The 56,150-nt window shown below is 67.2% G+C and carries 50 protein-coding genes, 2 tRNA genes and 2 riboswitches (1 of these 54 running past the window's edge); of the genes, 21 read left to right on the top strand and 31 right to left on the bottom strand.

Annotated features, from left to right (window positions below):
- Positions 1-453, top strand: partial view of a bacterioferritin gene (gene bfr / locus VFL64_RS06830; RefSeq protein WP_489539625.1) — the 3' portion only. 27 nt of this gene lie to the left of the window's left edge; 453 of the gene's 480 nt are visible here — the last part of the coding sequence; the start codon falls outside the window, past its left edge; it ends in the stop codon at positions 451-453.
- Positions 454-568: 115 nt separating this feature from the next.
- Positions 569-784 carry a (2Fe-2S)-binding protein gene (locus VFL64_RS06825; RefSeq protein WP_489539624.1) on the top strand — a complete coding sequence of 72 codons (216 nt, stop codon included), beginning with the start codon at positions 569-571 and terminating at the stop codon, positions 782-784.
- Between the two features lie 4 nt (positions 785-788).
- Here the strand turns inward: VFL64_RS06825 and VFL64_RS06820 are convergent, their stop codons facing one another.
- Positions 789-1,202: a GlcG/HbpS family heme-binding protein gene (locus VFL64_RS06820; protein ID WP_489539623.1), complete on the bottom strand. Its 414-nt coding sequence runs from the start codon at positions 1,200-1,202 to the stop codon at positions 789-791.
- Positions 1,203-1,348: 146 nt separating this feature from the next.
- Here VFL64_RS06820 and VFL64_RS06815 point away from each other — a divergent pair, with 146 nt between their 5' ends.
- The gene (locus VFL64_RS06815) at positions 1,349-2,050 is read left to right on the top strand and encodes a Bax inhibitor-1/YccA family protein (protein WP_489539622.1); all 702 of its coding nucleotides are present in this window, start codon (positions 1,349-1,351) and stop codon (positions 2,048-2,050) included.
- A 63-nt stretch (positions 2,051-2,113) separates the two neighbouring features.
- Here VFL64_RS06815 and rlmD read toward each other — a convergent pair whose 3' ends face one another.
- From rlmD to surE, 5 genes are read right to left on the bottom strand one after another with little or no spacing between them, the layout of a single operon-like run.
- Positions 2,114-3,457 carry a 23S rRNA (uracil(1939)-C(5))-methyltransferase RlmD gene (rlmD, locus tag VFL64_RS06810; protein ID WP_489539621.1) on the bottom strand — a complete coding sequence of 448 codons (1,344 nt, stop codon included), beginning with the start codon at positions 3,455-3,457 and terminating at the stop codon, positions 2,114-2,116.
- A gap of 27 nt (positions 3,458-3,484) precedes the next feature.
- Complete coding sequence (rpoS, locus tag VFL64_RS06805; protein ID WP_489539620.1) at positions 3,485-4,516, bottom strand: RNA polymerase sigma factor RpoS; 1,032 nt, start codon at positions 4,514-4,516, stop codon at positions 3,485-3,487.
- Between the two features lie 41 nt (positions 4,517-4,557).
- The gene (locus VFL64_RS06800) at positions 4,558-5,514 is read right to left on the bottom strand and encodes a peptidoglycan DD-metalloendopeptidase family protein (RefSeq protein WP_489539640.1); all 957 of its coding nucleotides are present in this window, start codon (positions 5,512-5,514) and stop codon (positions 4,558-4,560) included.
- A gap of 14 nt (positions 5,515-5,528) precedes the next feature.
- Positions 5,529-6,338 carry a protein-L-isoaspartate(D-aspartate) O-methyltransferase gene (locus VFL64_RS06795; RefSeq protein ID WP_489539619.1) on the bottom strand — a complete coding sequence of 270 codons (810 nt, stop codon included), beginning with the start codon at positions 6,336-6,338 and terminating at the stop codon, positions 5,529-5,531.
- Positions 6,335-7,081 carry a 5'/3'-nucleotidase SurE gene (surE, locus tag VFL64_RS06790; RefSeq protein ID WP_489539618.1) on the bottom strand — a complete coding sequence of 249 codons (747 nt, stop codon included), beginning with the start codon at positions 7,079-7,081 and terminating at the stop codon, positions 6,335-6,337. The genes VFL64_RS06795 and surE overlap by 4 nt, the downstream gene beginning before the upstream one ends.
- A 94-nt stretch (positions 7,082-7,175) precedes the next feature.
- Here surE and VFL64_RS06785 point away from each other — a divergent pair, with 94 nt between their 5' ends.
- The 4 genes from VFL64_RS06785 (at position 7,176) to VFL64_RS06770 (ending at position 12,341) form a co-directional block, all read left to right on the top strand.
- The gene (locus VFL64_RS06785; protein WP_489539617.1) at positions 7,176-8,153 is read left to right on the top strand and encodes an NADPH:quinone oxidoreductase family protein; all 978 of its coding nucleotides are present in this window, start codon (positions 7,176-7,178) and stop codon (positions 8,151-8,153) included.
- Positions 8,154-8,214: 61 nt separating this feature from the next.
- On the top strand, positions 8,215-9,204 hold the full coding sequence (gene phnD / locus VFL64_RS06780) for a phosphate/phosphite/phosphonate ABC transporter substrate-binding protein (protein ID WP_489539616.1): 990 nt from the start codon (positions 8,215-8,217) through the stop codon (positions 9,202-9,204).
- Between the two features lie 73 nt (positions 9,205-9,277).
- A complete protein-coding gene (locus VFL64_RS06775; RefSeq protein WP_489539615.1) occupies positions 9,278-10,021 on the top strand; it encodes a LuxR C-terminal-related transcriptional regulator in 744 nt (247 codons plus the stop codon).
- Between the two features lie 25 nt (positions 10,022-10,046).
- A complete protein-coding gene (locus VFL64_RS06770; RefSeq protein WP_489539614.1) occupies positions 10,047-12,341 on the top strand; it encodes a sensor histidine kinase in 2,295 nt (764 codons plus the stop codon).
- Between the two features lie 51 nt (positions 12,342-12,392).
- On the opposite strand, the gene VFL64_RS06765 is transcribed toward VFL64_RS06770, so the two are convergent.
- The 8 genes from VFL64_RS06765 to uvrC form a co-directional block, all read right to left on the bottom strand.
- Positions 12,393-12,468, bottom strand: a tRNA-His gene (locus tag VFL64_RS06765).
- Positions 12,469-12,507: 39 nt separating this feature from the next.
- Complete coding sequence (locus tag VFL64_RS06760) at positions 12,508-14,415, bottom strand: SurA N-terminal domain-containing protein (RefSeq protein ID WP_489539613.1); 1,908 nt, start codon at positions 14,413-14,415, stop codon at positions 12,508-12,510.
- Positions 14,416-14,566: 151 nt separating this feature from the next.
- Positions 14,567-14,642, bottom strand: a tRNA-Val gene (locus VFL64_RS06755).
- 10 nt (positions 14,643-14,652) lie between these two features.
- Positions 14,653-14,925 (bottom strand): HU family DNA-binding protein, encoded by a 273-nt coding sequence (locus VFL64_RS06750; RefSeq protein ID WP_047485758.1) that lies wholly within the window; start codon positions 14,923-14,925, stop codon positions 14,653-14,655.
- Positions 14,926-15,140: 215 nt separating this feature from the next.
- Positions 15,141-16,004, bottom strand: a complete 864-nt coding sequence (locus VFL64_RS06745) for a DMT family transporter (RefSeq protein WP_489539612.1) — start codon at positions 16,002-16,004, stop codon at positions 15,141-15,143.
- A gap of 42 nt (positions 16,005-16,046) precedes the next feature.
- Positions 16,047-16,613, bottom strand: coding sequence for a CDP-diacylglycerol--glycerol-3-phosphate 3-phosphatidyltransferase (gene pgsA / locus VFL64_RS06740; RefSeq protein WP_489539611.1), 567 nt, complete (start codon positions 16,611-16,613; stop codon positions 16,047-16,049).
- Between the two features lie 60 nt (positions 16,614-16,673).
- Complete coding sequence (locus VFL64_RS06735; RefSeq protein ID WP_489539610.1) at positions 16,674-17,123, bottom strand: hypothetical protein; 450 nt, start codon at positions 17,121-17,123, stop codon at positions 16,674-16,676.
- 22 nt (positions 17,124-17,145) lie between these two features.
- Complete coding sequence (gene uvrC, locus VFL64_RS06730; RefSeq protein ID WP_489539609.1) at positions 17,146-19,056, bottom strand: excinuclease ABC subunit UvrC; 1,911 nt, start codon at positions 19,054-19,056, stop codon at positions 17,146-17,148.
- 34 nt (positions 19,057-19,090) lie between these two features.
- Between uvrC and earP the strand changes: the two genes are divergently transcribed.
- The 4 genes from earP (at position 19,091) to mnmC (ending at position 23,716) form a co-directional block, all read left to right on the top strand.
- A complete protein-coding gene (gene earP / locus VFL64_RS06725) occupies positions 19,091-20,101 on the top strand; it encodes an elongation factor P maturation arginine rhamnosyltransferase EarP (protein ID WP_489539608.1) in 1,011 nt (336 codons plus the stop codon).
- 97 nt (positions 20,102-20,198) lie between these two features.
- Entirely contained in the window at positions 20,199-20,753 is a 555-nt protein-coding gene (gene efp / locus VFL64_RS06720) for an elongation factor P (protein WP_489539607.1), read from the top strand.
- Positions 20,754-20,822: 69 nt separating this feature from the next.
- Positions 20,823-21,761: a heme-dependent oxidative N-demethylase subunit alpha family protein gene (locus VFL64_RS06715; protein ID WP_489539606.1), complete on the top strand. Its 939-nt coding sequence runs from the start codon at positions 20,823-20,825 to the stop codon at positions 21,759-21,761.
- Positions 21,758-23,716, top strand: coding sequence for a bifunctional tRNA (5-methylaminomethyl-2-thiouridine)(34)-methyltransferase MnmC2/FAD-dependent 5-carboxymethylaminomethyl-2-thiouridine(34) oxidoreductase MnmC1 (gene mnmC, locus VFL64_RS06710; protein ID WP_489539605.1), 1,959 nt, complete (start codon positions 21,758-21,760; stop codon positions 23,714-23,716). The genes VFL64_RS06715 and mnmC overlap by 4 nt, the downstream gene beginning before the upstream one ends.
- On the opposite strand, the gene VFL64_RS06705 is transcribed toward mnmC, so the two are convergent.
- The 3 genes from VFL64_RS06705 to rpiA form a co-directional block, all read right to left on the bottom strand.
- On the bottom strand, positions 23,652-24,884 hold the full coding sequence (locus VFL64_RS06705; RefSeq protein ID WP_489539604.1) for a PGAP1-like alpha/beta domain-containing protein: 1,233 nt from the start codon (positions 24,882-24,884) through the stop codon (positions 23,652-23,654). The genes mnmC and VFL64_RS06705 overlap by 65 nt on opposite strands.
- A gap of 25 nt (positions 24,885-24,909) precedes the next feature.
- Positions 24,910-25,083: a hypothetical protein gene (locus VFL64_RS06700; RefSeq protein WP_489539603.1), complete on the bottom strand. Its 174-nt coding sequence runs from the start codon at positions 25,081-25,083 to the stop codon at positions 24,910-24,912.
- An 84-nt stretch (positions 25,084-25,167) separates the two neighbouring features.
- On the bottom strand, positions 25,168-25,827 hold the full coding sequence (rpiA, locus tag VFL64_RS06695) for a ribose-5-phosphate isomerase RpiA (RefSeq protein WP_489539602.1): 660 nt from the start codon (positions 25,825-25,827) through the stop codon (positions 25,168-25,170).
- Between the two features lie 64 nt (positions 25,828-25,891).
- Between rpiA and VFL64_RS06690 the strand changes: the two genes are divergently transcribed.
- On the top strand, positions 25,892-26,935 hold the full coding sequence (locus VFL64_RS06690; RefSeq protein WP_489539601.1) for a quinone-dependent dihydroorotate dehydrogenase: 1,044 nt from the start codon (positions 25,892-25,894) through the stop codon (positions 26,933-26,935).
- A 1-nt stretch (position 26,936) separates the two neighbouring features.
- On the opposite strand, the gene VFL64_RS06685 is transcribed toward VFL64_RS06690, so the two are convergent.
- Positions 26,937-27,578 (bottom strand): 3-oxoacid CoA-transferase subunit B, encoded by a 642-nt coding sequence (locus VFL64_RS06685; RefSeq protein ID WP_489539600.1) that lies wholly within the window; start codon positions 27,576-27,578, stop codon positions 26,937-26,939.
- An 11-nt stretch (positions 27,579-27,589) separates the two neighbouring features.
- A complete protein-coding gene (locus tag VFL64_RS06680) occupies positions 27,590-28,291 on the bottom strand; it encodes a CoA transferase subunit A (RefSeq protein ID WP_489539599.1) in 702 nt (233 codons plus the stop codon).
- A 115-nt stretch (positions 28,292-28,406) separates the two neighbouring features.
- Between VFL64_RS06680 and VFL64_RS06675 the strand changes: the two genes are divergently transcribed.
- Entirely contained in the window at positions 28,407-28,970 is a 564-nt protein-coding gene (locus VFL64_RS06675) for a helix-turn-helix transcriptional regulator (RefSeq protein ID WP_489539598.1), read from the top strand.
- Here the strand turns inward: VFL64_RS06675 and VFL64_RS06670 are convergent.
- From VFL64_RS06670 to VFL64_RS06655, 4 genes are read right to left on the bottom strand one after another with little or no spacing between them, the layout of a single operon-like run.
- The gene (locus VFL64_RS06670; RefSeq protein WP_489539597.1) at positions 28,960-31,332 is read right to left on the bottom strand and encodes an ATP-binding protein; all 2,373 of its coding nucleotides are present in this window, start codon (positions 31,330-31,332) and stop codon (positions 28,960-28,962) included. The genes VFL64_RS06675 and VFL64_RS06670 overlap by 11 nt on opposite strands.
- Before the next feature lie 12 nt (positions 31,333-31,344).
- Positions 31,345-31,764, bottom strand: a complete 420-nt coding sequence (locus tag VFL64_RS06665) for an acyl-CoA thioesterase (protein ID WP_489539596.1) — start codon at positions 31,762-31,764, stop codon at positions 31,345-31,347.
- A 12-nt stretch (positions 31,765-31,776) separates the two neighbouring features.
- Positions 31,777-32,439 carry a YceH family protein gene (locus VFL64_RS06660; protein ID WP_489539595.1) on the bottom strand — a complete coding sequence of 221 codons (663 nt, stop codon included), beginning with the start codon at positions 32,437-32,439 and terminating at the stop codon, positions 31,777-31,779.
- Positions 32,439-33,221, bottom strand: coding sequence for an SDR family oxidoreductase (locus VFL64_RS06655; protein WP_489539594.1), 783 nt, complete (start codon positions 33,219-33,221; stop codon positions 32,439-32,441). The genes VFL64_RS06660 and VFL64_RS06655 overlap by 1 nt, the downstream gene beginning before the upstream one ends.
- Positions 33,222-33,400: 179 nt before the next feature.
- Between VFL64_RS06655 and VFL64_RS06650 the strand changes: the two genes are divergently transcribed.
- The 4 genes from VFL64_RS06650 (at position 33,401) to gcvP (ending at position 39,864) form a co-directional block, all read left to right on the top strand.
- Positions 33,401-35,086 (top strand): electron transfer flavoprotein-ubiquinone oxidoreductase, encoded by a 1,686-nt coding sequence (locus VFL64_RS06650; RefSeq protein WP_489539593.1) that lies wholly within the window; start codon positions 33,401-33,403, stop codon positions 35,084-35,086.
- Between the two features lie 19 nt (positions 35,087-35,105).
- Positions 35,106-35,208, top strand: a riboswitch (glycine riboswitch).
- 10 nt (positions 35,209-35,218) lie between these two features.
- A riboswitch (glycine riboswitch) is annotated at positions 35,219-35,330 on the top strand.
- Between the two features lie 60 nt (positions 35,331-35,390).
- A complete protein-coding gene (gene gcvT, locus VFL64_RS06645; RefSeq protein WP_489539592.1) occupies positions 35,391-36,512 on the top strand; it encodes a glycine cleavage system aminomethyltransferase GcvT in 1,122 nt (373 codons plus the stop codon).
- 42 nt (positions 36,513-36,554) lie between these two features.
- Positions 36,555-36,929 (top strand): glycine cleavage system protein GcvH, encoded by a 375-nt coding sequence (gene gcvH / locus VFL64_RS06640; protein WP_489539591.1) that lies wholly within the window; start codon positions 36,555-36,557, stop codon positions 36,927-36,929.
- A 40-nt stretch (positions 36,930-36,969) separates the two neighbouring features.
- Positions 36,970-39,864, top strand: coding sequence for an aminomethyl-transferring glycine dehydrogenase (gcvP, locus tag VFL64_RS06635; protein ID WP_489539590.1), 2,895 nt, complete (start codon positions 36,970-36,972; stop codon positions 39,862-39,864).
- Here gcvP and otsB read toward each other — a convergent pair.
- Entirely contained in the window at positions 39,852-40,628 is a 777-nt protein-coding gene (otsB, locus tag VFL64_RS06630) for a trehalose-phosphatase (protein ID WP_489539589.1), read from the bottom strand. The genes gcvP and otsB overlap by 13 nt on opposite strands.
- Positions 40,629-42,836: an alpha,alpha-trehalose-phosphate synthase (UDP-forming) gene (locus tag VFL64_RS06625; RefSeq protein ID WP_489539588.1), complete on the bottom strand. Its 2,208-nt coding sequence runs from the start codon at positions 42,834-42,836 to the stop codon at positions 40,629-40,631.
- A 111-nt stretch (positions 42,837-42,947) separates the two neighbouring features.
- Between VFL64_RS06625 and VFL64_RS06620 the strand changes: the two genes are divergently transcribed.
- Entirely contained in the window at positions 42,948-44,744 is a 1,797-nt protein-coding gene (locus VFL64_RS06620) for a glycoside hydrolase family 15 protein (protein WP_489539587.1), read from the top strand.
- 4 nt (positions 44,745-44,748) lie between these two features.
- On the opposite strand, the gene VFL64_RS06615 is transcribed toward VFL64_RS06620, so the two are convergent.
- Both VFL64_RS06615 and VFL64_RS06610 read right to left on the bottom strand, forming a co-directional pair.
- Positions 44,749-45,186: an SRPBCC family protein gene (locus tag VFL64_RS06615; protein ID WP_489539586.1), complete on the bottom strand. Its 438-nt coding sequence runs from the start codon at positions 45,184-45,186 to the stop codon at positions 44,749-44,751.
- A 130-nt stretch (positions 45,187-45,316) separates the two neighbouring features.
- Entirely contained in the window at positions 45,317-45,724 is a 408-nt protein-coding gene (locus tag VFL64_RS06610; RefSeq protein ID WP_489539585.1) for a hypothetical protein, read from the bottom strand.
- Between the two features lie 129 nt (positions 45,725-45,853).
- Here VFL64_RS06610 and VFL64_RS06605 point away from each other — a divergent pair, with 129 nt between their 5' ends.
- Positions 45,854-46,681, top strand: coding sequence for a helix-turn-helix domain-containing protein (locus tag VFL64_RS06605; protein WP_489539584.1), 828 nt, complete (start codon positions 45,854-45,856; stop codon positions 46,679-46,681).
- 27 nt (positions 46,682-46,708) lie between these two features.
- Positions 46,709-48,895: a molybdopterin-dependent oxidoreductase gene (locus VFL64_RS06600; protein WP_489539583.1), complete on the top strand. Its 2,187-nt coding sequence runs from the start codon at positions 46,709-46,711 to the stop codon at positions 48,893-48,895.
- A gap of 110 nt (positions 48,896-49,005) precedes the next feature.
- On the opposite strand, the gene VFL64_RS06595 is transcribed toward VFL64_RS06600, so the two are convergent.
- The gene (locus VFL64_RS06595) at positions 49,006-49,824 is read right to left on the bottom strand and encodes a metal-dependent hydrolase (protein WP_489539582.1); all 819 of its coding nucleotides are present in this window, start codon (positions 49,822-49,824) and stop codon (positions 49,006-49,008) included.
- 109 nt (positions 49,825-49,933) lie between these two features.
- Between VFL64_RS06595 and VFL64_RS06590 the strand changes: the two genes are divergently transcribed.
- Positions 49,934-50,524, top strand: coding sequence for a TetR/AcrR family transcriptional regulator (locus tag VFL64_RS06590; RefSeq protein ID WP_489539581.1), 591 nt, complete (start codon positions 49,934-49,936; stop codon positions 50,522-50,524).
- 9 nt (positions 50,525-50,533) lie between these two features.
- Here the strand turns inward: VFL64_RS06590 and VFL64_RS06585 are convergent, their stop codons facing one another.
- From VFL64_RS06585 to purL, 3 genes are read right to left on the bottom strand one after another with little or no spacing between them, the layout of a single operon-like run.
- On the bottom strand, positions 50,534-51,772 hold the full coding sequence (locus VFL64_RS06585; RefSeq protein ID WP_489539580.1) for a flavin-dependent oxidoreductase: 1,239 nt from the start codon (positions 51,770-51,772) through the stop codon (positions 50,534-50,536).
- An 8-nt stretch (positions 51,773-51,780) separates the two neighbouring features.
- Positions 51,781-52,023 (bottom strand): hypothetical protein, encoded by a 243-nt coding sequence (locus VFL64_RS06580; protein ID WP_489539579.1) that lies wholly within the window; start codon positions 52,021-52,023, stop codon positions 51,781-51,783.
- Between the two features lie 28 nt (positions 52,024-52,051).
- Positions 52,052-56,026, bottom strand: a complete 3,975-nt coding sequence (purL, locus tag VFL64_RS06575; protein WP_489539578.1) for a phosphoribosylformylglycinamidine synthase — start codon at positions 56,024-56,026, stop codon at positions 52,052-52,054.
- Positions 56,027-56,150: the final 124 nt, after the last annotated feature.

The following is a 56,150-nucleotide window of genomic DNA, read 5'->3' as shown; positions in this document are numbered from 1 at the left end:
CTGCTCAACGCGCAGCTCAAGAACGAACTCACCGCCATCAACCAGTACTTCCTGCACTACCGGATGCTGAAGCACTGGGGGTTGGACAAGCTGGCCGCCAAGGAGTACGCCGAATCCATTGGCGAAATGAAGCACGCCGACAAGCTGATGGATCGCATCTTCACGCTAGACGGACTGCCCAACCTGCAAGACCTTGGCAAGCTGTTGGTCGGTGAAGACACAGTGGAGATCCTGAACTGCGACCTCAAGTCGGAGACAGGCGCGCAAGCGACCATCAAGGAAGGCATCGCCCACTGCGAATCGGTGCGCGACTACGTGTCGCGCGACCTGCTGCAGGAAATCCTTGACGACACCGAGGAGCACATCGACTTCCTCGAAACCCAGATCGAACTGGTCGCCAAAGTGGGCCTCCAAAACTACCTGCAGTCTCAAATGGGCGAAATCGAGGCCTGAGATGCGCACAAATCCCGCCCCAGTGCATGGGTGTAGGGCGGGATCTTGAATTACGAATCATTCTTATTTAAGATCGCTTCCGTCGGCCTGACGTCTGGGCCGGGAGCGATCCAAGATGATTGTTTGCGTGTGCCAACGGATTTCAGACCGCGACATCGAGCGCCACGCGCGCGATGGTTGCGCGAGCTTCGACGAACTGCAGATGGACAGCGGCGTGGCCTCATGCTGTGGCCGCTGCGCCGATTGCGCCCGTGATGTCTTTGAATCCGCCCGCTCTTCGGGTGCCCGCCCCCACGCAGCAACCTTCGCGCTGATCCCCGTCTCGGCCTGAGTTTTCAGCCGGGCAGACCCAGCGCCGCCACACCCGCCTTGGCAACCCGCGCGTCCTCGCTGGCTTTGACACCGCTGACGCCCACTGCGCCCACGCACTGCCCTTGCACCAGAATGGGCACCCCACCCTCCAGCAGCCCCTGGACTTCAGGCGCACTGAGGAAGGCCGTGCGCCCCTGATTGATCATGTCTTCGTAGGTCTTGCTCTCGCGTTGCCCGAGAGCCGCCGTATGCGCCTTGGCCGGCGCAATGTGGGCCGATATCGGCGCCGCCCCATCGAGCCGCTGCAACCACAGCAAATGCCCACCGTCATCCGCGATGGCGATGGTCACCGCCCAGCCATGGGCTAGCGCCTCGGCTTCGGCCGCGGCAGCGATCCGCTTGACCTCATCCAACCCGAGCACTGGTTTGCTTTTCATGCGCACTTCTCCTGTGGTTCAAGGAACCAGCAGCATGCTCTATGCCAAGGCATGGAGGTTTGCAGGCATGTCTGAGGCCGCAGCAGGGAACTAGAATGCGATGAACCGGCTCTGAACACACGCAGTTTCTTCAAACAGGAGGATTCATGAACGACAACCTGCAGACCGCTTACGGTTTTACCGGAACGGTCACCACCGCCGACCAGCGCAACCGTGTGCTCCGCAACACGTACTGGCTGCTGGCGCTTTCCATGGTTCCCACCGTGCTGGGCTCCTGGGTGGGCCTGCAGATGGGCTTCAACTGGTTCGCAGCCAACCCACTCATCGGTTTCATGGTGTTCATGGGCGTGGCCTTTGGCTTCTTCTTCGCCATCGAAAAGACCAAGAACTCCGGCCTGGGCGTTGTGCTGCTGCTGGCATTCACCTTTTTCATGGGCCTGATGCTGTCGCGCCTGCTCGGCGGCATCCTGGGCAACTTCCGCAACGGCAGCCAGCTGATCACCATGGCGTTTGGTGGCACCGCGCTGGTGTTCTTCGGCATGGCCACCTTGGCCAGCACCATCAAGCGCGATATCTCCGGCATGGGTAAGTGGCTGTTCGTCGGCCTGATCGGCATCATCGTCGCCAGCGTCGCCAACATCTGGCTGCAGATGCCGGCCTTGATGATGACCGTCTCGGTCCTGGCGATCCTGATCTTCTCGGCCTACATGCTGTATGACCTGAAGCGCATCGTCGATGGCGGTGAAACCAACTATGTGACCGCCACACTGGCGATCTACCTGGACGTCTACAACGTCTTCACCAACCTGCTGAGCCTGCTCGGCATCTTTGGTGGCGAACGCGACTGACGCGCCTGACGGTACCAAGTAAAAAAAAGGGGCCCCTCGCAGGGCCCCTTCTCTTTGGTGGGTTCAGTCTTTCTCGAAGACCGCCATGCTTTCAACGTGCGCGGTGTGCGGGAACATGTTGATGGCTCCTGCAGCCACGCAACGGTAGCCGGCCTGGTGCACCAGCAAGCCGGCATCCCGGGCCAGCGTGGCCGGGTTGCAGCTCACGTAGACGATGCGCGACGGCGGCACGTAGCCCTCGGCGCGGGTTGGCTCGGCGTGCAGATCGGCCAAGGCCTTGGCGAGCGCAAACGCCCCTTCGCGCGGCGGGTCGACCAGCCACTTGTCGGCCCGGCCATAGCTGGCCAGTTCTTCCGGAGTGATCTCGAACAGATTGCGCGCCACGAAGCTCGCCTTCGCCTGCAGCGCGTTGAGTGCGGCGTTCTCGCGTGAACGGGCCACCAGCGCGTCACTGCCCTCGATGCCCAGTACTTCGTTCGCCTGCGTGGCGATCGGCAGCGTGAAGTTACCCAGGCCGCAGAACCAGTCGATCACGCGGTCGTTCGAACCCGCATCAAGCAGACGCAAGGCACGGCTCACCAACACGCGGTTGATCTGGTGGTTGACCTGGGTGAAGTCGGTCGGCTTGAAGGGCATCGTGATGCCGAACTCGGGCAGCGTGTAGGCCAGCGGTGGGCCGCCAGCGTCCAGCAGATGGACGGTGTCCGGGCCCTTGGGCTGCAACCACCATTGCACCGCGTGCCGCTGCGCGAACTCGCGCAGGCGCTGGAGGTCACCAGCGCTCATCGGCTCCAGGTGGCGCAACACCAGCGCGGTGACCTGGTCACCCACCGCCACCTCGATCTGCGGCAGGCGGTCGCGCTGATCCATGTCGGCAACCAGATCCCGCAGCGGCACCAGCATGGCACTCAGATGCGGCGGCAGCACCTCGCAACTGTCCATGTCGGCCACGTAGCTCGACTTGCGTTCATGGAAGCCGACCAGCACACGCTCTTTCTTCACCACGTAGCGCACCGACAAACGAGCCCGGTAGCGATAACCCCAGGACGGCCCTTCGATCGGCCGCAACACGCGCTCCGCCTTGACCTTGCCCAGGTGCCACAGCGCGTCTTCGAGTGCGCGCTGCTTGGTTGCCACCTGCGCGCCCACGTGGAAGTGCTGCATCTTGCAGCCGCCACAGACGCCAAAGTGGCGGCAGGCAGGCGTGACCCGCTGCGAACTCTCGCGCCGCAAGGCCACCGGCGTGGCCTGCTCCCAGTTGTTCTTCTTGCGCTGGACACTGACCCGGACTTCTTCACCGGGCAAGGCGCCGTCGATGAAGACCACCTTGCCTTCCGAGTTGTGCGCCACGCCTTGCGCTTCGAGGTCGAGGGATTCGACCTTGAGCCATTCATCTGCTGCTGTCATGTGGCCGATTGTCTCAGCCATTTCCCTCTAGAAAAGCGACTCGCGGTTGATGCCGCTGCGCGCCATGCGGCGCTTGAGCTTGACCAGGGCTTCCTGCTGGATCTGGCGGATGCGCTCGCGCGTGAGGCCGAGCCGTTCGGCCAGCACTTCGAGCGTCTCGGGTTCGCGGTCGCGCAGGCCATAGCGGCCAGCCAGCACTTCGCGCTCGCGGTCGTTGAGTTCGTCCAGCCCGTGCTGGAGCAGCACACCAACTTCGTTGTTGAGCGTGAGGTTGACGGGGTCGCTGGCGCCATCGTCGGCCACGCTGTCGAGCATGGATTCAGACCCGTCGCGGTCAAGCGGTGCATCCAGCGACGCCGGCGCCTCGGAGAACTTCAAGAGCTCACTCACCTCCTGCACCGGACGGCCCACGCGGGCGGCGATGTCTTCCACCCGCACCGGTTGTTCACCATCCACATGCCCCGCCTCGGCTTCCAGCGCACGCCTCGCCTTGAGCACCTGGTTGAGTTCGCGCACCACGTGCACAGGCAACCTCACCAGGCGCGCCTGGTGCATGATCGCGCGCTCGATGCTCTGGCGTATCCACCACGACGAATAGGTCGAGAAACGGAAGCCGCGCTCGGGCTCGAACTTGCCGATGGCATGCATCAACCCGAGGTTGCCCTCTTCGATCAGGTCGGTCATGGGCAGGCCGCGGCCCAGGTAGTTCTTGGCGATGCTCACGACGAGCCGCAGGTTGCGTTCGATCATGGCCTGGCGCGCCGCAAAGTCGCCAGCCCGCGCGCGTGTCGCGGTATCGAACTCTTCCTGGGGTGTCAGCAAGGGTGCGCGGCGAATCTCGCGCAGATAGGTCTGGAGCGTGTTCCCGACTTCACCGTCACCGGCGGCGATCTCGGCGCCGGTCGGGAGATCCTCACCCAGCGGCTCCGCTGCGTCGGCGGCCGGGTCGGCGGCCACTTGCAGCACCGATTGCAAGCTGGGCGGGGAGAACAGCGGCACGGCCGCCTGCACCCCAGAGTCCGCTGCCAGACCGTTCCCCGTGCTGCGCCGCTTGCTCATGGTCGTGCACAGGTCGGGGGCTTGAACCGTCTCGCCGTCGCTCAGCGCGGCGGGAGAATCCGTGCCGGGTCCACCGGCTTGCCTTGCTTGCGGATCTCGAAGTGCAGTTGCACGCGCTCCGCATCGGTGGCGCCCATCTCGGCGATCTTCTGTCCGCGCTTCACGGTCTGCTCTTCCTTCACCAGAAGCGCCTGGTTGTGCGCATACGCGGTGAGGTACGTGTTGTTGTGCTTGAGGATCACGAGGTTGCCGTACCCGCGCAAGCCCGATCCGGCATACACCACCTTGCCGTCGGCAGCCGCCATCACGGGATCACCGGCCTTGCCGGCAATGGCCAGGCCCTTGGTGCGGGTCTCATCGAAGGCCCCGACGACCGGGCCGGTGGCCGGCCACAACCAGTTGATGTCGTCGTCACCTTCACGCGGCGCAGGGGGCGTCGGCAGGGTCGCGGACGGTGGTGCGACGGCAACCGGGGTCGGCACCGGCGCCGTACCCGACGCAGCGGCCGGCTGGGCCTTGGGTGCGTCGAGGGGGCGTGTTTCGAGTTTGGAGGACGTCACACCCCGCGTGGCCACGGCGTTAGGGTCGGCACCCGGTGCCGTCACGCGCAGCACTTGCCCGACCTCGATGACGTTCGGGTTGTCGAGGTTGTTCCACTTGATGATGTCTTTCCAGTTCTGGCCGGTCTCCAGGCCCACGCGGATCAGCGTGTCACCCGGCTTGACGGTGTAGAAGCCGGGCTTGCCGGCGTTCTCGGCACCCGGCAGCACCTTCGTGTCTGTGGGCAGTGCGGCAGCGACCGTGGACGATGCGGCGCCGTTCGGCGCCGTGGCGGTGGAGCCGGCCGGCCGGTTCGTGACCGCGCGGTCCTCGACCGGCGCGCGGTATTTGTTGGGCGATGCGCAGCCCACGAGCGCAACTGCGGCCAGCGCAGCGATTGCGAGCCGCACAAAGCCACTGTTGCGCACGCGGCGCACTTCGCTCGGCAGGGATCCCATCATGGCCAATGTCATCAATCCGTTCCTGATTTTAGAGGGACGAAGTGCACGGCTTCGTGCACCGAGCGCACGAAAGCCTCTTCAGTCCGGTCCACCACCACCAGCACCTGGCGGCGGCCGCTTGCGTCGTGCACAGGCGCCACCAGGCGCCCGCCGACCGCGAGCTGTGCAAGCCACGCTTCGGGCAATGATTCGCCGCCTGCTGCGGCAATGATGCTGTCGTAGGGCGCATTGGGTGCATGCCCTCGCATCCCGTCACCATACACCAGCCGGATGTTCGTGAGCCGCAACGGCCCCAGCAGTTCGCGTGCTTTGTCGTGCAGGGGCTTGAGGCGCTCGATGCTCATCACCTGACGTGACAGCTGGGCCAGCACGGCAGCCTGGTAGCCGCAGCCGGTACCGATCTCCAGTGTGTGTCCGAGCGAGCGACGCGCCTGTGCGCCGGCGCCCGCCATCAGGAACTCGATCATGCGGGCGACGACCGAAGGCTTGGAGATGGTCTGACCGAGCCCGATCGGCAGGCTGGTGTCTTCATAGGCCTGCGTGGCCAGCGCGGTGTCGACGAACAGATGGCGTGGCACCTTGGCCATGGCCGCCATCACCAGCTCATCGCGCAGGCCCGCCGCGTGCAGCCGGTTCACCATGCGCTGGCGAACGTCGGCCGAGTCCAGACCCAGGCCGGAAGGCTTGACCACGCGCGCCGATTCGGCTGCGGCCTGCTGCAGCGGTTGCTGCGGGCGCAACAGCGCCGTCTTCCTGGCCGGATTCTTCAGGCCGTCCAGCTGCAGGGGGAACTTGGGCCGCGGGCGCGCCGGGCTGCTCATTGGGCCACCCACTCGCGCCACCCGGGCAGGCGCGCATGGTCGGTGAGATCGACCTGCAGCGGTGTGATCGAGACCCGGCCATTCGCCGTGGCGTAGAAGTCGGTGCCCTCGCCCGCGTCGCGCGCATCACCGGCAGGGCCGATCCAGTAGATGGGCTCGCCGCGCGGGTTGGTCTGGCGGATCACCGGCTGGCTCGCATGGCGCCGGCCCAGGCGCGTCATCTCGCGCGGCAGCGTCGTCGCATCGGCACGGTTGGGGATGTTCACGTTCAACAGCCAAGGCCCCGACGCCGGCGGTGAGGCCAGCACGTGCTCGACGATGGAGCGCGCCACCTTGGCCGCCTCGTCCACGTGCGCCCAGCCCTTGTCGACCTGCGAGAACGCAATGGCCGGGATGCCGAAGAGAAAGCCTTCCATCGCGGCGGCCACAGTGCCCGAGTACAAGGTGTCGTCGCCCATGTTGGCGCCGTTGTTGATGCCGGAGAGAACCAGGTCGGGGCGGTGCGGCAGCAAGCCGGTGAGGGCCACGTGCACGCAATCGGAAGGCGTGCCGTTGAAGTAGCGGAAGCCGTTGGCCGCAGTGAAGGCAGAGAGCGGCCGGTTCAGCGTGAGGGAGTTCGACGTCCCGCTCGCGTTCTGCTCAGGTGCCACCACGTCGATCTCGCCCAGGCCTTCGCAGGCTTTCACGAGCGCGGCAAGCCCGGGTGCGAGGTATCCGTCGTCGTTGGCAATGAGTATGCGCATGGCCGCGATTGTAAGGACTCGTCACCTGCGTGACGCCTCTGCGCGCCATGCTCTGCTTATCATCAAGAGTTCACAAAACCCGATGGAGGCGACGATGAAGGCATGGCTTTGCGAGAACCCGATTGGCCCGGAAGCGCTGGAGTGGAAAGACCTGCCAACGCCCGAGCCCAAGGCCGGCGAAGTGCGCATCGCCATCCGTGCGGCGAGCCTCAACTTTCCTGACCTGCTCATCGTCCAGAACAAGTACCAGATGAAGCCGCCGCTGCCCTTCGTGCCGGGCTCGGAGTACGCCGGCGTGATCGAGTCGGTTGGCGAAGGCGTCACCGGCTTCAAGGTGGGCGATGCCGTCGCGGCCTTCGGTGGCGGCGGCGGCTTCGGCACGCACGTGGTGGCCAAGCCCTCGCTGCTGATGCCCCTGCCCAAGGGCTTTGCGTTCGATGACGCGGCTGCCTTCCTCTGCACCTATGGCACCACGCACCACGCGCTGATGGATCGCGGCGCCCTCAAGGCCGGCGAGACCGTGCTCGTGCTGGGCGCCGCCGGCGGTGTGGGCACGGCCGCCATCCAGATCGCCAAGGCCGCCGGCGCCAGGGTGATCGCCGCCGCCTCCACCGACGAGAAGTGCGCGCTGTGCAAGGAGCTGGGCGCCGATGCCACCATCAACTACAGCAAGGGCAACCTGCGCGAGGAGCTGAAGACGCTCACCGACGGCAAGGGCCCCGACATCATCTACGACCCGGTCGGCGGCGACATGGCCGAGCCGGCGTTCCGCTCCATCGCCTGGCGAGGCCGCTACCTCGTGATCGGTTTTGCCCAGGGCGGCATCCCCGCGCTGCCGCTCAACCTGGCGCTGCTAAAGGGCGCGTCCATCGTCGGCGTGTTCTGGGGCGAGTTCGCGCGCCGCGAGCCCAAGAACAATGCCGCCGCGCTGGCCGAGCTGGCCAGCTGGTACGCGCAAGGCAAGATCAAGCCGGTGATCGACACGCGCCTGCCGATGCAGTCGCTGAAAGAAGCCTTTACCCGCATGGGCAGCCGCCAGGTTCGCGGCAAGCTGGTGCTCGTCAACGACTGAAGACCACTCGGCGCACCGCCCATAATCCCGCTGCGCGAGCTGATCTCGCAGAGGATCCCCGGTGCGCCGACTGTTTCTCCACCTGCCCCTGCTGGCCCTCTGGCCCCACGCCGCACGCGCACAGTACCGTGCCGAGACGCTGAACTTCGGCGTGATCACCACCACCACGGTCGACGACTCGCGCAAGGCCTGGGAGCCCTTCTTCGCCGACATGCGCGCCGCCACCGGCGTGCCGGTGCAAGGCTGGTACGCCAAGAGCTACCTCGATGCAGCCGAAGCGCTGGTCACCAACAAGGTGCAGCTGGCCTGGGTCTCCAGCAAGGCTGCCCTCGATTGCATCGAACGCGCCAACGTGGAGGTGTTTGCGCAACTGGTCGACTCCAACGGCTCTCTCGGCTACCGCGCCTTGATCGTCACCCGGCGCGACTCGGGCGTCAGCTCCATCGAGCAGTTGCTGGCGCGGCCCAAGGCCTATGGCTTCGCGCTGGGTGAAGACATCTCCACCAGCGGCCACCTGATGCCGTCGTATGCGCTCTTCGTGCCGCGCAACATCCGGCCGCAGGAGCAGTTCAGCCCCCTGCTGCGCGGCACCCACGCCCAGACGGTGGACGCGGTGCTGGCGGGCAAGGCCCACGCGGGCACCTACAACACGGAAGAACTCGAACGCCTGAAGATCCGCCAGCCGACACAGGCGGCCCAGTTGCGCGTGCTGTGGGAATCGGCCCTGATCCCCAAGGATCCGCTGCTGTGGCGCACCGACCTGCCGCTGTCGCTGCGCATGCGGATCTCGAACTTCCTGTTCTCCTATGGCAAGACCCCCGAAGAGAAAGACCGCCTGAAGCAGATGTTCGACCTGGCAGGCTTCAAGGCCTCCAGCAACCAGCAGCTCAAGTTCGTGCTGGAGATCGAAGACTTCAAGCTGCGCTCGGAGGTGCTGCTCGACACCAGGCTCACCGAAGCCCAGAAGAACGAAAAGCTGCTCGACCTGCGCGACCGCTACGGCCGGCTGGCCCGTGCACTGCAGGCCAACGCCGCCAATCCACGCCCCTGACATCTGAGGGATACCGGCCGGCGGAGTGAGTGCGCTACGATGCTCGCTCCCTTTCGAGAGGCATCGCCACGGCATGGCTATCAAGGTTCTGATCGTCGAAGACAACCCGGTTGCCCGCAGCTTCCTGTGCCGCGTGGTGCGCGAGAGTTTCAGCGACGTCATCGTCATCACCGAAGCCGGCGACCTGGAGACAGCACGCCGACAGGTGGGCCTGCTCGACCCTCAGCGCGGTGAGCCGCCCGCCGACCCCTTCAAACTGGTGCTGGTCGACCTCGAACTGCCCGATGGCAACGGCATGGAGCTGCTGGCCGAGCTGGCCCGCTACCCAGCCACCAAGATCGTCACCACGCTGTATTCCGACGACGACCACCTCTTCCCTGCCCTGCAATGCGGCGCCGACGGCTACCTGCTGAAGGAAGATCGTTTCGAGGTGCTGGTCGAAGAGCTGCAGAAGATCGTGCGTGGGCAACCGCCCCTGTCGCCTGCCATCGCGCGCCGCCTGCTGAGCCACTTCCGCCAAGGGCCGGGCGGCATGGGCGGGCTGGCCGAACCCGGCTTGGCCGGCACCTCCGGCTTCCAGAGCAGCCGCCCCATGCCGCTGGGCCGCGGCGCCCCGCTCGACCACGAACGTCTGACTCCTCGTGAGAGCGAAGTGCTGACGTATCTCAGCAAGGGTTTCACCATCAAGGAAATCGCCAACCTGATGGGCATCAAGTGGTTCACGGTCAACGACCACATCAAGTCGATCTACAAGAAGCTGAACGTCTCCAGCCGGGCCGAGGCCGCCGTACTGGCCAGCAAGCAAGGCCTGGTCTGAGCGCGGCGCGGCCGCTAGCACCATCATGGAGATGCGCTCGCGCGGTGAGGCTGCCTCCACCCCCGCTGCAGCCCTCAACGAGCCCAGCGGCTTCAACCAGGCAGGCGCGGAGTCTTCCACACTCGATTCGGCGCTGATCGAAGGCAGCTTCGGCCGCGACGAGCCCTTGTCACGCTGGATGGGCTGGCGCCTGCGCCTGCTGGTGGGTGCGGCCCTCCTCGGCTGCGTGGCTGTGCTGCTGCTGGCGCGCTGGTTGGCGGATTCGCACCACATCGACGCGACCTGGCGAGCTGGCACGCAGGGCCAGCTCGAGCTGGCTTCGTCTCCGGTACCCGCGCTCATGGCGCACGAAGGCCGCGCCCTGATCGGCGTGATCGGCAGCGACAACAGCGTGGCTGTCGTCGACGCGCTCACGCTGCGCCGCTCCTCGCGCTGGCTCGGCAACGACATCGAGCGTGAGCGCCATCGCGCCATGCACGAGCAGCTGTCCGCCGCCTTGTCGCATGACAAGGTGCGGCTCTTCTTCTCCGAAGGTGAGATGGTCGAGCAGACCCTGTCCCCGCGTGGACTGGGGTCATTGGGCGCGATGTTCTGGCTGCTCTCCGGCCTGGCCCTGGTGCTCTACCTGGTGGCCATGGTGGTGCTGCTGGCCCGGCCCACGGCGCGCAATCTGCTCTACACCCTGGCCGCGCTGTGCCAAGCGGGCAACCTCGCCTTCATCGCCATCGAATCGACGATGGAGCTGGCCCTGCCCTGGCCGCTGCCGGCGTGGAACATGCCGGTCCGCATGAGCCTCGACCTGCTCACCGCCGCTGCCGTGGTGCACGTCTCGACCCTGCACCCGCGCCGGGTTCCGGGCGCGACCGGCATCGGTTGGGCCACCTGGCTGGGCGTGGGCGCACTCATCGTGCTGCTGGCCAGCGGCGAACTGGCAGGCACCTGGTGGTGGGTGCAAGGCGGCGTGGCGCTGTTGTGCCTGGCAACGATCGCCTTGCAGACGTGGTCGCACCACATCGAACCGCATCCCTTCGCGATCGTGATGCGCCGACTGGGCATTCTGGCCCTGCTCACCTGGACGCTCCTCACGCTGTCGCTCACCGCGGCCGAGAGCATGCCGCTCGTCCAGCAGCAGATTGCCTCGGTCGGCCCCACGATCTGGTACGTGTTCCTGGCTTCGCTGCTGCTGCTGCTGCCCTTCTTGTCGAAGTCGCAGCAGATCATGCGCGAGTTCTCGTTGCTCGCGGCGATCAGCACCATCGCCACCTCGCTCGATCTGCTGTTCGTCGCGGCCTTCTCGCTCGGCCAGTTCGCCTCGCTGACGCTGGCGCTGTTCTTGTCGCTTGGTCTGTACTCCGGTGCCCGCCAATGGCTGCTCAACCAGTTGCGCAACCAGAACGTGATCACCACCGAGCGCATGTTCGAAAAGCTCTACCGGATCGCGCGTGAAGTCGAAGCACACCCCGAGCGCACACCAGCCTTGCTCACGCAGTTGTTGCGCGAACTGTTCGAACCCATGGAAGCCACCGTCATCGACAAGCGCAGCTCGACCACACGTGTGACGGGAGGCGGCTCGACCTTGTTGATCCCGGTGCCCGGGTTGATCAACGGCGAGGCCGAGGCGAGTTCCATCGTCATCCGCTACGCGCACCACGGGCGGCGCCTCTTCACGACTGAAGACGCCCGGTTGGCAGAACGCGTGGTGGAGCAACTGCGGCGCGCAGTCGCGTTTGACAAGGCCGTCGAGCAGGGCCGCAGCGAAGAGCGCCTGCGCCTCGCGCAAGACCTGCACGACGACATCGGCGCCCGGCTGCTGACGCTGATGTACAAGGCCCAGTCGCCCGAGATGGAGAACTACGTTCGCCACACACTGCAAGACCTGAAGACGCTGACGCGCGGCCTGGCCGCGCCCAATCACCCGCTCTCACACGCCGCAGCCGAGTGGAAGGCCGACCTCACCCAACGCCTCACCGCCGCCCACATCTCTCTGGGCTGGGACTTCAGCGCGGATCGCGACATCTCGCTCACCGTGGTGCAGTGGTCTGGCCTGACACGCGTGATGCGCGAGCTCGTCAACAACGTCATCTCGCACTCGCAGGCCCGCCGCGTGGAGATCGCCTTTCAACTCGAAGGCGACCGCCTCGACCTGAGCGTCAGCGACAACGGCGTCGGCCGCAACCCGCAAGCCTGGGCGCACGGCCTGGGCCTGGGCGGTGTGCGCAAGCGCGTCAAGCAGCTGGGTGGTGAGGTCGACTGGCGGGAAGTCCCAGGCGGCGGCATCTGCTGCCGCGTGTGCATCCGCCAACTCTCGGAACGGACCTGAGTCCCCACAAAGTAAAAGGCCCCCGGAAAACCGGAGGCCTTTCTTGAATCTTGGGGTGGCTGATGGGACTCGAACCCACGACGACAGGAATCACAATCCTGGACTCTACCAACTGAGCTACAGCCACCGCAGAGCCGCGCATTATAGCGGAGGAACCCGCCTTGCTTTATTTCTCTGAGCTACCGTCCCCAGATGAAGGCATATGCACCTCCACCTTGAAGCGCGACTTCAGTGCTGCGTAGTAAGCCTGCGCCTCAGCGCTTGCCCAGCTTTGCGTGTACTGGGCCGAGGCCCGCACCGGATCGGCCGCCGCGGGATCGCGCCCCAGCACCTTCAGGACGCGAACCACCGCATAGCCCTGGTCACCCAACTCGACACCAGCCACGCCAGGCAGCGATGTGGCAGGTGCCTTCAGTGCGGCATCGACCACCGGGCGCGGCAGGTCCTTGGCCTGCGCGCGCGATATCGTCTGCGCCGGTGTCCCGAGGTCCGTGGCAGGTGCCTGGCGTAGCGCCGCCAAGCGCGCCTCGCCTTCCTTGCGGGCCAGCGCGGCCGCTTGCGCAGCGATCACCCTCTCGCGCACACGGGCGCGCACCTCAGCCAGCGGCGGCGTTGCCGCCGGGCTGTACTCGGCGATGCGCGCCGACACCAAGGTGTTGGGCGCCGTCTCGATGGCCTCGGTGTTGCGCTTGTTGCGCAGTGCATCCGCACCGAAGAGAGCCTCCAGCAGCTTGGGCGATGCCAGCGGGCCACGGGCATCGGCAGCCGGGGCGCGGGTCACGCCCTTGGCGGTCTGTAACTCGAGCTTGAGCTTGTCGACCGCGGGCTTGAGGCTGTCCGCCTGTTCGTAGACCAGGTTGCTGAACTCGGAAGCCGCCTTGGCATATTCAACCTGGGCCATCTGCTTCTTGCGCAAGGCTTCGATCTCGGCACGAGCGCTTTCATAGCTACGCTTCTCGCCGCCGCGCACGCCTTTGAGCTGAAGAATGTAGAAACCTTCCTTGGTTTCCGTGACAGCGCTCAGGTCACCCGGCTTCTTCAACGCGAACAGGGCATCTTCGTACGCCTTGTCGGTGTCGCCTCGTCCGATGAAGATATCAACCTCGCCGCCTTTGTCGGCCGAGCCGGCATCCTGCGAGTTCTTGCGCGCCACGTCGGCAAACGCATTGGGGTTCTTGGTGAGCTCAGCCAGCAGGGTGTCTGCTTTGGCACGTGCGCCTTGCCCTGCCTTGATCAGGATGTGGCTGGCGCGGCGCTCTTCGGCCACCGTGAAGTTCTTCTCGTTCTCGGTGTAGTACTTCTTGAGTTCGTCCTCGGGCACCTTGATGCCCTTCATGATGGATTCAAGGTCGAGCACCACGTACTCGATGTCGGCCTTTTCCTGCGTCAGGAATTCAGCCGCGTGCGCCGGATCCTTGTAGTAAGCCTCGATGTCGGCATCGCTCGGGTTCACCTTGCCGAGGTAGTCCTTGGCATCGAAGCGCTGCACCTGCACTTCGCGCTGCTGGAACACCGCGTCCAGCGCAGCGGATGCCGATGCGGCCGGAGCGAGCGCGGTACCTACGATCCCAGCTTGGACCTGGCGCATCACCAGCTCTTCACGCTTGAGCTTGTCGAAGCCTTGCTTGCTCAGCCCCTGTTGGGCCAGCGCTTGTTCGAGTGCCGTGATGTCCAGGCTGCCATCAGGCCGGCGGAAGCTGTCGAACTGGCGGTCGGTCTGGTACTCGCGCAGCAGGCGGTCGTCGGTCGTCACATAGCCGGCCTTCTCGCCGGCGGTGAGCAGCACCTGCTCGCGCACCAAACCATCGAGCGTGTTGCGCTTCGCCTGCGGCGTGTCAAAGAGCTTCACGTCGACACCGGGCATCTGCGCACGCAGCATGTCGACCTGGCGGCGATGTGCCGCATCGAGTTCCGCCTGAGTGATCTTGCGCTGCCCCACCGTGGCGACCGTCGCGTTGGCGCCATCGGAGAACCGGCTGTAGCCCTGGATCCCGAAGAACACAAACGACGGGAAGATCAGGAGCACGAGAACGAACTGCAGGATGCGCGTGTGCTTGCGGACAAAATCAAACATCGATGACCTCGATCGTTGGGTCGCGGAACGTGGAACAACAGAGCACCCCAGATGCAACAAAGGCGAACCGAGGTTCGCCTTTGCGGGGTGGACACTAACAATTTTAGCCGATGGCTCCGAGCCTCTTTTCTAAGCGCGCCCGGTGTCTGGCTGGTGGGTGCTGAGGGGCTCGAACCCCCGACCTACGCCTTGTAAGGGCGCCGCTCTACCAACTGAGCTAAGCACCCGAGAACCTAATCAGTTGACCGCGTCCTTGAGGGCCTTGCCGGGGCGGAACTTGGGCACCTTGGCTGCCTTGATCTTGATCGTGGCACCGGTGCGCGGGTTGCGGCCGGCACGTGCTGCACGCTTGCTCACGCTGAAGGTGCCGAAGCCCACCAGCGAAACGCTGTTGTTCTTCTTGAGCGTTGATTTCACACCGCCAATCAGGGCTTCCAGCGCGCGGGTGGCAGCTGCCTTGGAAATGTCAGCCTGTTTGGCAATGTGTTCAATCAATTCGGATTTGTTCACGAAGGTACCCCCTCAAAAAAGGTGTCTCGAAAAATTCAGTGTGGATGATCTGGGCCGCGTCTCAGGTGGTTGCAGCGGCTCAATTGATTACAGCCGCACGCCCACCCAGTGTCAAGCGCGGAAGCGGATTCTATGCGTAATCAACTGCATCACCAGGGCGCTACGCCGCGTGCTTCCTCGCTTGACAAGCCTTGGTGTCGCGCCTAACTCGAGCTTCATGCCGCCGCAGCTGCGGGCTTTCCCTCGGTGCGCACGACCATCGAGACACCGACGGCCGTGAGCGCCATGCCGATCAGCATCAACGGAGTCAAGGGCTCTCGAAACAGCAGCCATGCCATCAGCGCCGTGGTCGGCGGCACGAGATAGAGAAGGCTGGTGACCTGCGTTGCTGCACCGCGCTGAATCAACAGATAGAGCAACGAGCTTCCGCCCAGGGTGAGCCCGATCACCGACCACGCCATGGCACCAAGGAAGTGCGAATGCAGCACGATGTGCTCGGGTTCCAGCAGCGCCAGCGGCAAACTGACTGCGAAAGCGGCTATCAACTGCACGGTGTTCGCTGTGCGCACATCGCAGGGCGCGACGAAGCGCTTCTGGTAAAGCGTACCCGCCGTGATGCAGAGCAGGGCGAACAACGCCAGAGAGAGGTTCCAGGCAGACAACTCACCGCCCCCCAGTTTGCGCCACACCACCAACAGCAAGCCGCCCAGGCCAAGCAGCAGGCCCACCCATTGCTGCCGAGACACGCGCGCGCCGGCCACGCCGCTCAGCCACACCGCCGTGAGCACAGGCTGCAGGCCGACGAGCAACGCGATCGTGCCTGCGCCCATGCCGTCCTTCACAGCGGCCCAGACCCCACCGAGATAGCCCGCGTGCATCAGAACTCCGCTCACGCACAAGTGAACCCACTGCACACGTGACCGCGGCCATTCGGCGCGGCTGAGCGCGATCCAGACCCCGAAGCACAGCACCGACAGCGCATAACGAATGCTCAGAAAGGTAATCGGCGGCGCGTAGGGCATGCCGTAGCGCGCCACGATGAACCCCGTGCTCCAGATCAGCACGAACACCGCAGGCATGGCGCGCAGCAGTGCGCCCCGTTGAGACGAGGTCACGCGTGGCTACCGAGCCTTGGCTCGGATCTCGGGCAGTGCCTTCTGCAGGTAGTAAACCATCGACCAGATGGTCAGCACGGCAGCGATGTAGATGAGCACGGTGCCGAACAAGTGGGTGTCGATCAACCCGAAGAGCTTGCCGTTGTAGAGGAGGAAGGGAATGGCGATCATCTGAACCGTTGTCTTGAGCTTGCCCAGCATGTGCACGGCCACGCTGCGCGAAGCACCGATCTGCGCCATCCACTCGCGCAGGGCCGAGATGGCGATCTCGCGCCCGATGATGACGAGCGCCACCAGAGCGCCCACCCGGTCGAGCTGCACCAGGATGAGCAGCGAAGCACAGACCAGGAACTTGTCGGCCACAGGGTCGAGAAACGCGCCGAATGAGGATGTCTGGTTGAGCTTGCGCGCAAGGTAGCCATCGGCCCAGTCGGTCAGTGCGACCACGACGAAGAGGATGGTCGCCACCAGGTTCTTGGTGGGCTCATGCCCGTCGAGGTAAAAGATGCCGACGATCAGTGGAATCGCGACGATGCGCGCCCAGGTCAGCAGGGTGGGCAGATTGAAAAACATGCGGGCATTGTGCCGAAGTTGCCCGCTGGAGCCGGGCGTGCGTTCAATCACCCCGGCCGATCACAGTGCATCGAGCGTGCGCGGCTTGAAGCGCTTGTCGTCGTTGAAGAGAAAGACTTCGGTGAACTTCCAGGGCTTGGGCAGCTTCGACACATCGCCGAACGGCGCAGCACGTTTGACCGCATCGATGGCCATCTGCAAGGTCTCGGGTGCCTGGCCGGGGCGGCGCATCACCTCGATGCGCTTGATGCTGCCGTCGGCATTGAGCTCGACCTCGAGCACCGGGATGGCCAGCAACACCTGCTGCGGCGCACCGGTATAAACACCGTTGGGGTTGGCCTCGACGATTCGTCGCGCAGCCTGGATCTTGAAGTCGGTCCAGTTCTTGGTCGCCGCCGGAGCAGCCAGCTTGGTCGAAGGCCCGGCAGCCGTGGGCGCAGTCGGCGCCGAAGGCGAACTGCCACAACCGGCCAGCGCCAGGGGTAACGCCCCCCAGGCAAACCAACGCATGCCACGCTTCAGCGACCGGGTGTCAGTGCAATGCACGGTAGATCTCCTCCGCGAGTTCTCTGGAAATTCCATCCACGCTGGCGAGGTCTTCCACGCTCGCATGGCCCACGCCGCGAGCCCCTCCGAAGCGCTGCAAAAGTTTCGCACGTTTCTTCGGGCCGATGCCCGGGATGTCTTCGAGCAAGCTGCCTCCCGTGCGCACGCTCGCGCGCCGCGCACGCATGCCGGTGATGGCGAAGCGGTGGGCCTCGTCGCGGATCTGGGCCACCAGCATCAGGGCCGCCGAATCGTGTCCGAGGTAGACCTTGTCGCGCCCGTCGGCGAACACCAGTTCTTCCAGGCCGACCTTGCGGCCCTCGCCTTTTTCCACGCCCACGATCAGGCTCAAGTCGAGGCCGAGTTCTTCGAACACCTCGCGCGCCATGCTGACCTGGCCCTTGCCACCGTCGACCAGCACCAGGTCCGGCAGCCGCCCGTCGCCCGCCTGTGCCGCGGCGGCGAGCTTGCTGTAGCGGCGCGTGAGCACCTGGCGCATGGCGGCGTAGTCGTCACCCCCGGTGACGCCTTCGATGTTGTAGCGGCGGTACTGCGAGCTCTGCATCTTGTGGCCTTCGAACACGACGCAGGATGCCTGTGTCGACTCGCCTGCGGTATGGCTGATGTCGAAACACTCGATGCGAAAGGTGTCGAGGCTCTCCACGCCCAGATCGAGCGCGTCCACCAGGGCGCGCGTGCGGGCCTGCTGCGAACCCTCTTCCGACAGCAGCCGCGTGAGCTTGATGTCGGCGCCCTGGATGCACATGTCGAGCCAGGCACGGCGCGCATCGCGCGGCTGATGTTGTGCCGACACCTTGATGCCGCTGTGCAACGAGAGCGCTTCGACCAGCGCCTTGTCGACCGCATGGCTCAACACCAGCAGGGGCGGCACGGCACTTTCCAGATAGTGCTGCGCGATGAACGCCTCCAGCACCTGCACTTCGGGTGACGAGCGTTCTTCCTCTTCTTCCAGGTCGACCGTGGTGCCGTCGTCCACGTGGCTTGGGAAATACGGCCGATCGCCCAAGTGGCGGCCACCGCGCACCATGGCGAGGTTCACGCAGGCACGGCCGCCCTGCACCTTCACCGCCAGGATGTCGGCGTCCTTGGTGGTGACGCCGGTGTTGTCCTCGACCGATTGCTGGTGCAGCACCTTGTTGAGTGCACCCAACTGGTTGCGGATCTCGGCGGCCTGCTCGAACTCCAGCGCGTCGGCATGGGCCATCATCTGCGTCTGCAGGGTGTCCATCACCTCCTGCTGCTCGCCCAGCAGGAAGCGCTCGGCGTTGGCCACATCGCGCGCATAGTCGTCGGCGCCGATGTACTGCACACACGGCCCCGAGCAGCGCTTGATCTGGTACAGCAGGCAGGGCCGCGTGCGGTTGTTGAAGACCGTGTCTTCGCAGGTGCGCAGCTTGAACACCTTCTGCAGCAGCTGGATCGACTCCTTCACCGCCCAGGCGCTCGGGTAGGGCCCGAAGTAGCGGTGCTTGCGGTCGACAGACCCGCGGTAGTACGCCATGCGCGGGAACGCATGCGACGCGATCTTGAGATAGGGGTAGCTCTTGTCGTCGCGGAACAGGATGTTGTAGCGCGGGTTGAGCGTCTTGATGAGGTTGTTCTCGAGGAGCAGCGCCTCGGCCTCGGAGCGCACCACCGTCGTCTCCATGCGCACGATCTTGCTGACCATGTGGCCGATGCGCGTGCCGCCGTGGTTCTTGTGGAAGTAGCTCGACACGCGCTTCTTCAGATCGCGCGCCTTGCCCACGTACAGCACGGCGTCCTGCGCGTCGAAGTAGCGGTAGACGCCGGGCAGTCCGGGCAACGCCGCCACTTCGGCCAGCAGCCGCTCGCGCTGAGGGTCTGGCAGCTCGTCGGTGGAGAGAGGTTCGCTCATCGGAGCCGGATTGTGCCGCCTCGATAATCCACGCATGCAGTGGGATGTGTTCTGTCGCGTGGTCGACAACTTTGGCGACATCGGCGTGTGCTGGCGGCTTGCTGCCGACCTGGCGTCGCGCGGCGAACTGGTGCGACTGTGGGTCGACGATCCTTCGGCCCTTGCGTGGATGGCACCGACCGGGGCGCCCAATCTCGCAGTCCGGCCCTGGGATGAAGCTTCACTCGACGTCACCCCTGGCGACGTGGTGATCGAGGCTTTTGGCTGCGAGCTGCCTGCCCGCTTCGTCGAACGCATGGCGCACGTCCGGCCCGTGTGGATCAACCTCGAGTACCTGAGTGCCGAAAGCTACGTGGAGCGCAGCCACCGGCTGCCCTCACCCCAGTTCAGCGAGCCGGGCCGCGGGCTCACCAAACACTTCTTCTACCCTGGCTTCACCCCCGCCACGGGCGGACTGATCCGCGAGCCCGGCTTGATGCAGGCCCGGCAGTTGTTCAACCGAGAAGTCTGGCTGCACGAACACGGCATCGACCTGCGTGAAGGCGAGCGCCTGGTCAGCCTGTTCAGCTACGACAACCCTGCGCAGGCCAACATGCTTCGCGCCCTGGGCAGCACCCCCACCCTGCTGCTGCTGACACCCGGCGTGGCCGCGCCGCGCGCGTTGCCCGCCAACATGCGCAGCCAGCGCCTGCCCTACTTGACCCAGGTCAACTACGACCGCTTGCTGTGGAGCTGCGACCTCAACTTCGTGCGCGGCGAAGACTCCTTCGTGCGCGCCCAGTGGGCCGGCCAGCCATTCGTCTGGCAGATCTATCCCCAGGCCGACCAGGCCCACGCCGCCAAGCTGGCTGCCTTCCTCGACAAACTGCCCGCGCTGCCCGGCCTGCGCGAACTGTGGCGTGGCTGGAATGGCCTCGGCGCCATGCCGGAGCAGTTGCCCCCGCTGCCGGCCTGGCAATCGCTGTGCGAAGCCTGGCGTGACAAGTTGGTCGGGCAAGTGGACTTGACGACCCAACTCATGGGCTTCGTTACCGAATCACGCTAAAATAACGGGCTTTGCGCGTTCTGGTGCACGACTGTCCGGTGCGCGCTACCCACAGTTCTCGCTGCTCTTGCAGGAGAGCACGCACACGGAAATCGCTATGAAGATTGCTCAAGAAATTCGCGCCGGCAACGTGATCATGCACGGCAAGGATCCGATGGTCGTCCTGAAGACCGAATACAGCCGCGGTGGCCGCAATGCCGCCACCGTGCGCATGAAGCTCAAGAGCCTGCTCAACAACTCGGGCACCGAAGTCGTCTTCAAGGCCGACGACAAGATGGACCAGATCATTCTGGACAAGAAGGAGTGCACCTACTCCTACTTCGCCGACCCGATGTACGCATTCATGGACGCCGAGTACAACCAGTTCGAGGTCGAGGCCGAGAACATGGGCGACGCCATCCAGTACCTGGAAGACCAGATGCCCGTCGAAGTGGTGTTCTACGACGGCAAGGCCATCTCGGTCGAACTGCCGACCAGCCTGGTGCGCGAAGTCACCTATACCGAGCCGGCCGTCAAGGGCGACACCTCGGGCAAGGTCATGAAGCCGGCCAAGCTGGCCACGGGCTTCGAGATCGCTGTGCCGCTGTTCGTCGAGACCGGCGACAAGATCGAAATCGACACCCGCACACACGAGTACCGCAAGCGCGTCTAAGGCCTCCCGGCCGCACGCAAGCTGGGCCCGCTTTGCGGGCCCTTCTCTTTTGTGGGCATGATCCGCGGCATGGCTTTCGACTTCGCCAGCATCTCCGTCCCGTTTCGCATGCAGCCCGGCCTGCGCCGGCTGGCACCCGGCGCCCCGCAGCTCACACCCAATGCCCCCGGCGACCGCGCCTTGCGCGAGAAGCTCGCTGTGCTCGGCGCCTATGCACCGCAGGCCTTGTTGAGCACACCGGGCTTCGACGCCGCGCCGGCCCTGCTGGCGCTCAGCCGGAAAGCGGCCGACGAGCACCCTTCGGCCTGGTCGCACGATGCGAGCAGCCAAGTGCACGCGCACTGGCTCGGCTGGTCGCTGCAAGGCCCCGAGGTGCGCCAGCACAACGACACGCTGCCCGAGGTCGGCACCTGCCTGCGCGCGCTGCCGCCCGAATGGCGCCTGCCCGCCTTGCTGTGCCTGGCCTTCGCCGAAGACTTTGCCGTCATCGACGGCCAGACCGCCCACATTCCGTGGCTGGCGGTATGCCTGCCTTCCGGCTGGGCACCCGAGGAGAAGATCGGCCGCCACTTCGCGCACGTGCACGCACCGGTGGCCGACAACCAGTTGCTCGTGACGGCCGGCGAGCACCTGGCCCGTCTCGTCACCGGCGACGACCGCTGGGAACGCTTCGTGTGGACCATCACGCGACACCCTCGGTTGCATGCCCACCCCAACCGCAAGGACAGCGGCCCCTGGCCGGCCGACGCCACGCCCGACGAGGTGGCACACGGCGCGTTCTTTCGCACCGAGCGCCAGACCTTCATCCCGCTGCCATCGCTGCGGCAAGCGGTGTTCACCATCCACGTCGAGTTGCAGCCGCTGGCCCAGGCGCTGGCGAACCCAGCGCAGGCCAAGTCGGTACACGACGCGCTCGCCAGCATGAGCCCTGCAGTGCTGGCCTACCGCGGGCTGGCCGACGCCCGTGACAGGCTGCTGGCCTGGCTGGCCAGCCGCAGCGGCGCATGAACACGCGGCCCATCGTTCCGGCAACCCTGAGCTTTGACAGCGACGGCCTGCCCTACTCGCCGGACTACCAGGACGTCTACCACCCGCTGGCCGGCGCGTTTGCGCAGGCACAGCATGTGTTCCTCGCGGGCAATGGGCTGCCGCAGCGTTGGCAGGCGCGCGAGCGCTTCGTCGTGCTGGAAACGGGCTTCGGCCTGGGCAACAACTTCCTCGCCACCTGGCAAGCCTGGCGGGAGGATCCCGACCGCAGCCAGCGGCTGGTGTTCATCTCCATCGAGCAAAGCCCGTTCAGCGCCGACGACCTGCGCCGCGCCCACGCCCACTCGCCAGCTGCACCGCTGGCCGACGAACTGATCGCCGCCTGGCCACCCCTGACCCACAACCTGCACACACTGTCGTTCGAGGGCGGACGGGTGCAGCTGCTGCTGGCGCTGGGTGATGTGCGCAGCTGGTTGCCCGAACTGGTCGCGCAGGTCGACGCGTTCTACCTCGACGGGTTCGCCCCTGCGCGCAACCCGCAGATGTGGCAAGCGCAGCTGTTCAAGGCCCTGGCCCGGCTGGCCGCGCCACACGCCACGCTCGCCACCTGGACCGCCGCCAGCAGCGTGCGCGAGGGCTTGCGCGCCGCCGGCTTCGAGGCACGCAAGGCACCGGGCCGCGGCGGCAAGCGCGACATCACCCTGGCCGACTACGCACCGGCCTTCGCGCCGCGCGGTGCGCCGTCACGGCGCCCACCCGCTTTCGAGCGACACCGTGCACTCGTCGTCGGTGCCGGCCTGGCCGGCTGCGCCACGGCTGCGGCGCTGGCAGAGCTCGGCTGGCACAGCGTCGTCTTCGACCGCCAGGCCCAGCCTGCGCTAGAGACCTCGGGCAACCCGGGTGGCCTCTTCCACGGCATCGTGAATGCACAGGACGGCACCCATGCCCGCTTCAATCGTGCTGCCGCGCTCCACGCCCAGCGCAGCGTGAGCCGCGCCCTGCACAGCGGTGCAGTCAGCGGTGCGGTGCAAGGCCTGCTGCGGCTCGAAGAGGCCCCTGTCGACGCGATGCGCGACACCCTCGCCCGCCTCGGCATGCCCGCCGACTACGTGCGCGCGCTGTCGCCGGCCGAGGCCAGCGACTTGTGCGGCCTGCGCCTCGCGCAGTCGGCTTGGTTCTACCCGGGCGGCGGTTGGGTTCAGCCAGCTGCCCTGGCGCGCCACTGGCTGGCGGAGGCCGCACCCTCAGCCAGCTTCCGCGGCCACACCGAAGTCGCGCGCCTGCAGCAAGCCGGCACCGCTTGGCAGGCACTGGATGCGCAAGGCCATGTCATCGACGAGGCCGACGTGGTGGTGCTGGCCAACGCTGGCGATGCGCTGCGCCTGCTCGGCCACGCGGCCTGGCCCCTCGCACCGGTGCGCGGCCAGATCAGCATGAGCGACAGCGCCGGGCTGCCACGCACCGCGTTGCCCATCGCCGGCGCGGGCTACCTCTTGCCGGAGTCAAACGGCTTCACGCTCTTTGGCGCAACCTCGCAGCCGGCCGACATGGACGGCAGCGTGCGAGACATCGACCACACCGCCAACCTGGCGCAGCTGGCTCGCCTGCTCGGCGAACCCGTCGATGTCGCGCCCGGCGCACTGCGCGGGCGCACCGGCTGGCGCTGGTCCGTACCCGACCGCCTGCCCGTGATCGGCGCGGTGCCCGATCCAGCAGCCCTCGCCATCGGCCGGCCCCTCGACCAGCCCCGCTTCGTCCCGCGTATCGCAGGGCTCTACGTGTTCACCGCCCTGGGGTCGCGGGGCATCACCTGGTCTGCGCTGGGCGCTCAGGCTCTGGCGGCATTGATCAGCGGCGCGCCCTGCCCCATCGAGGCCAGTCTGCTTGACGCCATCGACCCGGCGCGCTTCATCAGCCGGGCGGTGCGGCGGGCTGCAACCAATCCCGAATCAACGCATAAACCCGCGGGTGATTGAGCAAGGCCATGTGGCCCAGGCCGGCCAGCTCGGCGCGTTGCACGTCGCCGCCGAGACTGGCATCTGACGCGCTGGCGGTGGTCACCAGGCCGTCGCCAACCACCGAGCCCAGCACCGGGCCGAGGATGGTGTTGGATTCGTCGGCCACGCTGCCGGCGACCAGGCGTAGCGCCGGGCCCTTTGCCGCGCGCTTCTTGCCGCGCAGGCCGTGACGCAAGTCCTTGACGCCGCGGCTGCGCGCGCCGGCAATGTCCGCCAGGGGCTGCGTCACGTTCGTCAGGCTGAGCGCCACCGCCACGAAGTGGCCCAGCTTCTCAAGCGGCGCACCCTGGTGCGGCGAACCGAGGCAGATCACCGTGCGCACGTGGTTGCGCCATGTGGCCGAGGCCTCGTCGGGCAGCTCGCAGGCACGGCGTGCCACCAGGCCGCCCATGCTGTGGCCGACAAGCGCGATCTCGCGCACCTGCGGCGCCGACTCGGCCAGGCGTGTCAGCAAGGCCGACAGCTGGTGGGCGTTGTCGTCGATTGCCAGCCCGGTGTTGTAGCGCAGGTAGAGGGGGCTGAGGTTCAGCTCGGCCGCGAGCACGCTGCCGTAGTTCGTGCCCAGGTGTTCCCAGGGCGCGCCACGCCACGCCTCGGTGAAAAGCGACCAGCTTTGCTCGTCGCAAGCCAGACCATGGATGAACACGCACACGCGCTCGTTCAGCGCAGACAGTTCAGCTTGCGTCAGCGCCAGCGGCTGGCCATGCGCGTACAAGCCCATCTGCACGGCCAGGGGGCTGCCGGCCTGCGCCAGCGCATCGCCTGCGGCGGCATTGAGGGCACTGCGGAACGCCAGCTCGCGGCCGGCAGGCTGGCGGGCCGGGTCGAGCAGAAAGCGCTCGGCCTCGCCGGCCAGCGACATCAGCGCGCCCGCGCCGTGCCGAACGGCGGCGTACACGCCGGTGGTGATCGCATCGTGGGTGCCTTGCACCAGGCGCGCCGGGATCGAGAGGCCGGGCACGCTCTGCAGTGCGTCGAAGGTCTTGCCGGAGATCGCGTTGTGCATCTCCTGCACGCGCGTGGTGGTGGCCTGAAGGCCCGCCTTGAACACCGGCGCGTAGGTCGCTTGCCGGGTGGGGGGCGCTGTCGCCCCGTCGTCGTGTTCAGGCTTGCGGCGCTTGGGCATGGCGGGCGCCGGGAGTCCGAGCGTCTCAGCTCTCGCTGGGAGGCGTCGGCGAAGCGTCTTGCTCGGGGGGCTCGCCGTCTTCCTGGGCAGGCTCACCGCCGGCTTTGCGCTCGGCCTTTTCCTTCAGCTTTTCTTCCTTCTTCTTCTTCTTGGCCAGTTCACGCTGGCGCTTTTCGAACGAGTAGTTTGGTTTGGCCATGGGCCGTCCTTCCTGTGAGCTGAGTGAACGCTGGGCGACAGGGCCGAGGGTACGCGCTTTTCGGCCTGCACTGGGCGGCGCGGCTCAGAAAGTGAGCGTCTTCACGCCCTGCGATGTGCCGAGCAGACACACGCTGGCCTTGTTGCGCGCGAAGATGCCCACGCTCACCACGCCGGGCCACTGGTTGATCTCGCGCTCCATGCCGGCCGGGTCGGTAATGGCCAGGCCGCGCACGTCGAGGATGTGGCAGCCGTTGTCGGTCACGACCCCGGCACGCAGCTGCGCATCGCCCCCCAGGCCGCGCAGGCGCCGCGCGATCTGTGCCGCGGCCATCGGGATCACCTCTACCGGCAGCGGGAAGGTGCCGAGCGTCTTCACGAGCTTGGATTCGTCGGCGATGCAGATGAAACGCTCGGCCTTGTCGGCGACGATCTTCTCGCGCGTGAGCGCGGCGCCACCGCCCTTGATCATGTTCCCGCCGTGGTCGATCTCGTCGGCGCCGTCGATGTAGACGGGGATGCTCTCCACGGTGTTGCTGTCGAGCACCGCAATGCCATGGGCGCGCAGCCGCTCGCTGCTCTTCTCGCTGCTGGACACCGCCCCGGCGATGCGGTCCTTCATGCCGGCCAGTGCGTCGATGAAGCAGTTGACAGTGGAGCCGGTGCCGACGCCCACCACGCTGCCGGGCACCACGTAGGCCAGTGCGGCCTGGCCCACCAGGGCCTTGAGTTCGTCTTGAGTCATGGGTTTGCGTGTGCGTTTGAGAGAATGCAGGGATTATCCAAGAGCCTCTCCCCGCGTCCACCGCATGCCTCTCGTCCCCTACGCCCTCACCCGCCCTTTCCTGTTCGGCCTCGACCCCGAGCAAGCCCACGAACTCACGCTCGGCGCCCTGGCGCGCATCCAGCACACGCCGCTGATCTGCGCTGTGTCGCAGACGCCGGTCGACGACCCGCTCACGCTGGCCGGCCTGCGCTTTCGCAACCGCGTGGGCCTGGCCGCCGGACTGGACAAGAACGGCCGCGTGATCGACGCGTTCGGTGCCATGGGCTTCGGCTTCGTCGAGGTGGGCACGGTCACGCCCAAGGCGCAACCGGGCAACCCCAAGCCGCGCATGTTCCGCCTGCCCGAGGCGCAGGGGCTGATCAACCGCCTGGGCTTCAACAACGAGGGGCTCGATGCCTTCATCGCCAACGTCAAGCGCAGCCGCTTCCGCCAGTCGGGCGGCATCCTGGGCCTGAACATCGGCAAGAACGCCGCCACGCCGATCGAGCGGGCGGTGGACGACTACCTGATCTGCCTCGACGGCGTCTACCCGCACGCCGATTACGTGACGGTCAACATCTCATCGCCCAACACCAAGAACCTGCGTGAGCTGCAAAGCGACCAGGCGCTCGACGCCCTGCTCTCGGCCGTACAGCAGCGCAAGACCCAGCTCGCCAAGACGCACGGCCGCCAGGTGCCGGTGTTCGTGAAGATCGCGCCCGACCTCGATGAAACGCAGGTTGCGGTGATCGCCGCCACCATCCAGAAGAACGGTATCGACGGCGTGATCGCCACCAACACCACCATTGCACGCGACGCCGTCAAGCACCTGCCGCATGGCGAAGAAGTGGGCGGCCTGTCGGGCGCGCCGGTGCTGGAAGCCAGCAACCGCGTGATCCGCCAGCTGCGCGCCGCGCTGGGCAAGGGCTTCCCCATCATCGGCGTGGGCGGCGTGCTGAGCGGCGCCGACGCGCAATCGAAGCTCGCGGCCGGGGCCGACCTGGTCCAGCTCTACACCGGCTTCATCTACAAAGGACCAGGGCTCGTGACCGAAGCGGCACGAGCCCTGAAGTCTCAGCGCGGCTGAATCAGTAGCGCAGCGGAACGCCCGTCTTGGACTGGAGCTCCTCGCGGGTCACGCCGCTGGCGAGCTCCACCACCTTCAGGCCTTGCGGCGTCACGTCCATCACCGCGAGGTCGGTGATGATGCGGTTGACCACGCCCACGCCGGTGAGCGGCAGCGTGCAACTGGGCAGGATCTTGAGGTCGGTGGAACCGTCCTTCTTCTTGGCCACGTGCTCCATCACGACCAGCACGCGCGGCACGCCGCCCACGAGGTCCATGGCGCCGCCCATGCCCTTGACCATCTTGCCGGGGATCATCCAGTTGGCCAGGTCGCCCTTCTCGCTCACCTGCATGGCGCCGAGGATCGCGAGGTTGATCTTGCCGCCGCGGATCATGGCAAAGCTGTCGTGCGAGCCGAAGATGCTGGTGCCGGGGATGGTGGTCACGGTCTGCTTGCCGGCGTTGATGAGGTCGGCGTCGACCTCGTCGTCGGTCGGGAAGGGGCCGATGCCCAGCATGCCGTTCTCGCTCTGCAGCCAGACCTCGATGTTCTTGGGTACGTGGTTGGCGACGAGCGTCGGGATGCCGATGCCGAGATTCACGTAATAGCCGTCCTTCAGCTCGGAGGCGGCCTTCGCGGCCATTTCGTCTTGGGTCCAGGGCATGTTGTTCTCCTTCAGGCGGCCGGGCGGGTGGTGCGCTTCTCGATGCGCTTCTCGGGCGATGCGTTCACCACGATGCGGTGCACGTAGATGCCAGGCAGGTGGACGGCGTCGGGATCGATCTCACCGGTCTCGACGACCTTCTCCACCTCGACCACGGTGAGCTTGCCGGCCATCGCGCAGGCCGGGTTGAAGTTGCGCGCGGTGCGGCGGAACACGAGGTTGCCGCTCTTGTCGGCGATGTGCGCCTTGACCAGGGCCACGTCGGGCACCAGGGCTCGCTCCATCACGTAGAGCTGGCCGTCGAACTCGCGCGTCTCCTTGCCTTCGGCCACCATGGTGCCAACACCGGTGCGGGTGAAAAAGGCCGGGATGCCGGCGCCGCCGGCGCGCAGCTTCTCGGCCAGCGTGCCCTGGGGCGTGAACTCCAGCTCCAGTTCACCGGCCAAGTATTGGCGCTCGAACTCCTTGTTCTCGCCCACGTAGCTGGAGATCATCTTCTTGATCTGGCGCGTCTCGAGCAGCTGGCCGAGGCCGAAGCCGTCGACACCGGCGTTGTTGGAGATCACGCTCAGGTTCTTGACGCCGCTGTCGCGCAGCGCAGCAATCAGCGCTTCCGGGATGCCGCACAAGCCGAAGCCGCCCACGGCCATCAGCTGGCCATCCTTGACGATGCCTTTCAGCGCCTCGGCGGCACTGGGGTACACCTTATTCATTGCTGTCTCCTGCGAGGGTAAATTGCAGCCCGGAAGCGTACTACGTAACGCGTTAAGTAGACGTTACGTAGATTTGACTAGCAACATACCCGCGCAGCCCAACCACACCCTGCCTATGACCCTCAGCGCCGACGACTACCGCACCGCCTTCGACCTCGCGCCGATCGGCATGGTGCTGTCGCGCAACCGCCTCATGCTCGACTGCAACCAGCAGCTGCTCGACATGTTCGGTGCCTCCAAGGAGCAGCTGCTCGGCCAGTCGTTCGAGATGCTCTACCCCACGCACGAAGAGTTCGAGCGCACCGGCCAGCGCATCGCTGCCAGCCTCAACGCCAGCGGCTGGTACGCCGACGAGCGCGTGATGAAGCGCGTGGACGGCCCCCAGCGCGGCGAGCTGTTCTGGTGCCATGTGTCGGGCCGCTCGCTCGACCCGACGCAGCCGCATGCAGCCGGCATCTGGTCGTTCGAAGACCTGTCATCGGTGCGCCAGCTCAAGGCCGAGCTCACCGCACGCGAGCGCGAGATCGCCGCGCTGCTGATCGACGGCCTGACCAGCAAGCTGATCGGCAAGAAGCTGGGCATCAGCCCTCGCACCGTCGACGTCTACCGCGCCCGCCTGATGCGCAAGTACGCGGCCTCGACCACGCCAGACCTGGTGCACAAGCTGCTCAGCGCCTGAGTTCCAGAGGCACGCGCACCACGAAGGTCGCGCCCAGCCCCGGCGTGCTGTGCGCCGTGAGACTGCCGTGCATCGCCATCACGATCTGGCGCGAAATCGCGAGCCCCAGACCCGCACCATGGCGCAGCCGCTGCCCTTCGGCGCCCTGCGCATAGGGTTCGAAGACGCGCTCGATCTCCTCGGCCGACATGCCCGGCCCGTTGTCGGCCACGGTGATCTCGAACTCGCGTGGCGTGGCGGGCTCGCCGTCGTCGACCCAGCACCCGCGGATGCTCACCTGCCCCTGGGAGGTGAACTTCACCGCGTTGTGCAGCAGGTTGCTCACCACCTGCTGCAGGCGCGGCCCGTCGACGAGCACCGTCTCGTCGCCCGCTTCGCAACGCGCGTCGAAGGCAATGCCCTTCTGGTGGGCTGCCAGCTGGCCGGGCGCGACCAGGCGCGTCCAGAGGGAGGACAGGCTTTGCGCCTCGGGCTGGAGTTCGATCGGCTTGGCCAGCGTCTGCTCGAAAGCCAGCGTGGTCTCGAACACCTGGCTCAGGCCGCGCAGCGACTCGGCCATGGCATCGAGCAAGGTTGCCTGAAAAGCCGGGTCGGGATGGCTCTTGGCCATCGCTGCACCGCTGGCCACCGCGCCCAAGGTGCCGCGCAACTCGTGCGACAGGTACGACAGGAAGCGGCCACGCGAGGCGGCCGCGTCCTCCGCCAGGCGGCGGCCACGCGCCTCGATCTCGCGCGCCTCGGCCATCTTGCGCCGGCTGTGCCAGAGCAGGCCCATGCCCACGAGCAAGGCCAGCAGCAAAGGCCCACCCCAGGCAATGAGCTTGCGCCAGGCCACGCCGGGTTGCACCTCCACCACCAGCCAGCGCTGGGCGATCGCGCTCGACTCGGCGTCGCTCACCGCGTCGAGCCCCTTGCGCAGGATCTGCTTGAGCTCGCCCTGCCCCGGGCGTACGCCGAAGTAGAGCTCGCTGTCGCCGCCCGCCACGGTGCCGGTGATGCGCAGCATGCCGCCGAAGCGCCGCTCGATCAGCTCGTTGACGACCTTGAGGTTGCCCAGCGCCACATCGGCCGCGCCCTCGGCCACGGCCGCGAGCGCCTGGTCCTGGCGGTCGAACTCCACCAGCCGGATGCCGGGGTGGCGCGCCATCAACTCGGGGATCAGAAAGTGCTGCCTCAGCAGCGCCACCTTGCGCACGCCGAACTCGCGTGTCTCGGTGAGAAGGCTGGTGTCGTCGTCGCGCATGACGATGGCGGTCGGCACGCGCGAGAACGGCCCGACGAACTCGTAGTCGAGACGGCGCTGCGGTGTGCGCACGAGGCCCACGATCACGTCGATCTCACCGGCCAGCCCCTTGGCATAAACGTCGGCGAACGCGCCACCCACCTCGCTCTGGATCGCCAGACCCGTCTTGCGCGTCACCAAACGCAGGTAGTCGATCCCCAGCCCCTGCGGCTCGGCCAGGTCGCCAGCGCGTGTGATGGGCGAGAAGTCGGCATCGAAGCCCACACGGATGCGGCCGTAGCGGCCGACCCATTCCCGCTCGGCCGGGGTGAGCGCCGCGGCCTCGCCGCTTGGCGCGGCCAGCGCGCTGGCCGGCAACCAGCGCGCCACCAGTGCCGAGCGGTCGGCGGCCGTTACCGAGTCGATGGCACGGGCCAGCACGCCGCGCAGCGCCGTGGCATCACGCCGCACCATGGGGCCGATGGGCACGCTGCCCGGGCCGAGGTTGCGGCGGATCACGAGGTTGGCCAGGAACAGCTTCTCCACGTGGTAGACCACCACCTGCTGATAACCCACAAACAGATCGGCATTGCCCGAGGCCACGGCACGCAGCGCCTCGTCGGCATTGGCGAACAAGGCCACCTTGGCGGCGGGGAAGCGTGTGGCCAGCAAGGCTGCGGCGGGCGAGCCTTCGACCGCCGCCACGCGGTAGCGGCCGAAGCTGTCGTTGGGCGAGATGTCGGGCAGGTCGCGCCGCGCCACCAGCACCTGGTCGGCGGCAAACACCGGCAGGTTGAGCAAGGCATTGCCTGCCTGGGGCAGGGCGTAGGGGATCATGTCGATCTCCCCGGCGAGCAGGGCGCGCACGGCTTCGTCGTTGTTGTCGAAGCGGCGGATGTCCACCGACATGCCCAGCCGCTCGGCCCACAGGTCGACCATGCCGATCACGAAGCCGTGTGGCCGCGCCGGTGCCGCAGGAACGAAGTAGTACGGTGGGTACTCGCGCGACACGCCCAGTCGCAGCTGCGGATGCGTCTGCACCCAGGCGCGCTCCAGCGGCGACAACTCGAGCCCCAGCGCGAACACGACCCCGGCCCAGGCCAGAAGAGTCAGGCTGAGCAGGCTGCGCAAGAACCGCATGGCGCTCGGGGGTCAGGCGATCAGCTCACGCAGCCGCGACGGGAACGGCATCGACTTCTGCTGCGGGAAGTTCACCCACACGATGGTGGCGCCGCCCGCGGCGCTGATCACCCCAGGTTGGTCGGCACGCTCCAGCGTGGTGAAGCTGTCGAAGCTGCTGCGGCCCAGGTTGGCCGCGTAGGTCTTGGCGACGATCTCGCCCGGGTATTCGAGCTGGATCAGGAAGTTGCAGAAGGCGTTGATGATCACGAAGCCTTCGCCGCCCGGGTCGGGCTGGAAGCCCGCGCCGTTCAGCCACTCGATGCGCGCCGTCTCCAGGTAGCGGAAGTAGCTGACGTTGTTGACATGGCCCATGGCGTCCATGTCACCCCACCGGATCGGGATGCGCATCTCATGGACCAGGCGTTTCTCATCCGGTATCTCGATGCGCATTGCGCCACTCCCTCAGGTTTTGCTCACACCCAATTCAGCGTACAGCCTGTCGACCAGCGCGCGCAACTCGTCGAGCTCGCGTTGCATGTTCAGCTGTTGTGATTTGAGTGCGGCCAGTTCGCTCGTGGCGACGAAGTCCTCCGATTGCGCCGCCACCGGCAGGCTGGCCACGTCGACTGCACCGCACAGCAGGTGCGTCCAGCGCGGCTCGCGCGCGCCGGGAGCCCGGGGCAGCTTGAGCACCAGCGGACCGCCCTTCTCTTCGCTGCGCTCCGCGAGCTCTTCGAGGAACGCTTCCACCGACGACACGTCGGCAAACCGATGCAGCCGGTCGCAGTTGGCGCGCAGCTCCGAGCTGGTCTGCGGGCCGCGCAGCATCAGCACCGCGAGCAAGGCCACCGACTGCGAAGGCAAGGCCATCGCACGGCCCATGTTGTGCTCGTAGCGAATCACCCGCGAGCCGCTCGACTCGAAGACCAGGTGCAGGCTCTTGAGTGCATCGGCAGCGCCCTGCACCTCGGAGTCGGTCGCGTTCATTACCGGGTCGCGCGTGGTCTTCTGGTTGCAGCCCGACACCAGGGAGTTCAGCGACAGCGGGTAGCTGTCGGGCACGGTATGGGCCTTCTCGATCAGGACACCGAGAACCCGCGCCTCCAGCAATGACAACTCACGCATCAGACCGCAAAACCGTCGTCGGCCTGGATCACTGCGCCATTCACGAAGTGGCTCTCGTTCGAGCACAGCATCATCAGCACCACGTCCAGATCCTGCGGCTGGCCAACGCGCTTGCGCGGCAGCATGGCGATGAGCTTCTGGCCCTGGTCGGTCTTCCAGTGGTGGTGGTTGATCTCGGTGTCGATGTAGCCGGGGCAGATCGCGTTCACGTTGATGCCGTACTTGCCCCACTCCAAGGCCATGGCGCGGGTCATGTGCACCACCGCCGCCTTGCTCATGCAGTACACGCCGATCTGTCCCAGCACCTTGAGGCCGGCCATCGAAGCGATGTTGACGATGCGCCCGCCGGTGAAGGTGCCCGGCGCCGCGCCCTTGGCGCGCGCCAGCATGCGCTTGCCCACCTCCTGGGCCACGAAGAAAGCGCCTTTGGTGTTGGTGTCCATCACGTAGTCGTAGTCTTCGGGCGTCACGTCGGTGAGCTTCTGCGTGGTGCTCACGCCCGAGTTGTTCACCAGGATGTCGATGGTGCCCATCTCGGTCTCGGCGTGGGCCACGGCCGACTTGATGCTGTCGTGGTCGGTCACGTCGAGCGTGACCACGTGGGCATCGCCGCCCGCCGCCTCGATCTCTGCACGCAGCGCCTTCAGACGCTCGATGCGCCGGCCAGCCAGCACCACCGCGGCCCCCGCACCCGCAAGCGTCTTGGCGAACTGCGTGCCCAAACCACTCGATGCACCGGTGACCAGGGCCACGCGGCCCGACAGATCGATGGTGTAGCCCATGTCGTTCTCCTCAGCGTCTTTACAACAAAGTGGCGATGAAGATATCACGCGCATTCGGCGCGTCGCACACCTCGTGGACTGCAGAGCGAAACAGAAACGAACGATCGTTCTATTCGAGCTTCTTGCCAATTAGAATGCGCGGTAATCGTCCATCCAAGCGTTCTATCCAAGGAGACTGCATGACCCCCGCCGAAATTCTGGCCCAGTACGGCCCCCGCGAAGCCATGGAGTACGACGTCGTCGTCGTCGGTGGCGGCCCGGCTGGCCTTGCCACGGCGATCCGCCTGAAGCAGCTTGCAGCCGAACACAGCAAGGAGATCTCGGTGGTGGTGCTCGAGAAGGGCTCCGAGCCCGGCGCCCACACCCTGAGCGGCGCCGTGATGGACCCGAAGGCTCTGACCGAGCTGCTGCCCAACTGGAAGGCCGATGGCGCCCCGCTGAACCAGCCCGTCACCGGCGACAAGCTGTTGTGGCTCACGCAGAACGGCGCCTTCGACACGCCGCAGTTCCTGATCCCCAACTGCTTCCACAACGAAGGCAACTACATCGTCGGCCTGGGCAACGTGGTGCGCTGGCTGGGCCAGCAGGCCGAAGCGCTGGGCGTCGAGATCTTCCCCGGCTTCGCCGCTGCGGAGGTGCTCTACAACGACGATGGCAGCGTCAAGGGCATCGCCACCGGCAACCTCGGCATCGGCAAAGACGGCCAGCCGAACGACAGCTTCCAGCTCGGCATGGAGCTGCATGCCAAGTACACCGTGTTTGCCGAAGGGTCGCGCGGCCATCTGGGCAAGCAACTCATCGCCAAGTACAAGCTCGATGCCGGCAAAGACCCGCAGGCCTACGCCATCGGCGTGAAGGAGCTGTGGGAGATCGACCCGGCCAAGCACAAGGCGGGTCTCGTGATCCACACCGCCGGCTGGCCGATGAAAGACGACACCTACGGTGGCGGCTTCATGTACCACCTCGAAGACAACAAGGTGACGCTGGGCCTGGTGACCGGCCTCAACTACAGCAACCCGTACCTCAGCCCGTTCGAGGAGATGCAGCGCTGGAAGACCCACCCGCGCATCAAGGCCTTCCTCGAAGGCGGCAAGCGCATCAGCTACGGCGCGCGCGCCATCACCACCGGCGGCATCATGAGCCTGCCCAAGGCGGTGTTCCCGGGCGGTGCCCTGGTGGGCTGCGATGCCGGCTACCTCAACGGCGCCCGCATCAAGGGCAGCCATGCCGCGATCAAGAGCGGCATGCTGTGCGCCGAAGCGGCTTTCGCCGCCGTCACGGCCGGCCGCCAGTACGACGAGCTCACCGACTACCCCGCCGCCTTCGACAAGAGCTGGCTGCGCGCCGAGCTGGAAGCCTCGCGCAACTTCAAGAGCTGGTTCAAGTTCGGCAACATCTTCGGTGGCCTGATGGTCGGCATCGAGCACTGGCTCTTGCCGCGCCTGGGGTTCAAAGCACCGCCCTGGTCGTTCCACCGCACCAAGGCTGACCACCTGTACCTCAAGCCCGCGGCCGAGTGCGAGCAGATCAGCTACCCCAAGCCCGATGGCAAGCTCACCTTCGATCGCCTGGGCAGCGTCTTCGTGAGCAACACCAACCACGAAGAGCACCAGCCGGCCCACCTGACGCTGAAGGATGCGTCCGTGCCGGTGGCCATCAACCTCGCCAAGTACGCCGGCCCCGAAGCGCGCTACTGCCCGGCCGGCGTGTACGAGTTCGTGAAGAACGCCGACAACACCGACCGCCTGCAGATCAACGCGCAGAACTGCGTGCACTGCAAGACCTGCGACATCAAGGACCCGACGCAGAACATCGTCTGGGTCACCCCCGAAGGCGGTGGCGGCCCCAACTATTCCGGGATGTGACCAACGGGGAGAGCTACACTCCCCAAAGCCAGGAGAGAGCTTCCCCGTGAAGCCGCCGAAGGCGCAGGGCCGCGCAGAGATGCACGGCTCGAACGCTCAGGCAAAAGGACTGGCACACGCCATGGAAACATGGCGTTCCTCGCTGGAGAGAGGCCCACCCCGAGTGGGCCCACCGAAGGGGCAAGTGCACGGCCGTTGATCGGCCCGCACCAATCTCTCAGGTAGAGCGGACAGTGAGGGCATTGCGGCATTCGCCACGCAGGTGGAGGATGCTCGCGCCACAACAATGCCCTCGGAGAACGCCATGTCCGCCAACGCCCCCCTGCTGAGCACCCCGCTGTACGCGCTGCACCTCGAACTCGGCGCCAAGATGGTGCCGTTCGCCGGCTACGACATGCCGGTCAACTACCCCGGCGGCATCATCGCGGAGCACAAGCACTGCCGCGAGTCGGCCGCGCTGTTCGACGTCTCCCACATGGGCCAGCTGCGGCTGGTCGGTGCCGACGCCGCCAAGGCGCTTGAGACGCTGGTGCCGGTCGACGTGGTCGACCTCGCGGTTGGCAAGCAGCGCTACGCGCTCTTCACCAACGCCAACGGCGGCATCCTCGACGACCTGATGATCACCCGCCGCGCGGACGACCTCTTCCTCGTCGTCAACGCCGCCTGCAAGGCCGCCGACATCCGCCACCTGGTCACCCACATCGGCCACCGCTGCACGGTGCAGCCACTGCCCGACCAGGCCCTGCTGGCCTTGCAAGGCCCCAAGGCGGTGGCCGCGCTGCGCCGCCTCAACCCCGAGGTCGCCAGCCTCACCTTCATGACCGGCATGCACGCCCACATCGCGGGCGCCGACTGCTTCGTCACCCGTTCCGGCTACACCGGCGAAGACGGCTTCGAGATCTCGGTGCCGGCCGACAAGGCCGAAGCGCTGGCCCGCGCGCTGCTGGCGCTGCCCGAGGTCAAGCCGGCTGGCCTGGGGGCACGCGACACGCTGCGCCTGGAAGCCGGCCTGTGCCTCTACGGCCACGACATCAACGAGAACACCACGCCGGTCGAGGCCGGTCTCACCTGGGCCATCCAGAAGGTGCGCCGCCCCGGCGGTGCCCGTGCCGGCGGCTACCCCGGCGCACGCGTCATCGAGGCGGAGCTCGCCAGCGGGCCCAGCCACAAGCGGGTGGGCTTGCTGGGCCTGGAACGCGTGCCGGTGCGCGAGGGCGCCGTCATCACCGACGCCAAGGGCCACAAGCTGGGCCAGGTGACCAGCGGCACGCTGTCGCCCACCGTCAACCACCCCATCGCCATGGCCTACCTCGCCGGCAACCACGCGCTGCCGCACCACGAGGTGTATGCCGACGTGCGCGGCAAGGCGCAGCCCATGCGCGTGACCGCCATGCCCTTTACGCCCCACCGCTACCACCGCGGCTGAGATCACCCCCTTTTCATCCCCATTCAAACCAGGAGCCTTCCCATGACGACCATGTACACCCCCGACCACGAGTGGATCAACATCGAAGACCACGAGGCCGCCACCGTGGGCATCACCCAGCATGCGCAAGATGCGCTGGGCGATGTGGTCTTCGTCGATCTGCCCGAGGTCGGCCGCAGCTTCAAGAAGGGCGACGTGGCGGGCGTGGTCGAGTCCGTGAAGGCCGCGGCCGACCTGTACATGCCGGTCAGCGGCGAAGTCGTCGAGGTGAACGAAGCCCTGCGCGCCGACCCGGCCCTGGCCAACACCGACCCGCTGGGCAACGGCTGGTTCTTCAAGGTGCGCGTGGCCGACATGGCCGAGTTCGAGCACCTGCTCGACGCCCCGGCCTACGACGAACTCGTCAAGAACGCCTGATCCCTCCTTCTTTGCCCCACGCCCCGCAGGAACCGACGACATGCTGATGTCCGCCCACCGCTCTCTCGGCGAGCTCGAGAACCCGTCTGAATTCGTGGCCCGCCACATCGGCATCTGGGAAGACGACGAAGCGCACATGCTGTCGGTGATCGGCGCGGCTTCGCGCCGCGCGCTGATCGACGCCATCGTGCCGCGCGCAATCGCCCGCCCGGCACCGATGCAGCTGCCCGCACCGCTCACCGAGTCGCAGGCGCTGGCCGAGCTGAAGGCCATCGCAGGCAAGAACAAGCTGCTCAAGAGCTTCATCGGCCAGGGCTACCACGGCACGCACACGCCCGGCGTCATCCTGCGCAATATCCTCGAGAACCCGGCCTGGTACACCGCGTACACGCCGTACCAGGCCGAGATCTCGCAAGGCCGCATGGAGGCGCTGGTCAACTTCCAGACCATGGTGTGCGACCTGACGGGCCTGGCCATCGCCGGCTCGTCGATGCTCGACGAGGCCACCTCCGCCGCCGAGGCCATGACCCTGGCCATGCGGGTCGGCAAGAGCAAGTCCACGAGCTTCTTCGTGGCCGATGACGTGCTGCCGCAAACGCTGGAGGTGGTGCGCACGCGCGCCAAGCCGCTGGGCATCGAGGTACTCACCGGCCCGGCCGCCGCCGCGGCCGAGAAGCCGGTGTTCGGCGCGCTGTTCCAGTACCCCGGCGTGAACGGCGTGGTGCGTGACCTCAAGCCGGTGATCGACGCCGTGCACGCCGCCGGTGGCCTGGCCATCGTGGCGGCCGACCTGCTCGCGCTCACCCTGCTCACCCCGCCCGGGGAGATGGGTGCCGACATTGCGGTGGGCAATACCCAGCGCTTCGGCATGCCCATGGGCAATGGCGGCCCGCACGCCGCCTACATGGCCACCAAGGACGAGTTCAAGCGCTCCATGCCCGGCCGCTTGGTCGGCGTGAGCGTCGACAGCCATGGCAACCCGGCCTACCGCCTGGCGCTGCAAACGCGCGAACAGCACATCCGCCGCGAGAAGGCCACCTCCAACATCTGCACGGCGCAGGTGCTGCCGGCGGTCATCGCCAGCATGTACGCCGTGTACCACGGGCCGGCCGGCCTCAGGCGCATCGCCGAGCGCGTGGCCAGCTACACCGCCATCCTGGCTGCCGGCCTGGAGGAGCTGGGCGCCCCGCTCGTGCACGGCAAGGCCGCCTTCGACACGCTCGAAGTCACCACCGGCGACAAGACCGAGCAGGTGCTCGCGGCCGCCCGCGCCGCCGGCTTCAACCTGCGCCGCGCCTCGGCCGGCACGGTGGGCATCACGCTCGACGAGACCACCACGCGCGACGACCTGCGTGCGCTGTGGACGCTCTTCGGCAAGGCCGGCTCCTCATTCGAGAAGTACGAGAAGGGCATCGCCTCGCGCATCCCGGCCGAGCTGCAGCGCCGCAGCCCCTACCTCACCCACCCGGTGTTCAACACCCACCACTCCGAGACCGAGATGCTGCGCTACATCCGCAGCCTGTCGGACAAGGACCTCGCGCTCGACCGCAGCATGATCCCGCTGGGCTCGTGCACGATGAAGCTCAACGCCACCAGCGAGATGATCCCCATCACCTGGAGCGAGTTCGCCAACGTGCACCCGTTCGCGCCGCAAGACCAGCTGCAAGGCTATGCCGAGCTCGACCAGCAGCTGCGCGACTGGCTGTGCCAGGCCACCGGCTACGCCGGCATCAGCCTGCAGCCCAATGCCGGCTCGCAGGGCGAGTACGCCGGCCTGCTGGCCATCAAGGCCTACCACGAGGCCAAGGGCCAGGGCCACCGCAACATCTGCCTGATCCCCGAGTCAGCGCACGGCACCAACCCCGCCAGCGCGCAGATGGTGGGCTTGCAGGTGGTGGTGACCAAGTGCGACGCCGACGGCAACGTCGACCTCGCCGACCTCAAGGCCAAGTGTGAGCAACACAGCGCCAACCTGGCCTGCGTGATGATCACCTACCCCAGCACCTACGGCGTGTTCGAGACGCGCGTGAAGGAGCTGTGCGCGCTGATCCACCAGCACGGCGGCCGCGTCTACGTGGACGGCGCCAACATGAACGCGCTGGTGGGCATCGCCGCGCCGGGCGAGTTCGGTGGCGACGTGAGCCACCTCAACCTGCACAAGACCTTCTGCATCCCGCACGGCGGCGGCGGCCCCGGCGTGGGGCCGGTGTGCGTGGTGGAAGACCTGGTGCCCTACCTGCCGGCGCACCGCGCCGCGGGCATCGGCGGCGAAACCAACGTCGGCGCGGTCAGCGCCGCCCCGCTGGGCAATGCAGCCGTGCTGCCCATCAGCTGGATGTACGTGCGCATGATGGGCGCGGACGGCCTCAAGCAGGCCACCGAGACCGCCATCCTCAGCGCCAACTACATTGCCGCGCGCCTGGCCGACCACTACGACATCCACTACAGCGGCAACATCGCCGGCGTGAAGGGCGGCGGCGTGGCGCACGAGTGCATCCTCGACCTGCGGCCACTCAAGGAAAGCTCGGGCGTGAGCGCCGAAGACGTGGCCAAACGCCTCATCGACTACGGCTTCCACGCACCCACGCTGAGCTTCCCGGTGGCCGGCACGCTGATGGTGGAGCCCACCGAGAGCGAGCCGCTGGTCGAACTCGACCGCTTCTGCGACGCGATGATTGCCATCCGCCAGGAGATCGCACGCGTCGAGCAAGGCAGCTGGCCGCGCGAGGACAACCCGCTCAAGGCCGCGCCGCACACCACGGCCGCGCTGCTCAAGTCGGACTGGCCCCACCCCTACTCGCGCGAGGAAGCGGCCTACCCGGTGAAGAGCCTGCGGCAGCAGAAGTACTGGGCGCCGGTCGGCCGGGTCGACAACGTCTACGGCGACCGCAACCTCTTCTGCAGCTGTGTGCCACTGTCAGCTTACGAAGACTGAGCCGCGCCGAGCACGGCAAGCTCCAGCAGCCGCTTCAGGAGCTTGCCGACGTCTTCCTGGGTGTCGATGACATAGCGTGCGCGGCTGGGGTGGCCATCGTCACCGACCTTGAGCGTGAGCCAGTCGTGCGGCACGCGTTCGAACACCGGCTCGTCGTTGATGTCGTCGCCGGCGAACAGGGCCGCCGTGGTGCCGGCGCGCCGCACCAGCGACATCACCGCATCGGCCTTGTCGGCCGCATCGTCCGGGGCGATGTTCAGCACGCACTTGCCATGGAAGATGTGCAGCCCGGCCTGGTCGCCATTGCGCAGCAGCGCGTCGATCCACTCGCGTGCGGCCAGCAGGTCGGGCGCGCGCCGGTAGTGCAAGGCGAGCGAGAACTGCTTGTCCTCGAGCTCGATGCCCAGGGCCTGCCACTGGGGGGCCAGCTGGTCCAGCGCGTGGCGCACCGGCGCCAGCCGCGCCACCGAGCCGGGGCGCATCGCGCCCTTCGGGTCTTCGGCGCCGTGGTTGCCCAGCACGTAGCGCGGCGAGAACGGAAGTCTCGCCGTCACGTCCGTCACCGAGCGCCCGGTGACGATGGCGGTGGGCAGCAGGCGCGCCAGCTCGATCAGCATCTCGGCCCAGGCCATCGGCACGCGCGCACGCTCGGGCCGGTCGACGATGGGGGCCAGCGTGCCGTCGAAATCGAAGGCCAGCAGCGGGCGCCGCTGCAGCAGGTCGACGAGCGCCTGGTCTCCGGCAGGTGAGAAGAGCGGCGTCATCTATTCAGCCTGGTGGAGCAGCACGCGCGCCTCGACGCGGCTGCGCAGCCGCAGGCGCGCCGCGTGGGCGAGCATGCGGCCGGCCCAGCGGAAGACGTTGAACTCGCGCACCGTCGCGCGCATGTTGGCCATGCGCTCGCGCTGCTCGGCCGGAGGCATGATGATGCCGCGGTACAGGGCTTCGGCGGTTTCCTCCACGTGGTATGGGTTGACGATCAGCGCCTCGCCCAGCTCGCGGGCCGCGCCGGCGAAGCGGCTCAGCACCAGCACGCCCTGTTCGTCGTCACGGGCCGCCACGAACTCCTTGCACACCAGGTTCATGCCGTCGTGCAGGCTGGTCACGGCACACACGTCGGCCGCCCGGTAGAGCTCGGTCAGCGCGTGGTGGCCGTGGTGCTTGGCCAGCAGGTGCACCGGCTGGTAGCCCGGCCGGCTGAAGCGGTCGTTGATGCGCTGGGTGACCTGAAGAATGCGCTCCTGGAACACGCGGTACTCCTCCAGCGACGAGCGTGTGGGCGCCGCCACCTGCACGAAGGCGAACTCGCCGATGCACTCGGGGTGCTTGATGAGCAGGTTCTCCACCGCATGCAGCCGCTCCAAGATGCCCTTGGTGTAGTCGAAGCGGTCCACGCCGATGGCCAGCTTGAGCTTGGGATGAAAGCCCATGCGCGCATAGACCCGGGCCCGGCACACCGCAGCCGGCGGCACGCTCAGGGTCTCTTCCAGGCTCGGCCAGGCGATGGAGATCGGGTAGCTCTCGATCAGCGTCTCGTCGGCCTGGTACGAGATGGTGGAGTGCTCGTGCTCAATGCGCGCTTCGAGGTTGCGGTCCACCGTCTCGATGAAGTTCTTGCAGTGAAAGCGCGTGTGGAAGCCCAGGATGTTGCTGCCCAGCATGCCCTGCAGCAGCTCCTGCCGCCACGGGCAGATGCTGAACGACTCCGGGTTGGGCCAGGGGATGTGCCAGAAGGTGATGATGGTGGCGCGCGGCAACTTGGCGCGCACCATGGCCGGCAGCAAGGCGAAGTGGTAGTCCTGCACCAGCACGATGGGGTCTTCGCCGCGGGCCTCGGCCACCACCGCGTCGGCGAAGCGCTGGTTGACCTCGCGGTACTTGCGCCAGTCGGACTCGCGGAACACCGGCCGCACGTGCGCCACGTGGCACAGCGGCCACAGTCCTTCGTTGGCGAAGCCGTAGTAGTAGCCCTGCTCTTCTTCCGGCGTGAGCCAGATGCGACGCAGCAGGTACTCGGGGTGGCCAGGGGGGACTCTCACGCGGTCGTGTGCGTCGACCGACCCGCGGTCGGCGTCGCCGCTGCCGTGCGCGATCCAGGTGCCGGAGCAGGCACGCATCACCGGCTCAACGGCCGTCACCAGGCCGCTCGCCGGCTGCTCGACCACCACGCCCTCGGGTGTCTTGATGTGGATGTAGGGCTCGCGGTTCGACACGACGATCACCTGGTCGCCGCGTAATTGCGTCTGCAACAACGACCGGAGTCGGTCAGGATTCCACTCCTCGTCGCTGCCCAGCGCGCGTCGGTACTGGTCTTCCAGATCGCGCAGGCGCGCCCGCACGTCGGCCGCCAGCGGGGCCAGTTCGGGCGGCGCACTGCCTTCGGCCATCGGCCGCAGCAGGCCCTCGCCTCGCAGGATCGAGCGCATGCCCTTCACCCAGCCGTGCCAGCTGAGCTGCGCCACCACCATGGTGATGAGTGCCATCGTCACGCCCAGTGCCACGATCAGCAGGATGAGGTAGCGGCGCGTGTCCTGGCTGCGGCGGTCGATGAAGCTCAGGTCATGCAACAGGATCAGGTCACCGATGTGGCGGCCCTGGTTGTCCACCGGGTACAGGCCCACTTGCAGCGCCCCGCCCGAGAGGCGCAGCAACGGCTCCTTCGAGGTGGCGGTCTGCTGTGCGGTGCGGCAGTCGAGCGTCTTGGGGTAGTTGCCGGTGTGCTGCAGCAGGCGGCCGTCTTCCGCGCACAGGCCCACCGCCACCAGGCGCTCGTCTTGCACAGCCCGGTTGAGCAAGGATTGCACGCGGCCGTCCCGGCCTTGCTGCAAGGCGTCCTCGATGGAATCGGACAGCGCACTGGCGACGAGCGCCCCGCGCATGTTGAGATCACGCGCAAACCAGCGCAGCGTCAGCCGGTCCATCAAGGGGAGAGCGATGTACGCCGCTGCGGTCAGGGTCAGAACCAGAGGCACGAGAAACCTCAGTTGCAGGCGCAGTGTTTTCAACGAGACCAGATCTTGCAGCAGGGGAATCCTTTCAGAAGAACCGAGGAACCACCCGCCTTGAGTGCAAATCCCATTCCAATGAAGCGACACGCCTCTCTCGACCTCGGTGTGATTGGCAACTGCGCCGTCAGCGCGCTCGTCGACACGCAAGGACGCATCGGCTGGTGCTGCTGGCCGCGCTTCGATGGCGACCCGATCTTTCATTCCCTGCTCAATTCGACAGAAGCTCTTGCCGATGCCGGCAGTTTTTCCATCGAACTGGAGAAGCTCGCGCGCAGCGAGCAGGCCTACGACGCCGGCACGGCCATCCTGCGAACCCGGCTCTTCGACAGCGAGGGGAGCGCTGTCGAGATCACCGACTTCGCGCCCCGCTTCTTTCACCGGGACCGCGTCTTCCGCCCCGCGCAGATCGTGCGCCGCGTGCGCGTGCTGGCGGGCCGCCCGCGCATCCGCATCGCCGTGCAGCCGCTCAGCCGCTGGGGCACTGTCTCGCCGGTCCTCACGCATGGCAGCAACCACATCCGCTACGTCAGCCCCGAGCAGACGCTGCGGCTCACCACCAACGCACCGCTCACCTACATCGGCCACGAGAACTGGTTCGCGCTGCAGGTGCCGATCAGCCTGCTGTTCGGTCCCGACGAAACGCTGGCCGGCGGCATCGAGGAGACCGCGCGCGACTTCGAGGAGCAGACCTCGCTCTACTGGCGCACCTGGACGCGCCGCCTCGCCTTGCCGCTCGAATGGCAGGACGCGGTGATCCGCGCCGCCATCACGCTCAAGCTGTGCCAATTCGAGGACACCGGCGCCATCATCGCGGCCATGACCACCAGCATCCCCGAAGCGCCACACAGCCAGCGCAACTGGGACTACCGCTACTGCTGGCTGCGCGACGCCTTCTTCGTCGTGCGTGCGCTCAACAGCCTCTCCGAAGTGGGCACGATGGAGGAGTACCTGCGCTGGCTCAACGACGTGATGCGCGGCGCGAGCGGTGGCCACGTGCAACCGCTCTACGGCATCGGCCTCGAGAAGAACCTGCCCGAGAGCATGCTCACGCACCTGGCCGGCTACCGCGGCATGGGCCCGGTGCGCGTGGGCAACCAGGCGGCCGAGCACTTCCAGCACGACGTGTACGGCAACATCGTGCTCGGCGCGGCCCAGGCCTTCCACGACCACCGCCTCTTCCGTCGTGCCGACGAGAACGACTTCACCCTGCTCGAACGCATGGGCGAGCAAGCCTGGAGCTTGCACAACCAGCCCGACGCCGGCATGTGGGAGCTGCGCACGCGTTCGCGCATCCACACCTCGTCGTCCCTCATGTGCTGGGCCGCCTGCGACCGCCTGGCCAAGATCGCGCGCACGCTGGGTGCGGTCGAGCGTGCCGCGTTCTGGGGTGGGCGCGCCACCGTCATCCGCGACACCATCCTCGCCCATGCCTGGAGTGACACGCGCCAGGCCTTCGTCGAGAGCTTCGGCGGCAAGGACCTCGACGCCAGCGTGCTGCTGATGGCCGAGGTGGGCTTCATCGACCCGCGCGACCCGCGTTTCGTGAGCACCGTCGACGCCCTGGAGCACACGCTGTGCGACGGCCCCTTCATGCGCCGCTACGAGGCCCCCGACGACTTCGGCCTGCCCGAGACGGCCTTCAACGTCTGCTCGTTCTGGCGCATCGACGCGCTCGCGCGCATCGGCCGCACCGCGCAGGCACGCGAGATCTTCGAAGCGCTGCTGGCCAGCCGCAACCACCTGGGCCTGCTGTCCGAAGACCTGCACACGAGCACGGGCGAGCTGTGGGGCAACTTCCCGCAGACCTATTCGATGGTGGGCGTGATCAACGGCGCGGTGCGGCTGTCGGCGCCGTGGGACACGGTGGTTTAGCCCGCTATCGCTCGCACAGGCCCTTGAGCACGGCCAGCGCCTTCGGCCAGGTCTCCTGCATGTACTGCTCCCACTCCGGCGCGGTGTCGAGGGCCACGCTCAGCTGGCAGCCGCCGGGGATGTCGGCGAAGCGGTAGTTCTCATAGGCCGGCGCCCAGGCACGGACCTTCTCGCTCGTCGTGTCTTCGACGCCCTTCTCGAACATGCCGAGGTGGCGGATCGAGACGTACTCGTTGGGAATGTTCTCGGCGATCTCGGCCGTCATCCCGTCACCAGACGGGGCCAGGAACCGGATCTTCGCCCCCTTGTCCCACGAGCCCTCGTAGTAGGAGCCTTCGCAGAACGCGGCGGTCCAGGCCTTGTAGGTGTCCGGCGCGAGCATCGTCGTCCAGACCCGGGGCCGCGGCGCCTTGATCGCGATCTCGAACTTCAGTGTCTTCATGGGCCATCTCCTGGATTGCTGCGCCGGAGCCCTCCTCCGGCGCCTCTGTCTCACGACGAATGACGGTGCCACGAATCGACAACATGGCGGCAGAAACCCTGACCCCCTGCTGGCAATGGCGCCCAAGGGCTCAGGCGAGTACCGGCTGGCGACCTGCCCGGCGCAGGCAAACGAACTGCAGCTCCGCGAACACCAGCACCGCCACGATCTGCACACCGAGGAGGGCCTGTCCCCAGGTTGTGGGCGCGAAGCCAGCACCGAAGGCGATCAACCCGCAATCCGCCGCCCAGACCACGTTGCCCAGCACCAGCACCCACATCACCGCACGGGGCAGCCGCTCGCGCCTCGACAGCCAGGCCAGCGCGGCGGCGTAACCGAAGAGGAACAGGCCCGCCGGCAGCAGCAGCGAGCCTGGCAGGCCGAGCAGCGCCTGCAGCGCCGCTCCGCCCAGCACCATCACCGCCCCGGCGGCGGCACTCACGCCGGCATCGGCCAGCAGCACGTTGCGAACGAATCGGGAGACAAGGACTTGGGACATGGTGAGCTCCTGAGTTGGCAGCCGCCGCAACAGGCGACGGCATGGCCGCATGGTCGGCAGGCGCCGGTGCAGCGTCCATGACCTGGCAGGTCATGGGCGGACTGACGGGCCTGCGCTATGGTTGCCGCCATGCACACCGCCCTCGCCTCCTCGCCCCCGCCCGTCGGTGCCCTGCTGCGCGAATGGCGGCAGCGCCGCCGCCTGAGCCAGCTCGACCTCGCGCTCGATGCCGACATCTCCACACGCCACCTGAGCTACATGGAGAACGGCCGCGCCACGCCCAGCCGGGCCATGGTGCTGCACCTGGCGGAGCAGCTGGAGGTGCCGCTGCGCGAGCGCAACACGCTGCTCGCCGCCGCGGGTTACGCGCCGCTCTACCCCGAACGCAAGCTCGACGATCCCGCGCTGCAGGCCGCACGCGCCACGGTAGAGCAACTGCTCAAGGCGCACGAGCCGCACCCCGCGCTCGCGGTCGACCGGCACTGGAACATGCTCGCGCACAACCCATCGCTGCTGCTGCTGATGCAGGGCATCCCGCCCGAGTTGCTGCAGCCGCCGGTGAACGTGCTGCGCCTGAGCCTGCACCCGCAAGGCGTGGCGCCCAAGATCGTCAACCTGCTGGCCTGGCGCGACCATCTGTTCGAGCGGCTGCGCCACCAGATCACGGTCAGCGCCGACCCGGTGCTGGCCGCGCTGCTGAAGGAGCTGCAGGGCTACCCGGTGCCTGCCGATGCCGAGCAGCACGAACCGATCGCCGGCAACGCCGTGGCAGTGCCCTTGAAGATCCGCTCCTCGGTGGGCGTGCTGTCGTTCCTGAGCACGACCACTGTCTTCGGCACACCCATCGACATCACGCTCTCCGAGCTGGCGCTGGAGACCTTCTTCCCCGCCGACGAGTTCACCACCCAGGCGCTGCGTCACCTGAGTGACGGACAGAAGGCGGCCCAGCAGCCATAACGGCCGCACTGCAAAGGGAGACTGCACATGACCACCACCATCGCGCAACGCATCTGCCCGGTCTGCGAAGCCTGCTGCGGGCTCGACGTCCACGTCGAGAGCGGCAAGGTGATCGCCATCCGCGGCCAGGAAAGCGACGGCTTCAGCAAGGGCTACCTGTGCCCCAAGGGCGTGGCCCTCAAAGACCTGCATGAAGACCCCGACCGCCTGCGCACGCCGCTGATCAAGCGCAACGGCGCCTTCGTCGAAGCGACGTGGGACGAAGCCTTCGCCGAGATCGAGCGCCGCCTGCTGCCCCTGCGCGCCGCACACGGCAACGACGCGGTGGCCGTGAGCGTGGGCAACCCCGCCGGCCACAAGTTCGGCTTCATGCTCTACCTGGGCCGCATGCTGAAGGCGCTGGGCTCGAAGAACGTCTTCTCGGCCTCCACGCTCGACCAGATGCCCAAGCAGCTCTCCAGCGGACTGATGTTCGGCAGCTGGTTGACGATTCCCGTGCCCGACATCGAGCGCTGCGACTTCCTGCTGATGCTGGGTGCCAACCCGATGGCCAGCAACGGCAGCCTGTGGACGGTGCCCGACTTCCGCGGCAAGGCCAAGGCGATGCACGCACGCGGCGGCAAGCTGGTGGTGGTGGACCCGCGCCGCACCGAGACGGCCGAGATCGCCGACCGGCACCTGCCCATCCGCCCCGGTGGCGACGCCTACCTGATGCTGGGCATGGTGCACACGCTGTTCGACGAAGGCCTGGTCAAGCTGGGCCGGCTGGCCGAGCACGTGGCCGGCGTCGGCGAACTGCGCGCCGCCGTGCAAGCCTTCTCTGCCGACGTGGTGGCCGCGCGCTGCGGCATCCCCGCCGACACCATCCGCAGCCTCGCGCGCGAACTGGCGCAGGCCGAGCGCGCTGCCGTCTACGGCCGCATGGGCACCTGCGCGCAGAGCTTCGGTTCGCTGGCGAGCTGGCTGATCGACGTGCTGAACGTGCTCACCGGCCACCTCGACGAGCCCGGCTGTGCCATGTTCCCCAAGGCCGCCGCGTTCTCGGCCAACACCGAAGGCAAGCCCGGCACCGGCAAGGGCGTGGCCACCGGCCGCCACCGCTCTCGCGTCAGCGGGGCGCCCGAAGTATTCGGCGAGTTCCCCATGGGCTGCCTGACCGAAGAGATCGAAACACCCGGCCCGGGCCAGGTGAAGGCGCTCATCACCATCGCCAGCAACCCGGTGCTGTCCGCACCCAATGGTGAACGCCTCGCCAAGGCACTGGACCAGCTCGACTTCATGCTGAGCCTGGACATCTACCTGAGCGAGACCTCGCGCCATGCCGACGTGATCCTGCCCGGCCTCTCGCCGCTGGAAGACAGCCACTACGACGTGGCGCTGCCGGCCTTCCAGTACCGCAACTACGTGCGCTACAGCGGGCCGGTGCTGCCGGCGCCGCCAGGGCATCTGCGCGACTGGGAGATGCTGGTGAAGCTGATCGGCATCGCGCAGGGCAAGGGCGCGGGCGTGGACGCTCAGCAGCTCGACGACGCCATGCTGGCTGCCGAACTGGAGCGCAGCTTCGGCGAACGCGCCGGGGCGGTGATGGCCGAGATATCGCATCACACCGGCCCTGAGCGCCGGCTCGATCTGTCGCTGCGGAACGGGCCCTACGGGCTCACGCTCGACAAGGTGAAGGCCAGCGTCGGCGGCATCGACCTCGGCCCGCTGCAGCCGCGCGTGCCCGAGGTGCTGCGCACGCCCAGCGGCAAGATCGAACTCGCACCGCCCTCATTGATCGCCGACGTGGCGCGCGCCGTGCAATCGCTGGCCGAGCCCGCGCCCGCGATGGTGATCGTCGGCCGCCGCCACGTGCGCTCCAACAACAGCTGGATGCACAACCTGCCGCTGCTGGCCAAGGGGCCATTCCGCTGCACGGCGCTGGTTCACCCGGCGGATGCGCAACGCCTGGGCCTGGTCGACGGCGCCACCGCGCGCATCGCACGCGGCGCGGGCAAGGCCATCGAAGCGCAGGTGGAGGTCAGCGACACCATCATGCAAGGCGTGATCAGCCTGCCGCACGGCTGGGGCCACAACCTGCCGGGCTCGCAACTGGGCGTGGCCGCCGAGCGGCCGGGCAGCAACCTCAACGCGGTGCTCGACGAAGACCTGCGCGACCCGCTCTCGGGCAACGCCGTGCTGGGTGGTGTGGCGGTGGAGGTGTCGGCGGCTTAGGGCCTGTTTGTCATCCCGGCGAAGGCCGGGATCCACCGCCGGCACGGCATGGCCTCGTGCCGCGGTTCGATGGTGGTTCAGTGGATCCCGGCCTTCGCCGGGATGACTCTTTAGCGGCCCACCTCCGCATACTGCGCCGCATTGCTGCGCAGCCACTCGCGCGAGAGCGCATCGTCTTGCTGGCGCGGGTGGAAGTCGGCCTTGAAGTAGGCGCGCCAGGGCTTGTAGGTGCAGCGCACCAGGCCGTGCTTGCCGAACAGGTAGCGCGCCGCACTCACCCAGGTGCTGGGGCGGAACAGGTCACCGTCGTGCCAGAGGTTGCGCACGGTCTGGCGCAGCACGTCGCTGAGGAAAAGCGTGGTCACGTTGCGGAACCACTTGACCCGCCACTCGTGGTTGCCACCCAACGCCTGGTACATGTCGAAGGCGGTGCTGCGGTGCTCGGACTCTTCGGAGGCGTGCCACATCCACATGGTGCGCAGGCGGGGCTCGGCGCCTTCAAGCGCCTCGGGGTGGGCCAGCATCCATTCGGCCAGGATGGCGGTGAAGTGCTCGGTGGCGGCCGTGGCGGCCACCAGGTGGCGCGCGTCGACCTGGTCGAAGACTGGCGTGCGCTTCTCGATGCGCTGCTCCCATGTGTTGGCGTAGCCCAGCTTGTCGAGGTGGCCGTTGAACAGCGAATGGATGCGCCGGTGCGTCGCCTCCTGGCCGATGAAGCCCTGCACCTCGACGGCCAGTTGCTCGCGCTTGTCTTCAGGCAACTGCTTCATGCCGGCGCGCAACGAGTCGATGAAGAACTGCTCTCCCACCGGGAAGCTCATGGACAAGGCGTTGAACAAGGCCGTGCGGAACGCGTCGCCACCGGCCCAGCGGCGCGGGATGGGCGTTTCGAGGTCGATCAGCAGGCGGCGCACAACAAGGTCGGTCACGGCAAGGCTCCTGGAAACACTTGGTACGGCTCAGTACCGGTTCTGCCAATGTGCATGCCGCATGTGGTACTGTCAAGTACCATTTTTGACCCTGCCCCGGTCATACCGCATGCCCACCCCTGCCGCCAAGCCCAACGACCACCGCCACCGCCTGCTCGACGCCATGGCCGATGCCGTGGCGCACAAGGGCTATGCCGACACCACCATCGCCGACCTCGCGGCCCGCGCGCGGGTGTCTCGCCGCACCTTCTACGAGCACTTCGGCAGCAAGGAGGAGTGCCTGATCGCGCTCTACGAAGCGGCCAGCCGGCAGGCGCTGTCGGTGTTGCGCGATGCCATCGACCCAAAGCACGACCCGCTCACCCAGGCCGAGCGTGCGCTGGGCGCGTATCTCGCCACCATGGCCAGCAACCCGGTGCTGCTGAAGACGCTGTTCATCGCCATCCTGGGCCTGGGAAGAGACGGGCTCCAGGCGCGTCGCCGCGTCAACCAGCAGCTGGCCGACCTGATCCTGGAGCTGATCAACCGCCCCGGCGAGAAGAAGCGCAAGCCGCTGCCGCCGGCGCTCGCGATGAGCATCGTGGGCGGCATCAACGAGCTGGTGCTGGAGCTGATCGAGCAGGACCGCATCGGCGAACTCACCTCGCTCACCGACACCACGGCGCTCTTCGTGCGCGCCGTGGTCGATGGCGTGCGCTGACGCCCAGCCTCAGGGCTGCTTCGCCAGTTGCGCCTTGGCGAAGCCGGCCACCTGCTTGTAGCGGGCGGAGATGCCTTCCAGCTCCTCGCGCGGCATCACGTCGTGGATGTGCGCAAAGCCCTGCGGCGCGCGCTGCTCGGCGATGGCCATCACCTGCTCGGGGCCGTTCTGGCGGTTGAGCAGCACGATGTTGGCCGTCTTGGGCAGGCGCTCGGCCTCGTAGGCGTCGAAGGCGGCGTCGATGCCTGGCTGCTCGGCCAGCGCGTCGGCCAGGCTGCGTGCATCCAGGATGGCCTGCGAGGCGCCGTTGGAGCCGATGGGGTACATCGGGTGCGCCGCATCGCCCAGCAGCGTGACGCGGCCCTGCTTCCAGTGCGGCAGCGGGTCGCGGTCGACGAGCGGGAACTCGTACACCGCCGAGGCGCCGCGGATCAGCGCCGGGATGTCGATCCACGGCCACTTCCAGCTGTCGAAGGGCTGGGCGAAGACGCTGATGTCGACCTCGCGGTTCCAGTCGGTGCGCGATGGCGTCTCGCCCGGCACCGACAGCTCGGCGATCCAGTTGATGCGCGAGCGGCCCTGCTCGGCCAGCTTGCGCGAGATCGGGTAGGCGACGAACTTCACGTCGGGGTGACCGGCCATGAACATCGAACGGCCGTCCCCGAAGGGTTCGCCCTCGGTGATGGCACGCCACAGCACGCGCTGGCCGTAGCGCGGCGGGCCTTCGTTGGGCCACATCTGCCTGCGGGCAGCGGAGTGGATGCCGTCGGCCGCGACCAGGGCATCTGCTTCGATGACGACAGCTCGGCCATCGGCGAGGCGGTTGAACGAGGCCTGCACCTTGTTGCCGATGTTCTCGAAGCCGGTCAGCTGATGGCCCAGCACCACGCGCTGCGCCCCCAGGCGGCGCAGCACCGCATCGAGCAGGATCATGTGCAGCTCGCCGCGGTGGATGGAGTACTGCGGCACCGGGTAACCCGCCGCCACGCCGCGCGGCTCGCTCCAGATCGTCTGGCCGAACTTGTTGTAGTAGGTGAGCGAGGCCGTCTCGATGGCGGTGGCGGCCAGCGCCTCCTGCAGGCCCAGCTCGGCGAGTTCCTTCACCGAATGCGGCAGCAGGTTCACACCCACGCCCAACGGGCGCAGCTGCGAGGCGGCCTCGTACACGGTGCAGGGGATGCCGCGCTGGTGCAGCGCCAGGGCCAGGGTCAGGCCGCCGATGCCCCCACCGGCGATTGCAATCTCCATGGCCGTTCTCAGACGTCGAGCTTGAACAGCAAGGCCGCGCGGCGCTCGGCCTCGCCGTGGCCCACCAGCACCTTGGCCCAGGTGGGGCTGTTGGCGTCGCGTGTGGGCGTGAGGCCCTTGGTCATCACGGCGACCTCTTCCGAGCCGGCGTCGATGTCGTTCACGTGGGCGAACGCGCCGTCGTAGAGCTTGGCGACCATCGCGCCATCGGATTCGATCAGAACCAGGTACTTGACCGGCGTCTTGTGCATCTCGTCTGTCTCCCGTTGCTTCGAGTTGTCAGTCGGCCCAGCGGCGCGCGTTGTGGAACATCTGCATCCAGGGGCTTTGCTCGCTCTTGTCGCCCGAGGTCCAGCTCATCAGCACGTTGCGGAACACGCGCTCGGGGTGCGGCATCAGCACGGTGAAGCGGCCGTCGGGCGTGGTCACCGAGGTCAGGCCGTCGGGGCTGCCGTTGGGGTTGAACGGGTAGGCCTCGGTGGGCGCACCGCTGTGGTCGACGAAGCGCATCGCGCGGTGCACGGCTTTCGCGTCGCCGCGCTGCGAGAAGTCGGCGAAGCCCTCGCCATGCGCCACGGCGATGGGCATGCGGCTGCCGGCCATGCCTGTGAAGAAGATCGACGGGCTCTCCAGCACCTCGACGAGGCTCAGGCGGGCCTCGAACTGCTCGCTCTTGTTGCGGGTGAACTTGGGCCAGGCCTGCGCGCCGGGGATGATGGGCGAGAGCGCCGCCATCATCTGGCAGCCGTTGCACACGCCCAGCGCGAAGGTGTCGGTGCGCTGGAAGAAGGCGGCGAACTGCTCGGCCAACACCGGGTTGAACATCACCGAGCGGGCCCAGCCTTCGCCGGCACCCAGGGTGTCGCCGTAGCTGAAGCCGCCACAGGCGATGAAGCCCTGGAACTGGTCGAGTCGCGCGCGGCCGGTGTGCAGGTCGCTCATGTGGACGTCGAAGGTATCGAAGCCCGCCTGGTCCATCGAGTAGCTCATCTCGACGTGGCTGTTGACGCCCTGCTCGCGCAGGATGGCCAGCTTGGGCCGGCGCGTGACGACGGCGGGCGCCTCGGGCTTGAAGCTGAGGTGCACGTGCAGGCCGGGGTCATCGGCCTGGCCCGCGGCGGCGTGCTCGGCATCGGCGCAGACCGGGTTGTCGCGCAGTGTCGCGATGCGCCAGCTCACCTCGTCCCAGGCCTGGTGCAGCTCGCGCAGCGGCGCGCTGAAGATGGGCTTGGCATCGCGCCACACCTCGACCACGCCCTTGTCGTTGGGCTTGCCGACGAAGTGGCTGTGCTTGCTCAGGCCGTGCTCGCGCAGCGTCTGCATCACCTCGTTGCGCTGCGCGGTGGGCACCTGGATCACGGCGCCCAGCTCCTCGTTGAAGAGCGCGCGCAGGCTCAGCTCGGCGCGACGTGCGCTGACCTGGCCAGCCCAGTTCTTGGAGTCGCCGTACTCGGCGCGGCTGTCGCTGATGCCGTCGCCTTCGGTGACCAGCATGTCGATGTTGAGGCTGACGCCCAGGTGGCCGGCGAAGGCCATCTCGCAGGCGGATGCCCACAGGCCGCCATCGCTGCGGTCGTGGTAGGCCAGCAGCTTGCCTTCGCTGCGCAGCTGGTTGATGGCATCGACCAGCGCCTTGAGCTGCTGCGGTTCGTCGAGGTCGGGCACCTCGTTGCCGAACTGGTTCAGCACCTGGGCCAGCATCGAGCCACCCATGCGGTTCTTGCCGTTGCCGAGGTCGATGAGGATCAGTGTGGTGTCGCCCGCCTGCAGCTGCGGCGTGAGCGTGGGCCGCACGTCGGCCAGCGTGGCGAAGGCCGAGACGATCAGGCTCACCGGGGCGGTGACCTGCTTGGCCTGGCCGTCGTCGCTCCAGCGGGTGCGCATCGACAGGCTGTCCTTGCCGACCGGCACGCTGATGCCGAGCGCGGGGCAGAGCTCCATGCCCACCGCCTTCACGGTGTCGTACAGCGCCGCGTCTTCGCCCGGCTCGCCGCAGGCGGCCATCCAGTTGCAGCTGAGCTTGACGCGTGGCAGCTCGATGGGCGCGGCCAGCAGGTTGGTGATGGCTTCGCCCACCGCCATGCGGCCCGAAGCCGGCGCATCGAGTGCGGCCAACGGTGTGCGCTCGCCCATGCTCATGGCCTCGCCGCGGAAGCCGCTGTAGTCGGCCAGCGTGACGGCCACGTCGGCCACCGGCACCTGCCAGGGGCCGACCATCTGGTCGCGGTGGTTGAGGCCGCCGACGGTGCGGTCGCCGATGGTCACCAGGAAGCGCTTGCTGGCCACGGTGGGGTGGCGCAGCACGTCGAAGGCCACCTTCTCCAGCGGCACGTCGTTGAGGTCGAGCGCCGGCAGCGTGCGCGTCACGCGCTGCACCTGGCGGTGCATCTTGGGCGGCTTGCCGAGCAGCACCTCCATCGGCATGTCGATGGGGCGGTCGTCGGAGCCGGGTTGATCCAGCGTGAGCTGCTTCTCGTCGGTCGCAACGCCCACGATCGCGAAGGGGCAGCGCTCGCGCTCGCACATGGCCTGGAACAGCGGCAGCGCGTCGGCGCGCACGGCCATCACGTAGCGCTCCTGGCTCTCGTTGCACCAGATCTCCTTCGGCGCCAGGCCACTCTCTTCCAGCGGCACCTTGGAGAGGTCGAAGCGCGCGCCACGCCCCGCGCCGTCCACCAGCTCGGGGAAGGCGTTGGAGATGCCGCCGGCGCCCACGTCATGGATGGCGAGGATGGGGTTGATGTCGCCCAGCGCCCAGCAGTGGTTGATGACCTCCTGCGCACGGCGCTGGATCTCGGGGTTGCCGCGCTGCACCGAGTCGAAGTCGAGCGAGGCCGCGTTGGCACCAGCCGCCATCGAACTCGCCGCGCTGCCGCCCATGCCGATGCGCATGCCGGGGCCGCCCAGTTGCACGAGCAGCGTGCCGGCGGGGAACTCGATCTTCTTCGTCTGCGAGTCGGAGATGGAGCCCAGGCCGCCCGCGATCATGATGGGCTTGTGGTAGCCACGCACCTGGTCGCCGACCTGCTGCTCGTAGACGCGGAAGTAGCCGCCCAGGTTGGGCCGGCCGAACTCGTTGTTGAAAGCCGCGCCGCCCAGCGGGCCGTCGACCATGATCTGCAAGGGGCTCGCGATGTGCTCGGGCTTGCCGTAGCGCAGCTGCTCCCAGGGCTCATTTGTGCCGGGCAGGTAGAGGTTGGACACGCTGAAGCCGGTCAGGCCCGCCTTGGGCTTGGAGCCGCGGCCGGTGGCGCCTTCGTCGCGGATCTCGCCACCCGCGCCTGTGGAGGCGCCCGGAAAGGGCGAGATCGCCGTCGGGTGGTTGTGCGTCTCCACCTTCATCAGCACGTGCACCGTCTCGTTGCGCGCGCCGTACTGCGGCGCGTTGGTGTAACCCTGCGGCAGCCAGCGCTGCGTGGGGCCGCCTTCCATCACCGAGGCGTTGTCGCTGTACGCGATGACGGTGTGCTGCGGCGCGAGCTGGTGCGTGTTGCGAATCATCTGGAACATGGAGCGTTCCTGCGCCACGCCGTCGATGGTGAACTGCGCGTTGAAGATCTTGTGCCGGCAGTGCTCGCTGTTGGCCTGCGCGAACATCATCAGCTCCACGTCGGTGGGGTTGCGCCTGAGGCCGGTGAAGGCGTTGACCAGGTAGTCGATCTCGTCGTCGCTCAGCGCCAGGCCAAACTCGGTGTTGGCCGATTCCAGTGCGGCGCGGCCGCGGCCCAGCACGTCCACGTGCGCCATGGGCTTGCCGGGCTGCTCGTCGAACAGGTGGGCGGCATCGTCGCGGGCGAGCAGCACGCTTTCGGTCATGCGGTCGTGCAGCAACGCGGCGGCGGCTTGCAGCTCGTCGGCGCTCAGCGCCTTGCTGCCGCCCAGCAGGCCGCTCTTGAGCGTGAGGCGGAACTCGGTGACCCGCTCCACCCGCTTGATGGCAAGGCCGCAGTTGTGGGCGATGTCGGTGGCCTTGGAGGCCCACGGTGACACCGTGCCCAGGCGCGGCGCCACGACGATCAGCGCGCCATCGGCCGGGCCGGTGTAGGCGTCGCCATAGCGCAGCAGGGCGGCCAGCTTGTCGTTGCCGGCGGCATCGAGCGGGGATTCGCTCCACACCCAGTGCACGTGCCGGGCGTGGACGCCGGTGATGCGGGGGCTGACCGCCTGAAGCCGGGGAAGCAAGGCCTGGGCACGGAAGGCGGACAAGGCGTTGCCGCCCTCGAAATGCAGCAAATGCTTGGGGGTGGAAGTCACGCTGGGGCTCGGTGCGGTTTGAGGGGTGGCCCGGCCGGATGTAGGGCCTGGGCGGTGGAAACCCGGCATTTTACGGGGCCGGTGAGATAATTCCGACCTATGACGATCACGATCAAAACCGCCC

Origin of the sequence: Rhizobacter sp. (assembly GCF_035702065.1) — a bacterium.
Taxonomy (GTDB): domain Bacteria; phylum Pseudomonadota; class Gammaproteobacteria; order Burkholderiales; family Burkholderiaceae_C; genus Rhizobacter.
The sequence above is the reverse complement of the archived record's forward strand: the minus strand, read 5'-3'. Positions and strand labels throughout refer to the sequence as shown.

Coding starts and splice junctions, on each gene's coding strand:
- VFL64_RS06825 (WP_489539624.1), top strand. CDS start 569: ATGATTGTTTGCGTGTGCCAACGGATTTCAGACCGCGACATCGAGCGC.
- VFL64_RS06820 (WP_489539623.1), bottom strand. CDS start 1,202: ATGAAAAGCAAACCAGTGCTCGGGTTGGATGAGGTCAAGCGGATCGCT.
- VFL64_RS06815 (WP_489539622.1), top strand. CDS start 1,349: ATGAACGACAACCTGCAGACCGCTTACGGTTTTACCGGAACGGTCACC.
- rlmD (WP_489539621.1), bottom strand. CDS start 3,457: ATGACAGCAGCAGATGAATGGCTCAAGGTCGAATCCCTCGACCTCGAA.
- rpoS (WP_489539620.1), bottom strand. CDS start 4,516: ATGAGCAAGCGGCGCAGCACGGGGAACGGTCTGGCAGCGGACTCTGGG.
- VFL64_RS06800 (WP_489539640.1), bottom strand. CDS start 5,514: ATGGGATCCCTGCCGAGCGAAGTGCGCCGCGTGCGCAACAGTGGCTTT.
- VFL64_RS06795 (WP_489539619.1), bottom strand. CDS start 6,338: ATGAGCAGCCCGGCGCGCCCGCGGCCCAAGTTCCCCCTGCAGCTGGAC.
- surE (WP_489539618.1), bottom strand. CDS start 7,081: ATGCGCATACTCATTGCCAACGACGACGGATACCTCGCACCCGGGCTT.
- VFL64_RS06785 (WP_489539617.1), top strand. CDS start 7,176: ATGAAGGCATGGCTTTGCGAGAACCCGATTGGCCCGGAAGCGCTGGAG.
- VFL64_RS06775 (WP_489539615.1), top strand. CDS start 9,278: ATGGCTATCAAGGTTCTGATCGTCGAAGACAACCCGGTTGCCCGCAGC.
- VFL64_RS06770 (WP_489539614.1), top strand. CDS start 10,047: ATGGAGATGCGCTCGCGCGGTGAGGCTGCCTCCACCCCCGCTGCAGCC.
- VFL64_RS06760 (WP_489539613.1), bottom strand. CDS start 14,415: ATGTTTGATTTTGTCCGCAAGCACACGCGCATCCTGCAGTTCGTTCTC.
- VFL64_RS06745 (WP_489539612.1), bottom strand. CDS start 16,004: ATGCCTGCGGTGTTCGTGCTGATCTGGAGCACGGGGTTCATCGTGGCG.
- pgsA (WP_489539611.1), bottom strand. CDS start 16,613: ATGTTTTTCAATCTGCCCACCCTGCTGACCTGGGCGCGCATCGTCGCG.
- VFL64_RS06735 (WP_489539610.1), bottom strand. CDS start 17,123: ATGCGTTGGTTTGCCTGGGGGGCGTTACCCCTGGCGCTGGCCGGTTGT.
- uvrC (WP_489539609.1), bottom strand. CDS start 19,056: ATGAGCGAACCTCTCTCCACCGACGAGCTGCCAGACCCTCAGCGCGAG.
- earP (WP_489539608.1), top strand. CDS start 19,091: ATGCAGTGGGATGTGTTCTGTCGCGTGGTCGACAACTTTGGCGACATC.
- efp (WP_489539607.1), top strand. CDS start 20,199: ATGAAGATTGCTCAAGAAATTCGCGCCGGCAACGTGATCATGCACGGC.
- VFL64_RS06715 (WP_489539606.1), top strand. CDS start 20,823: ATGGCTTTCGACTTCGCCAGCATCTCCGTCCCGTTTCGCATGCAGCCC.
- mnmC (WP_489539605.1), top strand. CDS start 21,758: ATGAACACGCGGCCCATCGTTCCGGCAACCCTGAGCTTTGACAGCGAC.
- VFL64_RS06705 (WP_489539604.1), bottom strand. CDS start 24,884: ATGCCCAAGCGCCGCAAGCCTGAACACGACGACGGGGCGACAGCGCCC.
- VFL64_RS06700 (WP_489539603.1), bottom strand. CDS start 25,083: ATGGCCAAACCAAACTACTCGTTCGAAAAGCGCCAGCGTGAACTGGCC.
- rpiA (WP_489539602.1), bottom strand. CDS start 25,827: ATGACTCAAGACGAACTCAAGGCCCTGGTGGGCCAGGCCGCACTGGCC.
- VFL64_RS06690 (WP_489539601.1), top strand. CDS start 25,892: ATGCCTCTCGTCCCCTACGCCCTCACCCGCCCTTTCCTGTTCGGCCTC.
- VFL64_RS06685 (WP_489539600.1), bottom strand. CDS start 27,578: ATGCCCTGGACCCAAGACGAAATGGCCGCGAAGGCCGCCTCCGAGCTG.
- VFL64_RS06680 (WP_489539599.1), bottom strand. CDS start 28,291: ATGAATAAGGTGTACCCCAGTGCCGCCGAGGCGCTGAAAGGCATCGTC.
- VFL64_RS06675 (WP_489539598.1), top strand. CDS start 28,407: ATGACCCTCAGCGCCGACGACTACCGCACCGCCTTCGACCTCGCGCCG.
- VFL64_RS06670 (WP_489539597.1), bottom strand. CDS start 31,332: ATGCGGTTCTTGCGCAGCCTGCTCAGCCTGACTCTTCTGGCCTGGGCC.
- VFL64_RS06665 (WP_489539596.1), bottom strand. CDS start 31,764: ATGCGCATCGAGATACCGGATGAGAAACGCCTGGTCCATGAGATGCGC.
- VFL64_RS06660 (WP_489539595.1), bottom strand. CDS start 32,439: ATGCGTGAGTTGTCATTGCTGGAGGCGCGGGTTCTCGGTGTCCTGATC.
- VFL64_RS06655 (WP_489539594.1), bottom strand. CDS start 33,221: ATGGGCTACACCATCGATCTGTCGGGCCGCGTGGCCCTGGTCACCGGT.
- VFL64_RS06650 (WP_489539593.1), top strand. CDS start 33,401: ATGACCCCCGCCGAAATTCTGGCCCAGTACGGCCCCCGCGAAGCCATG.
- gcvT (WP_489539592.1), top strand. CDS start 35,391: ATGTCCGCCAACGCCCCCCTGCTGAGCACCCCGCTGTACGCGCTGCAC.
- gcvH (WP_489539591.1), top strand. CDS start 36,555: ATGACGACCATGTACACCCCCGACCACGAGTGGATCAACATCGAAGAC.
- gcvP (WP_489539590.1), top strand. CDS start 36,970: ATGCTGATGTCCGCCCACCGCTCTCTCGGCGAGCTCGAGAACCCGTCT.
- otsB (WP_489539589.1), bottom strand. CDS start 40,628: ATGACGCCGCTCTTCTCACCTGCCGGAGACCAGGCGCTCGTCGACCTG.
- VFL64_RS06620 (WP_489539587.1), top strand. CDS start 42,948: ATGAAGCGACACGCCTCTCTCGACCTCGGTGTGATTGGCAACTGCGCC.
- VFL64_RS06615 (WP_489539586.1), bottom strand. CDS start 45,186: ATGAAGACACTGAAGTTCGAGATCGCGATCAAGGCGCCGCGGCCCCGG.
- VFL64_RS06610 (WP_489539585.1), bottom strand. CDS start 45,724: ATGTCCCAAGTCCTTGTCTCCCGATTCGTTCGCAACGTGCTGCTGGCC.
- VFL64_RS06605 (WP_489539584.1), top strand. CDS start 45,854: ATGCACACCGCCCTCGCCTCCTCGCCCCCGCCCGTCGGTGCCCTGCTG.
- VFL64_RS06600 (WP_489539583.1), top strand. CDS start 46,709: ATGACCACCACCATCGCGCAACGCATCTGCCCGGTCTGCGAAGCCTGC.
- VFL64_RS06590 (WP_489539581.1), top strand. CDS start 49,934: ATGCCCACCCCTGCCGCCAAGCCCAACGACCACCGCCACCGCCTGCTC.
- VFL64_RS06585 (WP_489539580.1), bottom strand. CDS start 51,772: ATGGAGATTGCAATCGCCGGTGGGGGCATCGGCGGCCTGACCCTGGCC.
- VFL64_RS06580 (WP_489539579.1), bottom strand. CDS start 52,023: ATGCACAAGACGCCGGTCAAGTACCTGGTTCTGATCGAATCCGATGGC.